Origin of the sequence: Seongchinamella sediminis, assembly GCF_003457605.1 — a bacterium.
Taxonomy (GTDB): domain Bacteria; phylum Pseudomonadota; class Gammaproteobacteria; order Pseudomonadales; family Halieaceae; genus Halioglobus; species Halioglobus sediminis.
Genome location: NZ_QRAN01000002.1, coordinates 57672 through 115342, shown reverse-complemented (window position 1 = coordinate 115342; position 57671 = coordinate 57672). Strand labels below are relative to the sequence as shown.

48 protein-coding genes and 1 tRNA gene (2 of these 49 cut by a window edge) are annotated in these 57671 nt (G+C 63.6%); 16 read left to right on the top strand and 33 right to left on the bottom strand.

Annotated features, from left to right (window positions below):
- Nucleotides 1–600 carry the 5' portion of a ferredoxin--NADP reductase gene (locus tag DWB85_RS02085; RefSeq protein WP_117952543.1) on the bottom strand. 174 nt of this gene lie to the left of the window's left edge, so only the first 600 of its 774 coding nucleotides appear in the window; it begins with the start codon at nt 598–600; its stop codon lies beyond the left edge, outside the window.
- A gap of 123 nt (nt 601–723) precedes the next feature.
- Here DWB85_RS02085 and DWB85_RS02080 point away from each other — a divergent pair, with 123 nt between their 5' ends.
- Both DWB85_RS02080 and DWB85_RS02075 read left to right on the top strand, forming a co-directional pair.
- Nucleotides 724–1629 (top strand): LysR substrate-binding domain-containing protein, encoded by a 906-nt coding sequence (locus DWB85_RS02080; RefSeq protein ID WP_117952542.1) that lies wholly within the window; start codon nt 724–726, stop codon nt 1627–1629.
- Nucleotides 1619–1957 carry a hypothetical protein gene (locus DWB85_RS02075; protein ID WP_117952541.1) on the top strand — a complete coding sequence of 113 codons (339 nt, stop codon included), beginning with the start codon at nt 1619–1621 and terminating at the stop codon, nt 1955–1957. The genes DWB85_RS02080 and DWB85_RS02075 overlap by 11 nt, the downstream gene beginning before the upstream one ends.
- 6 nt (nt 1958–1963) lie before the next feature.
- Here DWB85_RS02075 and DWB85_RS02070 read toward each other — a convergent pair whose 3' ends face one another.
- The gene (locus DWB85_RS02070) at nt 1964–5122 is read right to left on the bottom strand and encodes an efflux RND transporter permease subunit (RefSeq protein ID WP_117952540.1); all 3159 of its coding nucleotides are present in this window, start codon (nt 5120–5122) and stop codon (nt 1964–1966) included.
- Between the two features lie 8 nt (nt 5123–5130).
- Nucleotides 5131–6207: an efflux RND transporter periplasmic adaptor subunit gene (locus tag DWB85_RS02065; protein ID WP_133300546.1), complete on the bottom strand. Its 1077-nt coding sequence runs from the start codon at nt 6205–6207 to the stop codon at nt 5131–5133.
- A gap of 213 nt (nt 6208–6420) precedes the next feature.
- On the opposite strand from DWB85_RS02065, the gene bfr (DWB85_RS02060) reads away from it, so the two are divergent.
- Together bfr (DWB85_RS02060) and bfr (DWB85_RS02055) are read left to right on the top strand one after the other, a co-directional pair.
- The gene (gene bfr, locus DWB85_RS02060; protein WP_117952538.1) at nt 6421–6885 is read left to right on the top strand and encodes a bacterioferritin; all 465 of its coding nucleotides are present in this window, start codon (nt 6421–6423) and stop codon (nt 6883–6885) included.
- 25 nt (nt 6886–6910) lie between these two features.
- Nucleotides 6911–7387: a bacterioferritin gene (gene bfr / locus DWB85_RS02055; protein WP_117952537.1), complete on the top strand. Its 477-nt coding sequence runs from the start codon at nt 6911–6913 to the stop codon at nt 7385–7387.
- Here bfr (DWB85_RS02055) and DWB85_RS02050 read toward each other — a convergent pair.
- From DWB85_RS02050 to DWB85_RS02035, 4 genes are all read right to left on the bottom strand, one after another.
- On the bottom strand, nt 7367–8848 hold the full coding sequence (locus DWB85_RS02050) for a PepSY-associated TM helix domain-containing protein (protein WP_117952536.1): 1482 nt from the start codon (nt 8846–8848) through the stop codon (nt 7367–7369). The genes bfr (DWB85_RS02055) and DWB85_RS02050 overlap by 21 nt on opposite strands.
- 8 nt (nt 8849–8856) lie before the next feature.
- Nucleotides 8857–9393, bottom strand: a complete 537-nt coding sequence (locus tag DWB85_RS02045; RefSeq protein WP_117952535.1) for a hypothetical protein — start codon at nt 9391–9393, stop codon at nt 8857–8859.
- A 24-nt stretch (nt 9394–9417) separates the two neighbouring features.
- Nucleotides 9418–11556, bottom strand: coding sequence for a TonB-dependent siderophore receptor (locus DWB85_RS02040; RefSeq protein ID WP_162845975.1), 2139 nt, complete (start codon nt 11554–11556; stop codon nt 9418–9420).
- A gap of 242 nt (nt 11557–11798) precedes the next feature.
- Entirely contained in the window at nt 11799–13163 is a 1365-nt protein-coding gene (locus tag DWB85_RS02035) for an aminotransferase (protein WP_117952533.1), read from the bottom strand.
- A 162-nt stretch (nt 13164–13325) separates the two neighbouring features.
- Between DWB85_RS02035 and DWB85_RS02030 the strand changes: the two genes are divergently transcribed.
- Nucleotides 13326–14675: a glutamine synthetase family protein gene (locus DWB85_RS02030; protein ID WP_117952532.1), complete on the top strand. Its 1350-nt coding sequence runs from the start codon at nt 13326–13328 to the stop codon at nt 14673–14675.
- A gap of 32 nt (nt 14676–14707) precedes the next feature.
- Here the strand turns inward: DWB85_RS02030 and DWB85_RS02025 are convergent, their stop codons facing one another.
- Nucleotides 14708–15703, bottom strand: coding sequence for a hypothetical protein (locus DWB85_RS02025; RefSeq protein WP_133300545.1), 996 nt, complete (start codon nt 15701–15703; stop codon nt 14708–14710).
- A 128-nt stretch (nt 15704–15831) separates the two neighbouring features.
- On the opposite strand from DWB85_RS02025, the gene DWB85_RS02020 reads away from it, so the two are divergent.
- Both DWB85_RS02020 and DWB85_RS02015 read left to right on the top strand, forming a co-directional pair.
- Entirely contained in the window at nt 15832–17538 is a 1707-nt protein-coding gene (locus DWB85_RS02020) for an amidohydrolase (protein ID WP_162845974.1), read from the top strand.
- 87 nt (nt 17539–17625) lie between these two features.
- Nucleotides 17626–18984 (top strand): Na+/H+ antiporter NhaC family protein, encoded by a 1359-nt coding sequence (locus DWB85_RS02015; RefSeq protein WP_117952529.1) that lies wholly within the window; start codon nt 17626–17628, stop codon nt 18982–18984.
- A gap of 153 nt (nt 18985–19137) precedes the next feature.
- Here the strand turns inward: DWB85_RS02015 and DWB85_RS02010 are convergent, their stop codons facing one another.
- From DWB85_RS02010 to DWB85_RS02000, 3 genes are all read right to left on the bottom strand, one after another.
- Nucleotides 19138–21435 carry a TonB-dependent receptor gene (locus DWB85_RS02010; RefSeq protein ID WP_117952528.1) on the bottom strand — a complete coding sequence of 766 codons (2298 nt, stop codon included), beginning with the start codon at nt 21433–21435 and terminating at the stop codon, nt 19138–19140.
- Between the two features lie 223 nt (nt 21436–21658).
- Nucleotides 21659–23251, bottom strand: coding sequence for a tetratricopeptide repeat-containing sulfotransferase family protein (locus DWB85_RS02005; RefSeq protein ID WP_117952527.1), 1593 nt, complete (start codon nt 23249–23251; stop codon nt 21659–21661).
- Nucleotides 23252–23258: 7 nt separating this feature from the next.
- Nucleotides 23259–24095, bottom strand: coding sequence for a LuxR C-terminal-related transcriptional regulator (locus tag DWB85_RS02000; RefSeq protein WP_117952526.1), 837 nt, complete (start codon nt 24093–24095; stop codon nt 23259–23261).
- 143 nt (nt 24096–24238) lie between these two features.
- Here DWB85_RS02000 and DWB85_RS01995 point away from each other — a divergent pair, with 143 nt between their 5' ends.
- A complete protein-coding gene (locus DWB85_RS01995) occupies nt 24239–26113 on the top strand; it encodes a hypothetical protein (RefSeq protein WP_117952525.1) in 1875 nt (624 codons plus the stop codon).
- Here the strand turns inward: DWB85_RS01995 and DWB85_RS01990 are convergent.
- Entirely contained in the window at nt 26063–26962 is a 900-nt protein-coding gene (locus DWB85_RS01990) for a LysR family transcriptional regulator (RefSeq protein ID WP_117952524.1), read from the bottom strand. The two genes, DWB85_RS01995 and DWB85_RS01990, sit on opposite strands and share 51 nt — an antisense overlap.
- Before the next feature lie 310 nt (nt 26963–27272).
- Here DWB85_RS01990 and DWB85_RS01985 point away from each other — a divergent pair, with 310 nt between their 5' ends.
- Nucleotides 27273–28454 carry an acyl-CoA dehydrogenase gene (locus DWB85_RS01985; protein WP_117952523.1) on the top strand — a complete coding sequence of 394 codons (1182 nt, stop codon included), beginning with the start codon at nt 27273–27275 and terminating at the stop codon, nt 28452–28454.
- On the top strand, nt 28454–29605 hold the full coding sequence (locus DWB85_RS01980) for a CaiB/BaiF CoA transferase family protein (protein ID WP_117952522.1): 1152 nt from the start codon (nt 28454–28456) through the stop codon (nt 29603–29605). The genes DWB85_RS01985 and DWB85_RS01980 overlap by 1 nt, the downstream gene beginning before the upstream one ends.
- A gap of 40 nt (nt 29606–29645) precedes the next feature.
- On the opposite strand, the gene ald is transcribed toward DWB85_RS01980, so the two are convergent.
- From ald to DWB85_RS01955, 5 genes are all read right to left on the bottom strand, one after another.
- Nucleotides 29646–30764 carry an alanine dehydrogenase gene (gene ald / locus DWB85_RS01975; RefSeq protein ID WP_117952521.1) on the bottom strand — a complete coding sequence of 373 codons (1119 nt, stop codon included), beginning with the start codon at nt 30762–30764 and terminating at the stop codon, nt 29646–29648.
- Nucleotides 30765–30855: 91 nt separating this feature from the next.
- Entirely contained in the window at nt 30856–31668 is an 813-nt protein-coding gene (locus DWB85_RS01970) for a M48 family metallopeptidase (RefSeq protein WP_117952743.1), read from the bottom strand.
- Between the two features lie 162 nt (nt 31669–31830).
- Nucleotides 31831–32919, bottom strand: a complete 1089-nt coding sequence (locus DWB85_RS01965) for a Rieske 2Fe-2S domain-containing protein (RefSeq protein ID WP_117952520.1) — start codon at nt 32917–32919, stop codon at nt 31831–31833.
- A 152-nt stretch (nt 32920–33071) separates the two neighbouring features.
- The gene (locus DWB85_RS01960) at nt 33072–34391 is read right to left on the bottom strand and encodes an NTP/NDP exchange transporter (RefSeq protein WP_162845973.1); all 1320 of its coding nucleotides are present in this window, start codon (nt 34389–34391) and stop codon (nt 33072–33074) included.
- Nucleotides 34391–35311 carry an aldo/keto reductase gene (locus DWB85_RS01955; RefSeq protein WP_117952519.1) on the bottom strand — a complete coding sequence of 307 codons (921 nt, stop codon included), beginning with the start codon at nt 35309–35311 and terminating at the stop codon, nt 34391–34393. Before DWB85_RS01955 ends, DWB85_RS01960 begins: the two co-directional genes overlap by 1 nt.
- 72 nt (nt 35312–35383) lie before the next feature.
- Between DWB85_RS01955 and DWB85_RS01950 the strand changes: the two genes are divergently transcribed.
- Entirely contained in the window at nt 35384–35572 is a 189-nt protein-coding gene (locus DWB85_RS01950; RefSeq protein WP_117952518.1) for a hypothetical protein, read from the top strand.
- 89 nt (nt 35573–35661) lie between these two features.
- Complete coding sequence (locus DWB85_RS01945; protein ID WP_117952517.1) at nt 35662–36459, top strand: TonB-dependent receptor; 798 nt, start codon at nt 35662–35664, stop codon at nt 36457–36459.
- A 42-nt stretch (nt 36460–36501) separates the two neighbouring features.
- On the opposite strand, the gene DWB85_RS01940 is transcribed toward DWB85_RS01945, so the two are convergent.
- The 8 genes from DWB85_RS01940 to DWB85_RS01905 all read right to left on the bottom strand — a co-directional run bounded on the left by DWB85_RS01940 (nt 36502) and on the right by DWB85_RS01905 (nt 46181).
- The gene (locus tag DWB85_RS01940; protein WP_133300544.1) at nt 36502–37764 is read right to left on the bottom strand and encodes a TAXI family TRAP transporter solute-binding subunit; all 1263 of its coding nucleotides are present in this window, start codon (nt 37762–37764) and stop codon (nt 36502–36504) included.
- Nucleotides 37736–38440, bottom strand: a complete 705-nt coding sequence (locus tag DWB85_RS01935; RefSeq protein WP_117952515.1) for a hypothetical protein — start codon at nt 38438–38440, stop codon at nt 37736–37738. The genes DWB85_RS01940 and DWB85_RS01935 overlap by 29 nt, the downstream gene beginning before the upstream one ends.
- Nucleotides 38441–38464: 24 nt before the next feature.
- Nucleotides 38465–39304, bottom strand: a complete 840-nt coding sequence (gene pbpG / locus DWB85_RS01930) for a D-alanyl-D-alanine endopeptidase (RefSeq protein WP_239017196.1) — start codon at nt 39302–39304, stop codon at nt 38465–38467.
- Nucleotides 39305–39395: 91 nt separating this feature from the next.
- On the bottom strand, nt 39396–40400 hold the full coding sequence (locus tag DWB85_RS01925; protein ID WP_117952514.1) for an NAD(P)H-dependent glycerol-3-phosphate dehydrogenase: 1005 nt from the start codon (nt 40398–40400) through the stop codon (nt 39396–39398).
- A 10-nt stretch (nt 40401–40410) separates the two neighbouring features.
- Entirely contained in the window at nt 40411–42756 is a 2346-nt protein-coding gene (locus DWB85_RS01920) for a glycerol-3-phosphate 1-O-acyltransferase (protein WP_117952513.1), read from the bottom strand.
- Between the two features lie 21 nt (nt 42757–42777).
- On the bottom strand, nt 42778–44400 hold the full coding sequence (locus tag DWB85_RS01915; RefSeq protein ID WP_117952512.1) for an HAD-IB family hydrolase: 1623 nt from the start codon (nt 44398–44400) through the stop codon (nt 42778–42780).
- 394 nt (nt 44401–44794) lie between these two features.
- A complete protein-coding gene (locus tag DWB85_RS01910) occupies nt 44795–45661 on the bottom strand; it encodes a class I SAM-dependent methyltransferase (RefSeq protein ID WP_117952511.1) in 867 nt (288 codons plus the stop codon).
- A 28-nt stretch (nt 45662–45689) separates the two neighbouring features.
- Nucleotides 45690–46181: an adenylyltransferase/cytidyltransferase family protein gene (locus DWB85_RS01905; RefSeq protein WP_117952510.1), complete on the bottom strand. Its 492-nt coding sequence runs from the start codon at nt 46179–46181 to the stop codon at nt 45690–45692.
- 104 nt (nt 46182–46285) lie between these two features.
- Between DWB85_RS01905 and waaF the strand changes: the two genes are divergently transcribed.
- Nucleotides 46286–47359, top strand: a complete 1074-nt coding sequence (waaF, locus tag DWB85_RS01900; protein WP_117952509.1) for a lipopolysaccharide heptosyltransferase II — start codon at nt 46286–46288, stop codon at nt 47357–47359.
- A 212-nt stretch (nt 47360–47571) separates the two neighbouring features.
- Here the strand turns inward: waaF and DWB85_RS01895 are convergent, their stop codons facing one another.
- The 5 genes from DWB85_RS01895 to DWB85_RS01875 all read right to left on the bottom strand — a co-directional run bounded on the left by DWB85_RS01895 (nt 47572) and on the right by DWB85_RS01875 (nt 53294).
- Nucleotides 47572–48867, bottom strand: coding sequence for a radical SAM protein (locus tag DWB85_RS01895; protein ID WP_117952508.1), 1296 nt, complete (start codon nt 48865–48867; stop codon nt 47572–47574).
- Nucleotides 48868–48931: 64 nt separating this feature from the next.
- A complete protein-coding gene (locus DWB85_RS01890; protein ID WP_162845972.1) occupies nt 48932–49858 on the bottom strand; it encodes a Gfo/Idh/MocA family protein in 927 nt (308 codons plus the stop codon).
- 165 nt (nt 49859–50023) lie between these two features.
- Nucleotides 50024–51163: an acyl-CoA dehydrogenase family protein gene (locus DWB85_RS01885; protein ID WP_117952506.1), complete on the bottom strand. Its 1140-nt coding sequence runs from the start codon at nt 51161–51163 to the stop codon at nt 50024–50026.
- 12 nt (nt 51164–51175) lie between these two features.
- Nucleotides 51176–52357 (bottom strand): acyl-CoA dehydrogenase family protein, encoded by a 1182-nt coding sequence (locus DWB85_RS01880; RefSeq protein ID WP_117952505.1) that lies wholly within the window; start codon nt 52355–52357, stop codon nt 51176–51178.
- Nucleotides 52358–52412: 55 nt separating this feature from the next.
- Entirely contained in the window at nt 52413–53294 is an 882-nt protein-coding gene (locus DWB85_RS01875) for a fructosamine kinase family protein (protein WP_117952504.1), read from the bottom strand.
- A gap of 75 nt (nt 53295–53369) precedes the next feature.
- On the opposite strand from DWB85_RS01875, the gene DWB85_RS01870 reads away from it, so the two are divergent.
- Together DWB85_RS01870 and DWB85_RS01865 are read left to right on the top strand one after the other, a co-directional pair.
- Nucleotides 53370–53446 (top strand) — tRNA-Val (locus tag DWB85_RS01870).
- 505 nt (nt 53447–53951) lie between these two features.
- Nucleotides 53952–54521, top strand: coding sequence for a hypothetical protein (locus DWB85_RS01865; RefSeq protein WP_117952503.1), 570 nt, complete (start codon nt 53952–53954; stop codon nt 54519–54521).
- Nucleotides 54522–54983: 462 nt separating this feature from the next.
- On the opposite strand, the gene DWB85_RS01860 is transcribed toward DWB85_RS01865, so the two are convergent.
- Together DWB85_RS01860 and DWB85_RS01855 are read right to left on the bottom strand one after the other, a co-directional pair.
- Entirely contained in the window at nt 54984–55799 is an 816-nt protein-coding gene (locus DWB85_RS01860; protein ID WP_117952502.1) for a DODA-type extradiol aromatic ring-opening family dioxygenase, read from the bottom strand.
- 3 nt (nt 55800–55802) lie between these two features.
- A complete protein-coding gene (locus tag DWB85_RS01855) occupies nt 55803–56309 on the bottom strand; it encodes a DoxX family protein (RefSeq protein ID WP_239017195.1) in 507 nt (168 codons plus the stop codon).
- 129 nt (nt 56310–56438) lie between these two features.
- On the opposite strand from DWB85_RS01855, the gene DWB85_RS01850 reads away from it, so the two are divergent.
- Complete coding sequence (locus DWB85_RS01850; protein ID WP_117952500.1) at nt 56439–57338, top strand: LysR family transcriptional regulator; 900 nt, start codon at nt 56439–56441, stop codon at nt 57336–57338.
- Between the two features lie 18 nt (nt 57339–57356).
- Here the strand turns inward: DWB85_RS01850 and DWB85_RS01845 are convergent, their stop codons facing one another.
- On the bottom strand, nt 57357–57671 hold the final stretch of the coding sequence (locus DWB85_RS01845) for a porin family protein (RefSeq protein WP_162845971.1). Its footprint extends 342 nt past the window's final position; 315 of the gene's 657 nt are visible here — the last part of the coding sequence; the start codon falls outside the window, past its right edge; the stop codon is at nt 57357–57359.

The window sequence follows — 57671 nt, the reverse complement described above, 5'->3', positions numbered from 1 at the left end:
CAGTTTGCCAATGCGCAGCAGGTCGGTCAGGCGGCCGTTGTTCACGTATTTCTCCCGGGTCACCGTGGGGTAGTAAATCAGCTTGCGGCGCACATCCTCACCGAGGTACTCGTGATTGGGCAGGTGCTGGGTGATCAGCTCCTGGTAAGCCAGTTCCTCCACCGCGCGGCAGCCGTGGGTGAGGATGATCCTGTCGTAGGCCTCGTAGATTTCCGGGTCGCGGATAATACTGAGGAAGGGGGCCAGCCCGGTGCCGGTGGCGATCAGGTACAGGTTCCTGCCCGGCAGCAGGTTGTCGCTCACCAGGGTGCCGGTGGCCTTGCTGTTGACCAGCAGTTCATCGCCGGGCTGGATGTTCTGCAGCCGGGAGGTGAGCGGGCCGTCGGGCACCTTGATGCTGAAGAACTCCAGCTCATCTTCGTAGTTGGCGCTGGCCAGGCTGTAGGCGCGCAGCAGGGGTTTGCCGTCCAGTTCCAGGCCGATCATGGTGAAGTAGCCGTTCTTGAAGCGAAAGCCCTGGTTGCGCGTGGTCTTGAAGCTGAACAGGTGATCGGTCCAGTGATGAACCTCGGTAACCTGTTCGCGCAGTAGTGACGCCATGGTGTTCTCCTGTGGTGCTGGCTGTCTCGCGGCCCGGGGCCGCTGCAATCTGGCGCCAAGATAGCGCTTGTCCTGATATCCGTAAAACAGATATATTCAATAATATATATCGGAAAAGTAGATATGAGATTCAGTCTTCGCCAGCTCCAGGTCTTTCTCGCCACGGCGCGTTTTGAAAACGTCAGCCGGGCCGCGGCACAGCTGGCCATGTCGCAATCCGCCGCCAGCGGTGCCCTGAAGGAACTGGAGAGCCAGTTTGAGGTGCGCCTGTTCGACCGCCTGGGCAAGCGCCTGCAGCTCAGTGAGCTGGGCCGGCAGTTGCGGCCCCAGGCCGAACGGCTGCTGGCCGAGGCCGAGGCCTTCGAGGCCGCGCTGGACGGTGGCCCGGGTGTGGGCTCACTGCGCCTCGGGGCGACCCTGACCATTGGTAACTACCTGGCGGTGCCGATGATCGCCGCCTTCCGCCAGCGCTTCCCCGGGGCCGACGTGTCCCTGCAGGTTGCCAACACCGAAACCATCGCCCGCCAGGTCGCGGCGTTCGAACTGGATGTGGGCATGATCGAGGGCGAGCTCAATCACCCGCAGCTGGAAACCGTGTTCTGGCGCCCGGACGAGTTGCAGGTCTTCGCCGCCCCCGGGCACCCGCTGGCCCGGCGCCGGGCGGTCAGTGACGGGCAGCTGGTGCAGTTGCCCTGGATCGTACGCGAGCCCGGCTCAGGTACCCGCCAGACCTTCGACCGGGCCATGCATGGCCTACTGAGCCAGCTGGATGTGACCATGGAACTGCAGCACACCGAGGCGATCAAGCGCGCGGTCGAGGCGGGACTGGGGGTAGGCTGCCTGTCCCGCATCAGCCTGCGCGAGGCCTTTGCCCGCGGTTCACTGGTGCCGCTGAGGGTGCCGCAGCGCGATTTCAGCCGCCAGTTGCGCCTGATCATGCACCGGGAAAAATTTCACGCCGGCGCCCTCAGCCAGTGGTTGGCACTGTGCCGGGAATACAATATGGAGGAAAATCCCCATGTTCTTTGATACGCCTGAAGACTCCAGCGCCAGGGTGACCTTCGGCCCGGCACTGAAACACCTGGTGGTGTTCCAGTTGAAGCTCGGCGCTGACGCCCTGCGCGACCTGGTAATGAGTCCGCTGAGCATGGCGGTATTTGTGCTCGATGCGATCCGCAAGCCAGCGCTGGAGGACAGTCTCTACCTGCGCCTGATGGTGCTGGGCCGGCGTTCGGACGCCTACATCAACCTGTTTGACCAGCACAAGGACAAGGGCCACTACACCATGGACGAGGCGATTGAAACGGTCGCCCGCATGGCCGCGGATGCGCACCAGGAGCGCCAGCGCGAGGACTGAGCCCGGCTAGTCCGGCTGCGCCTCAGCCTGCCGGGACTGGTACTCCAGCACTATGACCGTGAGCGCCGGCAGCATGGTCAGGGTGACCAGCATGGCGCCCATGATGCCGAACATGACGATAGCCCCGACCCCGCGGTAGAGCTCGGTGCCGGCGCCGGGAATCAGCACCAGGGGCGCCAGGCCACACAGTGTGGTGATGGTCGACATGGCAATGGGCCGCAGCCGTGTCTTCACCGCCTCCCGGACCGCCTCCAGCGGCACCGCGCCGGCATTGAAATTTTCCACCGCCCGGTGCACCACCAGGATGGGATTGTTGACCACCGTGCCCATGAGAATCAGGAAGCCGAGCATCGAGATCATGTCAAAGGGCTGCGATATCGCCGCCAGGCCGACCGCCGGCAACAGGCCGCCAATGCCGTTGAGCAGGGCCAGGCCAACCAGGCCCCCGGCCACGCCCAGGGGGATGGAGGTGAGAATCAGCAGGGGATAGCCCCAGTGATTGAAGATGGCCACCATCAGCAGGTAGACGATAAACAGGGCCACCAGGTAATTGCCGACCAGGGCCTCGCGGGTCGCCTCCAGCTGGTCCGCCGCCCCGGAAATCACGATGTCCACTTGCGCCGGAATGTCGCCCCGGTCCCGCAGGTAGGAAACGACCTCCTGCTGTACCTGCTCCACGCCGCTCTCCAGCGCCACCGAGCGCGGCGGGATAATGTTCAGGGTCACCGTGCGTCGTCCGCCAACCCGGCGGATGGAGCTGGTATCGACCGTCTCCTCAAAGTCGGCAACCGCGGCCAGGGGAATGATCTCCCCCTGGGCGGTGTACAGCGGTATCTGGCCCAGGGCATCGATGTCCGCGTCCAGTCCGGCGTCGCTGTACAGGTACATGTCGATCTTGTCGTCGCCCATGAAAAACTCGTCGACGTAGGTGCCATCGGTGATGGCTGACACGGTATAGCCCAGGTTGTCGATATCCAGGCCCAGTTCCGCGGCGCGGTCCCAGCGGGGATGAATCTGCAGCAGTGGCTGGGCCAGGCTCAGTGCCCCCGGCTGGCTCTGGATGCGGGGGTTATCGAACACTGTCCGGGCACGGGCGTCCGCCAGCTGGGCCACCCGGTAGATGGTGTAGAGGTCGGGCCCGGATATTTCCAGGTTGATCGAGCGGGTGCCGCCATCGTTGCTGGTGATGATGGATCCGCGCGCAGCGAAGGCCCGCATGCCGGGGTACTCGCGGTACCTGGCGGTGATCACGTCCATGAGTACTTCGATGTCGCGGGTGTCCACCGGCTCGGAGATCACCCGCACCCGGGTGGCACTGGCGCCCATGTTCAGGTACTTCATGGCCGGTACCTCCGCCTCGCCGCGATGGTACAGGGCGGGGTCGGCTTCTACTGCCGGCAGCAGGTAGTTCTCGATCTCGGCGGCGATCGCTTCCATGGTGGCCAGGTTGTAGCCCGGTGGCGCGCTCATGCTGGCAAACACCTTGGGTTCCTCCCCCTCGGGCAGGTACTCCGCCGGTGGGGTCAGGACCAGGATGATGGCGGCGCTGACCGCGGCGGCCACCAGCACGGTGGCCCAGCGGCTGCGCGCGCTTTGCAGGCAGGCGTCGACCCAGCGCAGGGTGCGCGCCCGCAGTTTTTCGCCGCGGGTTTCGCCCTGTTCCCTGCGCTTGGCGTCGTTGACGAATTCCAGGCGCGCCGAAGCCGTCGGCAAGACGGTAACCGCCACCAGCATCGAGGCGAGGATGGCGGCAGAGATGGCAATGGCCACGTCCGAGTAAAGCTGGCCGGCTTCCTGCTCGATAAAAGCCACCGGCAGGAATACCAGCACCGTGGTCATGGTGGAGGCGAACACCGCTGGCCACACCTTGCGTACGCCATTCAGCGCGGCCTCAAAGCGCCCGGCACCCTGGCGGCGCTCCAGCTCGATGCTCTCCAGCACCACGATACTGTTGTCCAGGGTCATGCCCAGGGCGAAAGCGATGCCGGCGAGGGAGATAACGTTAATCGTGCGCCCGGCCAGCAGCAGGCCCAGGAAGGCGACAATGATACACAGCGGTATGCCGATCACCCCCACTGCCGTGGCCCGTCCGGAGCGCAGGAACAGGTACATGATCGCGGTGGCCAGCAGGGCGCCGAGAATCAGGTTTTGCCAGACGGTGCGAATGGAGTCGCGAACGTAGACCACGTCATCGGCCATCAGTCGCATCTGCAGGCCGGCGGGCGCCAGCACCTGCGTTTGCAGCGCGGCCACCTCCCCAAGCATCTGCTCCTTGATTTCGATAACGTTGGAGCCCGATTCCCGGCGCACCGCCATCATGATGCCGTCGGCACCGTTGAAGCGGGCGGTTGAACGCTTCTCGAAGTGGTCCATGCGCACGCTGGCAACGTCCCGCAGGCGGATGATGTTGTCGCCGCGCCGGGCAAGAATCAGGTCCTCCAGTTGTTCCAGGTCATCGAAGCGGCCGATGGTGCGCAGCAGGTACTGGCGCTTGCCCGCCCCCAGGTCGCCGCCGGAGCGATCGCGGTTGCGGGCGCGAATGGCGCTGCGCACGTCCGGCAGGCTCAGTTCCCGCAGGGCGAGGCGCGCCGGATCGACCAGGATCTGGATCTGCCGCTCGGTCCCGCCCCAGATGCTGATTTCCGATACCCCGGGCACGCCGGCCATGCGCGGGCGCACGTTGTCCTGCAGGAAGTCGAGGATCAGGTCCATGTCCAGCTGGCGGGGATTGCCCGGCAGCGGCGTCACGTTGAAGAACATGAAGGCGTTGCTGGAGAAGGAACTGGCGTAGACCTGCGGCTCGTCGACGTTCTCCGGGTAGGAGGGCACCTGGCTGAGGGAGTTGTTGACCCGGATCATCATGTCGGTCATGTCGGTGCCGAGGGGGAACTCCAGCTCGATCGATGCCGAACCGGTTTCCGCCGTGGCGGTCAGCCGGCTCAGGTTGGGCAGGTTGCGCAGGTAGTCCTCCTGCTCGATGAGGATTTCCTTCTCCACGTCCTGGGGCGTGGCTCCGGGCCACACCGTGCGCACGCTGATGGTGCGCACGTCCAGGTCGGGGATCATCTGCACCGGGATACGGTTGGCCGCCAGGATGCCGAGCACCGAGACGATCAGCACGCAGACCGTTACCAGGGTACCGTTGTGGATAATCTTGCTGAACATGGCAGGGCCTAGCGCCTGGTGACTGTGACAGCGAGGCCATTGCGCAGGGCCTCGTTACCGGCGATCACCACGGTATCGCCTTCATTGACACCGCTCCTGATCTCCACTTCGCCGTCGAACACCAGCCCGGTTTTCACCAGGCGCTCTGCGGCCACTGTGCGCCCGCCGTCGCGTTCCACCACCCAGACAATCTGCCGGCCATCGGCGTAACGCAACACGGCATCCCGGGGTACAGTGATGCCGCTGCGCCCGGTCGGCAGGCGCACCGCTGCCCGCACCGACATCCCGGGTAGCATCCCGGCTACCGGCTGCCGTGGCTCGGCGCGGACCAGGAAGGTTCGCGACTGGGCATCGCTGGCGGGCACCGTGGTGGACACGGTGGCGACGTGGCGTCCCGGGTGGCCGCCGCCGAGGCTGAATTCCAGGGCCTGGCCGGCCCGCAGTTTGCCCTGGTAGTCCTCCGGGGCCTGGAAATCCAGCCGCAGCTGCCTGATCGACACCAGGTTGAAGGCGGCGTCCCCGGGTACCACCCACTCACCGAGTTCGACCAGGCGGGCGGTGATGACCCCGGCAAAGGGCGCCTGCAGCCGGTGCCGGTCGAGCAGGCCCGCCCGGTAACCTGCTTCCGCGCGGGCCTGCTCCAGGGCGGCTTCATCCTCTGCTACCTCCGCCGCGATGTCCCTGACCACGGTTTCGGCGATGCTCTGCCTGGGCGCCAGCTCCTCGGCTTCCGCCAGCCGCCGGCGGGCATCGTCGAGGGCACGGCTGGCCCGGGTCTCCGCGGCCCGGGCGGCCCGGAGCTGCTGCCGCGCCAGTTCGGCGTCCAGTTCCAGCAGCACCTGTCCCTTGTCCACCTGGTCGCCCTCGTCCAGCTCCAGCAGCGTCACCAGGCCGGCGGTTGCCACCGACAGCTGGGCGTTCCTGCGGGCGCTGACGCTGCCGTTGAGCTGGATAAGCTCGACGATATCGCGGGCCTGGGCGCTGGTAACGGCCACCGGAGCCCCCTCGTCCTGGCTACTGGCCAGCGGGGAATGAATGAGCAGGGACAGGCACAGGGTGGCCAGCAGGCCGCGCCGTTCTAGCATGGTGGTGATCTTACACTGGTGAATGATGGCCAATGATGACGGTTTTTGCCCCTGGCTGCCAGTTATACAGGCCCTGAACAGCAATGAGAATTGGTAGCGTTATTAATATCAAGCTATTGATTTAAAAGGACATTTTGACTTTCTGCGCAATAGGCACTAGGCTTCAGCACAAATGCCCGCAGGGGCTGTTAACAACTGCTATGGAGTTCAATCATGCAAGGCGATGGCAAGGTAATAGGCTATCTCAACCGCGTTCTCACCCTGGAGTTAACCTCCATCAACCAGTATTTCCTGCACGCGAGAATGTTTCGCAACTGGGGTCTCGAGCAGCTCAACGACAAGAGCTACAGCAAATCCATCAAGGATATGAAGCAGGCGGATGCGGTAATCGAGCGCATCCTGTTCCTGGAGGGGCTGCCCAACCTGCAGCATCTGGAGAAGGTGCGAATCGGTGAGCACACCGCGGAGATGCTCGACTGTGACCTGGCCCTGCAACAACAGGAGCTCACCCTGCTGCGGGAAGCGATCGAGTGCTGCGAGCAGGCCCGGGATTTTGTCAGCCGGGAAGTGCTGGAGGATATCCTGGCCTACGAGGAAGATCACGTCGACTGGATTGAAGCCCAGCAGTACCTGATCGAGAACACCGGCCTGGAGAACTACCTCCAGGCGCAGATATGAACCGGTTCAAGCGGAGGACATCATCATGAAAGGTAGCGATAAAGTCATTGCCGAGTTGAACGGGCTCCTGGCCTGGGAATTGGGCGCCATGGACCAGTACTTCATCCACGCGGAGATGTACGCGGACTGGGGCCTGAACAAGTTATACGAGCGCATCTCCCATGAGTTTGAGGATGAAAAAGGCCACGCCAAGGCGCTGATCGAGCGCATGCTGTTCCTGGAGGGTACGCCGGACATGGTTACCCGCCCGCCGATACAGGTGGGCAAGGACGTGCCGGAAATGCTGCAGAACGACCTCAACGTGGAGCTGGCGGTAGACAAGGCCCTCAAGGACGCCATCAAGGTCTGTGAGGCGGAACAGGATTTTGTCAGCCGCGAGGTACTGGAAAAGCTGTTGGAAGACACCGAGGTTGATCACACCTGGTGGCTGGAAAAACAGCTGGGCCTGATCGAGAAAGTGGGCCTGCCCAACTACCTGCAGTCACAGATGGGAGCCGGGTGAGGCTCGCGCGGCGCCGGAAACTTCCGGCGCCGTGGCCGTTGACGGGGCCTGCGGGCGCTGTCGCCAGGCCATCCATCCTGACCACAGGCCGGCGGCGGCCAGGGCCAGGTTGATGGCGGTAATATCGAAACGCTGTGCTGCCGGTGAATACGCCAGGGTGTGGGCGCCGGCGAGCAGCAGCAGGCTGGCAGCCAGCAGCCACTGCAAGGCGCCGCGGTAGTGCCGGGTTTGCCGGCGCGACAGGCCGCCGCCGATGGCGGCAGCCAGTACCCCGGCGAATACCGGCAGTGGCGCCAGCGCGAAGACGATGGCGGCAGTGGCGGATAATGCCAGCGCCAGCGGAGCACCCCAGACCACCCCGGCCCAGGCCCGGTCCAGGGCATCGTCGCGGCCCCGCCGCGCCAGCCAGATGTTGATCCCGCTCACCGCGACCACGGTCAGCCCCAGGCCCAGCAGCAGCCAGGTGACGCGGGTGGCCAGGCCACCGAAGTAGCCGAAGTGAATCCGGTACAGGGAGTACAGGAACTGCCTGCCCGCCGGCCCCGTGGTCAGCTGCTGGCTGCCCAGGTAGCTGCCCGCCGCGTCGAAGCGGTAGATTTCCGAATAGGCCAGCCGCCCGGGCACGGTGGCCGCGATTTCCAGGAACTGGCCGGGGGTGTCCAGCTTGTGGCCGACGATATACAGCGCCTGGACCTCGGGGTGATGCCGTTCCAGCTCAGCCAGCGCCCGGTCTATGCCCAGCGGCTGCAGCGGGGCCTCCAGTACCGGGTCGGAACCGTAGATGCTGTCGAACAGGGCGTTGGTATCGCCGTCATACCACGCGGTGGCCGCCGACCAGGCCAGTAAGCCCACCAGGCCGTAAAACGCGCCGGTCACGCCGATCATGAGGTGAAAAGGCAGGCCCCAGACTGACAGCCGGTTGTGGATGTCGGCCTGCTCCAGTCGCCGTGTTCCCCCCAGGCGCAGCTTGAAGGCGTCCCGGAACAGGCGTGGATGGGCCAGCAGGCCGGACACGATCAGTGCCAGCAGCATGGCGCCGATGGCGCTGACGATGACCAGGCCGATATTGTGCGGCAGGTGCAGGCTGATATGCAGCTCCCGCAGCATGTGTGTCCAGCCTGCGGCGGGGGGCGCGAGCAGCTTGCCGGCGGCATCGGTAAAGCGTTCTTCCGCGCCGCTGCTGACGTGCATCCGCGGCAGTTCCGCGGTGGGGAATATCACCCACAGGGATTCCGGGTCGGCGTCCACGCTGGCGCGGAAGCCGGTCATGGCATTTTCCACCGCAGCGGCGGACACCTGGTTGAATTCCGGAATGCCCGGCTGCTCCCAGCGCTCAAACAGTTCCGCCATCGCCGCCAGGCTGCCGGTGAGGCAGATCAGGTACATCAGCACACCCACTACCAGGCCGATGGCCGAGTGGGCATCCAGGGAGCGGCGTACGAGTTCGGGGGCCAGCGCCATGTGTGTTCCTACAGGTAAAGGGCCAGGCTGGACATCAGGGCTGCAAGGAGCAGGCCAGTGCCCAGCCGGGCAGGTTTGTCGAGATAGCAGGTGTAGAAGGCCAGCAGCGCCCAGGCTACCGGAAACAGCACCGCCGCCGCAGCCATGCTGCCGATTTCACCACCTGGCAGCAGCAGGACCAGCAGCAGGGTGAGCTGGCAGCTGGCGATACCGGCCAGCGGGCCGGCCACCAGGAACAGAGACCACTTGTGGAGCGCGGAGCTGCTCCCCTCCATGCCACCCGCTGTGCGTTCAACCCCCGGTGGTCGCCGTTCGCTGTTCGCCAGCAGCACAACCACCGCGACCAGGGAGATCGCCGCCAGCAGGTAACTGCTGCCAAATTCCCAGCCCCAGGCGAGGGCGCCGCTGTACAGGGACAGCGCCAGCAGCAGCCAGCCGGCCCCCGCGGCCCAGCGCCAGCGTATTTGTGGCCGGCGCCAGGCGGCGCGCAGGGTTGTCACCCCGGCGCAGCAGAGCAGCAGGCCGCCTATCGCGGCTGTGGTCACGGCAGTGCCTCCAAATTCAAGCTATCAGAACCGGTAGCTGACGCGACCGACGACAGTGCGTTGGTCGCCGGGGAAACAGTCGCCCCGCGCCAGGCAGGTAGCATAATAATCCTTGTCACCGACATTGCGCACGTTGAGCGCGAAATCCCAGTGTTCCAGGGCGTAGCCCAGCATCAGGTCACCCAGGGTATAGGAAGGTGTCCTGATGGTGTCCGTACCGCCCCAGCTTGCACCGACATAGCGAATCCCGGCCCCGGCCCGGAAGCCGTCCAGGTAGCCCTGTGGCCGCCAGCTCAGCCAGGCCGAGGCCTGGTCTTCGGGGACGCTGGCGAAGCGCCAGCCGTTGGCGGATTCGGTATCGAGCCTGCTCCAGGCCAGCTGCAGGTTGAAATCACCGAGTTGCGCCAGGGCTTCCAGCTCGAGTCCCTCCACGGTGGCCACGCCGGACTGCTGCTCGAACTCTCCCGGCGTGCCCAGGGGGTCCGCCAGGTTGCTTTGCTCCAGGTCAAACCAGGCCAGCGTCACCAGCGCCGGAAAACTGTCGGGCTGGTACTTGAGGCCGATTTCCACCTGCTCACCCTGCTGGGGCTTGAGCGGCTGGCCCTTGCCGTCGTCGCCGATAACCGGCTCAAAGGACTCAGAATAGCTGGCGTAGGGAGCGAGTCCGCTGTCGAACTGGTACAGCAGGCCAATACTGGTGCTCACCTCGTCGTCTTGCTGCCCATTGCCCTCGGTGTCGCTCTCGGTTTCATCCCAGCGGGCGCCCAGGGTCAGGTGCCAGTTACCGAGGGTGAGGTGGTCGCTGAGGTAGAGACCGGTGTCCCTGACCACGGTTTCCGGGCCGTCGGCATACAGTGAGTTCAGCAGCTCAGCTGGCGGGATATCGCCGTATCGGGGATTGAAGACGTTGACCCAGTAGCGGTCGGCGCCCGGGGTGTGCAGGTCGCCGGGAACATACTGGTAACCCAGCGCGTAAGCGTAGTAGCCGGCATCGCCGGTGGTGACGTCCTGGTACTGGCCGCCCAGCAGCACCTGGTGGCTGATGGCACCGGTGTCAAAGTTGGCGCGCAAGCGCAGGTCTACCGCCGCCTGTTCGGAGTAGGCGTCGGAACGATACCAGGAGCGGGGCACGGTGCCGTCCTTGTACAGCGAGCCGTTGCTGTTGTAGACGTAGCGGTCGCCGCCGATAAATGCCGGCCAGGCCTGCTGGTAGTCCGCCTCGGCGTCGGTATAGCGGGAGGTGAACTCCATGCTCCAGATATCGTTGAATTCATGGCTGGCCAGCAGGGTCACCGCCAGGGTCCGGGCGTCGAAGCGGTTGAAGTCGGGGTCGCCGAGGTAGGTGCTGCTGTCGATTTCCCGGCCGTTGGGTGCCGGCTCCAGGGTGCCGGCGATGGGCAGGAACTGGGCGGCGGTGTCGCTGTCGGTGCTGGTGTAGTTGAGCAGCAGGGAGATGTCGGTTGCCTCGCTCGGGCGCCAGCTGACCGACGGTGCGAACACGGCGATTTTCTCATCCACCTCGTCGACCTGGGTTTCCGCGTCCCGGTAGACGCCGACCAGGCGGTACAGCCAGTCGCCCGAGTCGGTCACGCTGCCGGTGCTGTCCAGGGCCAGCTGCTGGTGGTCAAAGGCGCCGAATTCGGCGCTGAGTTCGTGGGCCGCCTCCTCCCGGGGACGCTTGCTGATGATGTTCACCAGACCACCGGGTGAGCCCTGGCCGTAGAGCACGGAGGCCGGGCCCTTGAGGATTTCGACCTGTTCCAGGGTATAGATGTGGGGGCGGGTGTTGTTGTAGTTGCCGAACAGGGACTGCAGGCTGTCCTGGTACTGGGGTACATCCAGCCCGCGCACCCTGACCCAGTCGCCGCGGGTGGCATAGCCATAGGTTTCGCCGGTGACCCCGGCGCTGTAGGTGTAGGTGTCGTCGAGGGAGAGGGCGCCGCGGTCGATAATCATCTGCTCGGAGACGATGGAGACCGAGCGCGCGGTTTCCATGATCGGGGTATCGGACTTGAGTGCCGAGAAGCGGGACAGGGTGCTGTAGACCATGACCTCCTCCAGGGCAGTGGCGTTTGCGGTCGCGGTGGCCGCGTCCTGGCTGTGGGCAAGTGCTGCGAGGGAGGCAAGGCCGCTTCCCAGCAGTGCGGTGAGTTTCCTGTTCATGGTTTCCCCTGTGTAGTGCCCGGGTGGTGGCAGTCGCGGCAGCGAGAAGTCTCTACCGGCCTGGTCGGCCCCGGGCTGTTGAGTCATTACAGGGGCACATACTAGGGAAACATAAGCGTAAGCACAATAGGAATGATTATCATTCAGGTATTTTGAGATATAAAAAAGCCCGGTTGCGGTGACGTGACCCCCAGCAGGTAGTCAGTTCAGCGGACCGGGCTTTGCGCCGGGTTACAGTTTGATCAGATGCCGTAGTGGGCCGCGGTGGTGTCCAGTGCCTGTACCAGCATGTCGACCAGCGAGTCCAGTTCAGCGGTGGAGCTGACCAGCGGCGGCGCCATGATCATGGCGTCACCGGTCTGGCGCACCATCAGGCCTAGCTCGTTGGCGGTATTGCGGCAGAACACGGCGCCGGCTGACTCCGGGGCCAGCTTTTCCCGGGAAGCCTTGTCGCGCACCAGTTCCACCGCGGCGAACATGCCGCGGCCGCGTACCTGGCCAACCAGCTTGTGATCCACCAGCTGCTGCAGGCGGCCCTGGAAGTGGGGGGCCAGTGTCTCGGCCGCATTGCTGATGATGTTTTCCTCGCGGAGAATTTTCAGGGTGGCCAGGCCCGCTGCAGCGGCGGCGGGGTGGCCGGAGTAGGTCAGCCCGTGGGCGAACTCGCCGTCTTTTGACAGCAGCATATCGGCCACCTTGTCGCTGACCATGACGCCGCCCAGCGGCTGGAAGCCATTGGTGACTGCCTTGGCGAAAGTCATCAGGTCGGGCCTGATGCCGTAGGTCTCGGAGCCGAACCACTTGCCGGTGCGACCAAAGCCACAAATCACCTCGTCGGCGATCAGCAGGATGTCGCGCTCATCGCAAATGCGCTGGATTTCCGGCCAGTAGGTATCCGGGGGAATGATCACGCCACCGGCGCCCTGCACCGGTTCGGCGATAAAGGCCGCGACCTTGTCCTGGCCCAGTTCGTCGATCTTCTGTTCCAGCTGGCGGGCAACGCGCAGCCCGAATGCATTGGGTTCCTCGTCCGGACCGACCTCGTAGCAGTGGGGCTGGTCGATGTGATGAACGTAATCGAGGCCGTTGGTCTGGTCGTGCATGCCCTTCATGCCACCCAGGGAGGCGGCGGCAATGGTCGAGCCATGGTAGGCGTTCCTGCGACTGATGATGTGCTTTTTCTCCGGCCGGCCCTGCAGCTGGTAGTAGCGGGTGACCAGGCGCAGGTTGGTGTCGTTGGCCTCGGAGCCGGAGTTGGTGAAGAAGACGTGCTTGAAGCGCTCCTCGGTCACGTCCACCAGGGCCTTGGCGAGCTCGATGGCGGGTTCATTGGCGCACTGGAAAAAGCTGTTGTAGTAGGGCAGCTTGTGCATTTGCTCGGTCACCGCCTCGACGATAGCCGGCTGGCTGTAACCGAGGTTGCAACACCAGAGGCCGGACATGCCGTCCAGCATCTTGTGACCGTTGCTGTCGTAGATGTAAATATGCTCGGCGCGGGAGAACACCCGGCCGCCCCGGCTTGCGTAGTCCTTGAAGTCGGTAAAGGGGTGCAGGTAGTGGGACTGGTCAAGCTGTTTCAGGTTGCCGGTGCTGGCTTGCATATTCATCGTGTTGCTCTCCCATCTGGAACGCGTTGTGGGCGCGCACTGACTATACCCCGAAGAGGTATGGTCGGGGTCTGCGCATCGTTGTTTAATAGTGTCGCACAGTGAATTGCCCAGGAAATTACCCCAAAGGTGGTGTTTTAGCCGCGGGGACGGAAACCTTATATGACCGATAATAAAGACAAACTGCAGTCCTTTCTGGACCAGCATCCGCAGTTGGAAATTTTTGAAGTGATGCTGATGGACCTCTGCGGCGGGCTGCGCGGCAAGTGGGTGACCCGCGATAAAATCCGCAAGGTGATGGCCGGCCGGCTGAAGATGCCGATCAGCACGCTGGCCTTTGACGTCTGGGGGCGCGACGCCGAGGAGTGGGTGTTTGATGGCGGTGACGGCGACGGCTGGTGCGCACCGGACATTCGCACCCTGGTGCCAACGCCCTGGCTGGAGCGGCCCACCGGGCAGGTGCTGATGTCGATGAACAACGTCGACGGCAGTCCCTGCAGTTACGACCCGCGCTACCTGCTGCAGGGGCTGGCGGAGCGTTTTGCCCGCCTTGGGCTGACTCCGGTAATGGCCAGTGAAATGGAATTCCACCTGCTGCACCCGGAGGAGGACGGGGTGGGCCGGCCAGTGCATACCCAGCAGGACCGTATCGGTGGCGTCCTCGGTGCCGGCCAGACCTACGGCATCGACCTGATGGAAGGCGAGGCTGAGCTGATGCACGATATCCGCGATGCCTGCGCTGTCCAGGGCCTGCCGGTGGACACCCTGACCAAGGAGTCGGCGCCGTCCCAGTACGAGATCAATCTCTACCACGTGAACGACGCCCTGCTCGCCGCCGACCAGGCAATGATGTTGCAGCGGGTCATCCGCGGGGTGGCGCGCAAGCACGGCCTGGTGGCCACCTTCATGGCCAAACCCTTTGGCGATATCGCCGGCAATGGCATGCATGTGCACTGCAGCCTGGTCGACAGCGAGGGTAACAATGTCTTCGATGACGGCACCGACAAGGGCACGGAAATGCTGCGCCAGGCGATCGCCGGTTGCCTGGACACCATGGCCGAGAGCATGTTGCTGTTCGCCCCCAACCTCAATTCCTATCGCCGGTTCCGCCGCGGCACCCACGCGCCGCTGGCACCGACCTGGGGCTATGAGAACCGGACCGTGGCGGTGCGGGTGCCGACGGACAGGCCCGCCGCCACCCGTATCGAACACCGGGTGGCGGGGGCGGATGCCAACCCCTACCTGGTCATGGCGGCCATGCTGGCGGGGATGCTCCATGGCATCGAGAACAAGTTGCAGGCGCCGGAAGCGCTGGAGGGGAATGCCTACGAACAGGTGCCGCCCAGCCTGCCGCGCTACTGGCCCAACGCGCTGGACTGCTTTGCCGGCTCAAGGCATATCCCGGCCTACCTGGGCAGTGACTTCCAGAAAGTATTCACCATTCTCAAGCAGCAGGAGCTGGATACCTTCGACAGCCAGGTCACCGCGCTGGAATACGACGCCTGCCTGTAGCCTGGGGCCAACTCAGTTAGTGTGAACAGGCGCTAACGCAGCTCCCAGGCGAACAGCACTGAATAACCGTCCACATCGCGGCCCGCGTTGACCTGGTAGCCCAGGCTCAGCGCCCTGACCCGGTAGCCGTAGTGCGAGATGTCGATGCCGACCGAGTAACCCAGCTCGTAAAAGTGACTGAAGCCCAGTTCATCGCGGTTTGCGCCGGTGAATGCGGTGCCGCCGGCATGCAATTTGCCGAACAGCGGCATGCCCCCCAGGGCCAGGCCGAAGGGGTGCTTCAGGTCTGCCTTGAGGGAGACGGTCCCCGCATCCTCGCTGAATGAAGGCAGGTCCCGGGACTCGGAATAACTGGCAATGTGGCTGAAGGTGTAGCGGCTGCGGGCGCTGAAATCATACTTGTCGGCCAGCCTGCTGGCATAGCCGACAGCGCCGGTCAGGCTGCTTACCCGGGCGTTGGTGTCCCAGTTGAAAATGATCCCGTCGGCAACAGCGGGGAGCAGTGCCTGGCCCAGTTCGCCCCGGTAGCGGGCCGTGTTTTCCAGCCGGCTGATGCCGAATTCCGCCGCCACCAGCGCCGTCCAGTGGGGCGCAAGCGGCATAATCAGCCCGGCGCCGACCTGCCCGCTGTCCGCTTCCCACTTCGTGGCGACGGATTCAAAGGGAGCGCCGAGCTCCAGCTCGGTACTCGCCCGGGCGTGACTCAGGGTGGCGCGCAGGGCCAGGCGCCAGTCGCTGTCGGCCAGTTCCCGCTCAAACTGCAGTGGCAGCTTGAATACATCGTAATCGGTGCCGGCGCTCTCCAGCACCGATGCGCTGATATCGGGTTCGACAAAAAAGTTGAGCATCTGTGCGTAGCCGGCGCCGATGGCGCTGTTGCTGACATTCCTGCTGAGCTGGTCGCGAACGTCGTTGATCACCTCGTCCTGGGCCGCGGCCGGCGAGGTTGGCAGCAGAAGCGGCAGGACAATCATGGCGGCCAGGGCCCGAACGGGGCAGGGTTTTGTTGCGAGGTACGGTTCCGGCATGCTGGCAGTGTAGTCCAGAGCGCGGCAGGTCGCGACCGGCGGCCCCGGCCCGGGACAGAAAGTTTTGCCGGGCATTATGTCAGCGCCAGCACTGGGGTATGATTTTGCTTTTGCGGAGCCGAACCGAGATGAAACTGTTATCCCCTGGCCTGCTGGGTACAGCGGCTGCCCTGGCCCTCGCCGCAGCGCCACCGTTATCCTTCGCGGTAGACCAGGTCTTTCTCAATGCCCGGGCCTACACGGTGAACGGAGCGCAACCCTGGGCGGAAGCGGTCGCCGTCGAGGGCGACAGGATCGTCTACGTGGGCGACAACGCTGGGGCGAGGGCGCTGGTGGAGGAAGCCACAGTCATCCATGATCTCGACGGGCAAATGTTGCTGCCCGGCTTTATCGACGCACACATGCACCCTCTGTCCGGCGGCGGTTATGCCCGGGCCCTGTCGCTGGATACCTGGGGCACGGTCGATGACTGGCTCGCGGCCGTGCGCGGCTATGTCGCGGCCAACCCCGGCGATGGCCTGCTGTTTGGCTACGGCTTTCTCGCCACCACCTTTGGCCCCGATGGCCCCAGCCGGCAGCAACTGGACGCCATTGCCGCCGACCGGCCGATCCTGATAATGGACGAGGGCTTTCACGGCGCCTGGGCCAACAGCGCCGCCCTGGCGCAGCTGGGCATCACCCGCGATACGCCTGACCCGGTGCCGGGATTCAGCTATTACAGGCGTGAGGCCAACGGCGAGCCCAGCGGCTACCTGCTGGAGGGCACCGCCACCGATGCCATGGACGCCCTGGGGGCGATCACCCGGCCGGTCATCACCGACGGCACGGCCTACGTGATCGATGTGCTCAACGCCTACGGGGTGACCTCGGTATTTGATGCGGGGGCCCTGGAGGCGGCGAACTGGACCGGCGCGATTCTTGCCGAGCTGGAGGCGTCGGGGCAGATGACGGTGCGGATTGTCGGCAGTCATTACGTGGGCGATGAAGCAGGCGTCGCGACCGCGGTCGAGGACACCCAGGCCCAGGCGCAGGAGCTGAGGGGCGAGCGCTACCACTACAACACCCTGAAAATCATGCTCGATGGCACGGTCGAGGGGCGAACCGCCGCCATGTTCGAGGATTACCAGGGCGAGCCGGGAAACCGCGGCGAGCTGGTATTCAGCCAGGCGCAGGTGAACGCCATGGTCACCGGGGCGGCTGCTGCCGGGCTTGATGTGCACCTGCACGGACTCGGCGAGCGCGCGGTGCGCCAGGGGCTGGACGCCATTGAGGCGGCGCGGCGCCTGCACCCCGACAGTGGCAGCCGCTTCACCATCACCCATGTGCAGGTCATTGCCGACGCGGATCTGCCGCGCTTCGCCGAGCTCGATGTCATAGCCCAGTCAACGCCCCTGTGGGCCTCTTACGACCATCACGGCAAGCAGTTTGTCAGCGCGGACCAGTTCAACCGCTTCTGGCGCTTCCGCAGTCTGCAGCAGAGCGGCGCCCGCCTGACCTGGGGCAGTGACTACCCGGCCAGCGGCGCGGGCATGCTGGGGATGTCGCCGCTGGTGCAGATGCAGATCGGCATGACCCGGCAGGAACTGGACGACCCCGATGGGCCCATCCAGCCCGACGCCGGCGAGCGCCTGTCCTTGCCCGTGCTGATCCGGGGCTATACCCTGGACGCCGCCTACCAGCTGCACAGGGAAGCAGATATCGGCTCCATTGAGGTGGGCAAGAAGGCCGACCTGGTCCAGCTCGACAGGAACCTGTTCGACGTACCGGCCCGGGAGCTGCACGCGGTGCGGGTAATGGCGACCTGGATCGATGGCGAGCAGGTTTACCGACAGTAAATAAGTCAGCGGGTTTCGATAGGAGCGGACACGAAAACCGGTGTAGATTAAACGCGCGCGAGCTGCGCCTTTTGCAAGGGGAACAGGGTGGAAGAATACGGGGCGATCAGTCTGATACCGGTCATTGTGGTGCTCACGGTGGCCGTTGTGACTCACCGCACAATTGCCGCGGTAACCGCCGGCGCGATTGTCGCTTTTCTTATCGCCGACGGCATCGGCTTTATAGGCTCCCTCTCAGAAGCCGTGCTGACGGTAATGGCGGATGAGAACACCGGCTGGGTGTTGATGGTCTGCGGCCTGTACGGCAGCTTTATCGCTCTGCTGGTGCGCGCCGGTGGCGCCCGCGCCTTTGGTGATCTGGTGGCCCGCCGGGTCACCGGCAAGAAGGGCAGCCTGCTGTGGACCTGGGCCCTGGGTATGGTGATTTTCCTGGATGACTACCTCAATGCCCTGACCGTATCGTCGTCAATGAAGAAGGTCACCGACAAGTACCGGACCTCCCGGGAAATGCTCTCCTATGTGGTCGACTCCACCGCCGCGCCCACCTGCCTGATCATCCCGATTTCCACCTGGGCCGTTTACTTCGCCGGCCTGCTGGAGAAAAACGGGGTGGCACCAAGCGGTGAGGGAATTGATCTTTTCATCCAGTCCATCCCCTACATGTTCTACCCCTTTGTGGCGCTGGCCATTGTGCCGCTGGTGATCATGGGGGTCATTCCCCTGGTGGGCACCATGAAAACCGCCGAGGCCCGGGCCGAGAGCACCGGCGAGCTGGCGCCCCCCGGTACGGCCGCCGATATCGAGATGGATGACCCCTACCAGGGCGGCGACGTCGGCAGCACTGGCGCCTCCCGGTTCTTTGTGCCGATTTTCGCGCTGATATTTTTTACCGTGATCTCCGATATCGACCTGTTGATCGGGGTGATGGCCGGCATCCTGGTGACCATGGCGCAGTACCTCCTTACCCGCAGCCTGACCCTCTACGAGATGTTCGACACGGTGATGGACGGCCTGCGCACCATGCTGCCGGTACTGTCCATCCTGGTGGCGGTGTTCACCTTTATCGAGGCCAACAAGGCCCTCGGCTTTACCGACTATGTCATCACCTCGGTGTCGCCCTATATGACCGCGAAGCTGCTGCCGGTGCTGGCGTTTGTCACCATGGCCTTCGTCTCCTTCTCCACCGGCTCCAACTGGGGGGTATTCGCCATCGCCATCCCGGTGGTGTTTCCCCTGGCGCAGGAACTGGACGTGAGCATTCCGCTGATGGCTGGCGCCCTGTTCTCCGCCAGCGGTTTCGGCAGCATGGCCTGTTTTTACAGCGACTCCACCGTACTGGCGGCCCAGGGCAGCGGCTGTCCGTCCTATGAGCATGCGCTGTCGCAGTTGCCATATGCCTTGCTGGGGGCGGCTATAAGCGCTGTAGGATTTCTGCTGGTCAGTTAGGACCGCAAATAAGCACGCATAAAAAAGCCCGCGGCGCATTAACCGCAGGCTTTACCAATATGTCACTCCGGCGTGCCCCGGGGCACCCTCTCTTGCGCCTGCGGCGTAATTTACCGCGTCCGCCAGAATGACATTAATCGGGCCTTGCCTGACTCACTCCCAGGTCATTCCCAGCCGCATGCCAAAGGTGCGCGGCCGCTTGGGGCCAAAGAAGTGCGAGGGCAGCACGCCGCCGTTGGCATTCTGGCCATCCCAGGTGAACTCGTCGGTGAGGTTCTCCACGTAGGCCTCGATGTGCCAGCCCGCATCCGACTCGTAGCCGATGCGCGCCGCTACTTCGGTGAAGGCGTCGATGTAGTTTTCCCGAATGCCGGTCCAGTCGCCGCCTTTCTCGCCCTCGTAGAAGGCTTCCAGGCTACCTATGATGGCACCGCCGCCCAGGGGGAAGTGAGCGTCCAGCATGAATGCCGCCGACCACTCGGGGGCCCAGAACAGGGGGCTGCCCTCGCACTCGTCGGAACCGCAGACAACCTGTAATTCATTGGCTTCCGAGTCTAGGTAGCCAGCCGCCATGTACAGGGTGAAGTTGTCGTTCAGCGCTGCGGTAATCGAGCCCTCCACGCCCCAGGCCTCTACCTCGCCAACGTTGTCCACCAGCGAGGCGCCGCTGTCGTAGTAGAGAATCTGCAGGTCCTCGTACTCATAGTAGAAGGCGGTCAGGTCGATATTGGTGGAGCCGTCGAACAGCGTATCCTTGTAGCCGATCTCGTAGGAATCGGCGGTTTCGGGCTCAAAGGTGTCAGGCAGGTAACCGTCTTCCCGGGAAATATCGGTGGTGCCGAAATCCGGTGCCACGCCGTCGGCGTCAACGATGGAGAAACTGCCGAAACCGCCGGACTTGTAACCCTGGGTATAGCTGGCGAACAGCATGGCGTCATCGGTGACCGCCCACTTGAGCAGCCCGCGCCAGGTGGTATCGTCCCAGGTTTCCTTTTTCCGCAGCGGTTCAGTGGTGGAGAAACCGTAGAACCAGTAGGCCCCCAGGTCGCTTTCGGGGGTGGGGACGTTGGTGGAGAAATCCTTCTCGTCCTCGGTGTAGCGAACGCCGATTTCCAGATCCAGGGTTTCGGTGAAGTAGTAGTCCACATTCACATAGGTGGCCCAGCCCTCGTATTCACCTTTGACCCGGCCGGTCTCGCGCAGCAGCCCCTGGGGGTGGGGGGTGAAATCGTACTCGTAGTAGTCGTATAGCTCCTGGCAGCCGCTGAAGTCGTTGCCGGGATAGTAATAGTTGCCGTAGTACTGGCAGAAGTAGTCCTCAGCGCCAACCGAGTTGAAGACAACGTCGATCTCCTCCTTGTAGTAGGAGGCGCCGGCGTACCAGCTCAGGGGGCCGTCGGTAGTGGAGGTCAGGCGCAGTTCCTGCTGGAAGTAATCCCCCTCCTGGTCCTGGCCATAGTTGTTGAGGTTCAGCGGTGTGCCGTCGTAATCCTCCCGGTAGAAATAGTCGTGATCCTTGTAGCCGGTATTGGAGGTCAGGGTGGCGAAGTCGAAGTCGTAGTCGATGTGCAGGCCCAGGGTCAGGATATCGGCATCATCGTTATCGCCGTCGAACTGGTCAGAGTCGATGTCCTCATCGCTTCCGCCCAGCTCGACGCCGCCCAGGTTCTCGTTGAATGCGTCCCAGATGTCGCCCTTGTCGATGGCGCGGTAGACCGAGCCGGACTGTTCGCGCTCCTCGTATTCAACGGTGGTGTATACCCCGAGGCGGTCGCGTTCGTAGGTGCTGGACCAGCGCAGTGCCCACTTGTCGTGCTCGATCAGGTCACCTGACCCCGGATAGACGTTCCTGGCAAAGCCGTCCTCCTGCGAGTAATACCCGGCCAGGCGGGTGGCCATATGGTCAGTCAGCGGCAGATTGACTGCGCCTTCAAACACCAGGTGGTCACGTTCAGCCACATCCAGGTCGACATAGCCGGAAGTGCTGCCGACCTGGGCGCGCTTGGTATGCACACTGAAAGCCCCACCAATCGAGCTGCGCCCGAACAGGAAGCCCTGGGGCCCCCGGAGGATTTCAGCGCGGTCGATGTCATAGAGGCTGGTCACGGCGGAGCCGTTGCGGCCTTCGTAGAGGTCATTCTTGAAGAAAGCGGCAGAGGGGTCGCCGCCCACCCCGAAATCCTGGGTGCGGATGCCGCGGACGCTGATCGCATCGATAAAGCTGTCCTGGGAATTACCCGTCACCCCGGGGGTAAAGGACACCAGGTCCTTGACGTCATCCAGGTTGACCTTGTTGACGAAGTCGCCGGATAACGCAGTAATCGCCAGCGGCACATCCTGTACCGATTCGCTGCGTTTGGTCGCGGTGACGATGACCTCCTCCAGACTCTGGGAGAGGGCGGGGGCGGCGATGGCGGATGACAGCACGGCGGCGGAGACGGCCCTGGCCATGCTGCTCTTTCGGGTTGTGATGCCACGGCGGTGGCGGTGCTTGCTGCGAGTCATAGTATCCCCACTTGGACGGTGAACGTTAAAACGGTGCTTACGAGCCGCGTGTCTTGTTATAGGCAGAACGCCAGGCTGGCACTGCCGTTTGTATAGTCAGGTCCTGTTAAACTAGCCAAACTGGACAGGCAATAATATACCCCGATAGGGTAGATACAGTTAAGTGGAATTATTCGCTGGCGATGCCCGCCTTCGCCAGTTCCTGCTGCATTTCGGCGAGTCCGGAGCGGTACTGCTTCCAGCGGCCGATGGAGCGGGTGTGGGCCGGTTCCCGCACCTGCACCGCGCTGGCGGTGGATACGGCCGCGTCCTGCTTGTGGAATTCGAGGCAGGCCTCCTCCCAGGGTAAGTCCAGGTAGTCGAGCAGGGCGCGGGCGTTGGGCTCCAGGTCGGCAGCGGTTGCCTCATAGCTGATATCGAAAAAACGGCCCGGGAAGCGCTCCCGCCAGGTATCCATCAGCCGGCGATAGCGGGCGTGGTGGCGGGCCATTTCCCCCTGCTGGTAGGAATGCAGGTAGGCGTCGGCAAACAGTTGCTTGAAGCTGGCGAAACAGGCGTCCATGGGGTTGCGCACCAGGTGCACGATTCTCGCATTCGGCAGCGCCTTGAGGATGAGTGGGATCATCAGGTAGTTCTGCGGCAGCTTGTCCACGAAGCGCGCTGCGCTTCCCGCCATGCGGCTGCTGGTCTGCAGGTACATGTTGCCCACTTTCGCCGGCTCGGTGGCCCTGGCCAGCTCAAACAGTTCCCGGGTAAAGCGCCGCGGATCGCGATAGTTGGACAGCCGCCGCAGCGCCAGGCCGAACTGCTGCAGCTCGCCGGCGGAATGGACCTGGGAGTGGGCGACGATAATCCGCTCCACCAGGGTGGTGCCGGTCCGTGGCTGGCCCAGTACGAAAATCGGCGCCGGGTTAGGGTTGCCCTCGGGCAGGCTGTCGAACCACTCCCGGGTGTAGCTCTCCTGGAGGTAGTCGAACATGGCCTGCTCCGCGGCCTCGTCGTATTCCACCGTTGCCCGCCGCGCCGCGGCGCCGGCACTGAAGGCCTCGAAGGCCTCGTCCCAGCGCTTGAGGTCCTCGCACTCCTTGCCGATGGCATACAGGTAGAAGGCCCGGGCCCGGGGATTATTGTCGTGCTTTGCCGCCAGTGCCCGCATCTGGTCAATGTGCTCGCCATCGCTGGCTTTCGCCGAGCCGGCCAGGGCCCAGTGGGCCTGGGGTGAGTCGGGGAGGATACGAATGACATCGCGAAAGATGATGTCCGCGGTGTCGGTGTCGCCGTGATAAACCAGGTTGTTGGCCAGGTTCAGCATATAGGGCGGATGGTTGGGGCGTGAGGTGTTGGCCCGGGCAAAAAACGCCTTGGCCACGCTGTATTCGCCCATCTGCGACAGGGTCATGCCGATCAGGTCCAGCACAATCGGGTCGGTGGGGCGGATACGCCGGGTCTCGCGCAGCGCGGCATCGGCCTTGTTGACCTGCCCCTCCGACATGTACATGCGGGCCAGCTGCGCCCAGGCCGCGGCGTGATCCCGGTCCAGCTTGACCACCGACTGGAAGGCGCGGAAGGCGCTTGCCCGGTCCTTGCTTTCCAGGCCTACCAGGCCCACCAGGAAGTGCGCCTGGACCAGCTCCGGCTGCAGCTGCAGTGCCTGCTGGCAGCACTCGCCCGCTTCCTCGACGCGGCCACTGGCAAGGGCTGCGAAACCGCGCCTCATCAGGTCCTGCAACTGTGCGGCTTGCTCCGCGGGTATCCTGCTCATTAGCTGCTCAGTGCCTCGGCGGTGGTTGCAGGTAGGCCACCAGGGTATCGCCGCCGGCGTAGTCCCGGGCGCTCATCAAAGAATCCAGGAACAGGTAAAACAGTTCCGCCTGGGACGATACTTCCAGCTTGGCATAGGCGTGTTTGCGGTGCAGCTTGACCGTCTCCATGGAAATCGACAGCTTGTCGGCCACGGTCTTGGTGCTGTGACCGTGCAGCACCAGGTTAATGACCTGGGTCTCCCGCTCGGTCAGCAGGCTGGAACCGAAGGAGGCCAGGGCGCTATGTAACTGGGCCCGCAGGTTGACGCCACTGGTGTCGCCGCTGCGCTCGGCCCAGTGCTGCTGGCACAGTGCCTGGACCGTGGGATAGACGTCCGCCAGGATGCGCAGCTCAGGTTTGGTGAAGCTGGCCCGGGCGGCGGTTTTTCCCAGGGCGATGTTGATGAAGCCGTCCCGGGAGACGGGAATGACAAAGCCGCATTCGTCCTGGTAGCCACAGTTGCGGTACCAGGTCTTGTAGTACTCGCTGTCCTTGAAGCCGGTGGGGGAGAGGTCCCGCAGGCGAAACACGCCAAAACGCCCATCCGCTGTCGCCGCCAGGTAATAGGGGTCAAGCAGGAAGGCGCCTTTGACGAAGATGTCCAGGGTCGAGCCCCCGGTATCGGCGTTGACCTCGAAGTATTCCACTACCGGCAGTTCGCGCTCCGGGTAAAAGATAACGCTGGCATCGTCTACCGGTACCAGCTCGCGCAGCATGGCCACCAGCATGGCGGGAAAGTCGGCACTGCCGCTCGCCGGAATCAGGCGGGCGAGATGTTTGCTGAAGATGTCGAGTGAGGGCATTTATTGTGTACAACTTGCAGGCCGGCGCTAAAAACCGGCGAGTTTATAGTCTCTGGTTAACCCCTGTTCCTTGATTCTGGTCATGTTGGGCCCGGCTGGCAAGTGCTAGGGTCAATGGCCTGAGGACGAGGAGGGAACGGATATTGTATAAGAATATCTTCACCGTCTCCCTGTTGCTGTTTGCCCTGGCATCCCGTGCCGACGTGCTGGTGGGCTACACCTACTACCATATGCAGGCCTGGGATGTGCATGCCGAGCCATTGAGCGTGTCCGGGCTGCAGCGCAGTATTGACCGGATCCTGGCCCGTCACAGCAGTATTGTGGCAATAAATGGCCTCAAGGACTTTGGCGATGTGTCTGCGGGCCTGCAGGGGGTTCCCTGGCGCCCCTTTCTCCGGGACTGCGACGGGCGACCCTGCAGCTATGCGCAAATGCGTGCCCGCATGAACCACGGCAGTCACTGTGCCGGGCGCCTTGAGGATGTGGATACGCCGGTGGAGTGGCTCTGTTACCTGGACCGGATCAGGGGCAACGTGGAACTGATACGGGGCACCAAGCCGCTCTTCCTCCACGCCCAGCTGGCGGACTGTTACCCCGAGCCTGTATGCAAGGGCAGGATTCGCCCCCTGCGCGATCTCAGCGGCGATTATCCCGCGCAGTTTCAGGCTGCCGGCGAGGTGAATTTTGCATCGCCAGCGGTGGCCGCCGCCTATGGCCGCCTCAGCCGGTTTCTGGTGCAGCACTACCGGGCCGACTTCTTTACCCCCTGGAGAGAGCTCAACTACCGTCTGGCGGCGACTGTACCGGATGAGAGATTCATGCCGACCTACCGCGAAATCGTTCGCGCCCTGTATGAGGCGGAACCCGAGGTGGCGGTGTTTCCCAGCTGGCGCCTGGAGTACGCCTTCGACTGTACGCAGGAGCCGGAGTTTGACTGCCAGGTAGACCAGGCAACAGCGGGACATATTGCCAGCTTCTGGAGGGTGCATCGTGAGTACCAGCCCCAGGCGCCGACCCTGATAGGTATTTCAACCTACCCGGCGCGAAGGCCGGCCGGCGGGTCGGGCGCTCCGGGTGCGCTGTCCAGGTATGGCCTGCAACAGCTGCTCACCGCAGCGAGGAACCAGCTGGATTCGGCCAGGCTGGACTTTGCGCTGACGCCCATTGCGATCACGGAGTCAGGCTGGGGCACGTGGAAGCCCTTCCTGTTCGATACCTACCAGTGTAACTCGCCCCGCGGGCGCGCCGTGCAGGAAGCGGAACAGGCCCGTTACGTCAAAGACCTGCTGCAGTTTGAGTTCCTGCCCGGGCAGCCCCGGGTGCATCCGCTGGTGTTCATCATCAACTGGTGGGCTGCCGACGTCGAGTTTCCGCTCACCGAGGACAACAAAATTGCCCGGAACGTCGCGGACTTTGATCGCTGGGCGATCAGCATTAATGGCGTGCTGGGGCCGGCATCCCAGTCCTATCGGACCAAGCTGGCGTTCCTGGTGTTTGCCGATACTCTCGCTACTGACCTGGACCGGGATGGCGTGCCCAATACCGGCATGGGTGAGGCGGGGGCGCCGCTGCAGGTCGATAACTGTCCGCTGCATTACAACCCGGACCAGGCAGACTCCGACCTCGATGGCGGCAGGCCCCGGGCCGACGGCGTGGGTGACGCCTGCGACAACTGCCAGCGGCTGTGGAATCCCCTGCAATGGGACTGGGACCAGGACGGCATCGGCAACCGCTGCGATATTGATATGAATAACGACCAGCGGGTAGACATCGAGGACTGGGTAAATTTCTCCGGCTGTATCGCGCTGGCCTCGCCAGTGGCGCAGCTGTCCTGCCTGGGCCGGCCCGGCGCAGCCATTCATCCTTATGCCATGGACCTGAACGAGGATGGCTTGCTGGACAGGGCCGATACCGATCGCTTTGTCGAGCTCTTCCTCAACTCCCTGTTTGCGCCTTACCTGCTGGTGTCAGGACTGGAGTGCGCCGGCTGCAGGGGGTGCAGCTTCCTGAGCGATTAGCCAGTCCAGAAAGGCCTGGTTGGCGCGCGACAGGGTTTTGCCGCTGCGTCTTGCCAGCGCCATGGGTACCTCGGCCCTGGGCGCCAGGGGAATACCGACGATGCCCGGCTCCTGTTCCGCCATGGTCCGCAGGCCCACGGTCGCTCCGAGGCCCTGTTTCACCATGCGCAGCAGCAGCGGCAGGAAATTACTCTGGACCCGCAGGTCCGGCTCCACCCCAGCCGCCTGGCACAGCTGGTCCAGTTGCTGGCGGATGAAATAGCCGCTCTCGTAGACCACCATGGGCGCCTGGTGCAGGTCCTGTATCCGCAGGCTGCGGTGGCGGGACCAGGGGTGGGTAGTAGCCACGCAAACCACTATTTGCTCGGTAACCAGCGGCCAGCGCTCCAGCTCCGCGGCGCCCCCGTCGGTGGTGACGCCGAGCTCGATCTCATCGCCCAACAGCATATCCTCGACCTGGGCGGTGCCGGCCTGGGTGACGGCGGCGGTCAGGCCCGGGTGTTCAGCCAGGAAACCGCTGAGCAGGTCGGGCAGGTAGTAGGTGGCGAGCATGGAGGGGCAGGCGATACTGAGTTCGCCGCGCAGCAGATTTTTCAAATCGCCGGCGGAAGCCTTGAGTTCCTCCACCTGCTGGAGGATGGAGTGGGCCCGCCGCAGCAGCGCTTCACCCTCTGCGGTGAGCGCAATCCGGCGGCCGCTGCGGTCGAACAGGCTGATGCCCAGGGAATCCTCCAGCTTGCGTACAGCGATGCTCACCGCCGGTTGCGCCATGTGCAAGTGCTCGGCGGCAGCGCTGAAACTGCCGGCATCGGCGACTGTGGTGAATATCTGTAGTTTGCGCAGGTCCATGCGGTCTTCCTGTGTCTGCCAGCGTGATTACGGCCAGGCGGCATACGGCCATTCCAGCCCGAGCCGGAATCCACCAGCTGATTCCTGTCATCCCGGCGGACAAGGTGAATTGCGCTGCAGGCGCAAGAGAGGGTGCCCTGGGGTAAGCCGGAATCCATGGCTCAGCGCCCTGGCAAGTCCATCAGTGCGCACCTGGGGATACACGATAGCTTATAAAATAGGTATATGTAAAACATATAAAACATATATTTTATAAATGAATGAGGGTCTGCTATGTTCCCCGCTTTACCCCAGTGCGGAGCAGCAGCCCATGGCCGGCAAAAAATGGCAGAAACTCAACTGGCAGGACCCCTTCCTGCTGGACCAGCAACTCACCGATGAGCAGCGCATGGTGCAGCAGAGCGCCCGCCAGTATGCCCAGGACAAGCTGCTGCCGAGAGTGCGGGAAGCGTTCCGCGCCGAGCAGACCGACCAGAATATCTTCCGCGAAATGGGTGAAATGGGCCTGCTGGGCTCCACCATAGACGGCTACGGCTGTTCCGGTGTCGACTATATCTCCTACGGCCTCGCCGCTCGCGAGGTGGAGCGGGTCGACTCCGGCTACCGTTCGATGATGAGCGTGCAGTCCTCGCTGGTGATGTACCCGATTTACGCCTATGGCACCGAGAGCCAGCGCGAGAAGTACCTGCCCAGACTGGCCACCGGCGAGTGGATTGGCTGTTTTGGGCTGACCGAACCGGACCACGGCTCCGATCCGGGCAGCATGGTGACCCGCGCCCGCGCGGTGGACGGCGGCTATCGCCTGAGCGGCGCCAAGATGTGGATTACCAACAGCCCCTTCGCCGACGTGTTCGTGGTGTGGGCCAAGACCGACGACGGCAAGATCCGCGGCTTTATCCTGGAGAAGGGCATGGCCGGGCTGTCCGCTCCCAAAATTGAGGGCAAGCTGGCGTTGCGAGCGTCAGTCACCGGCGAGATCGTGATGGATGAGGTATTCGTGCCCGAGGACAACCTGCTGACCAATGTGGAGGGCCTGAAGGGGCCCTTCGGCTGCCTCAACAATGCCCGCTACGGCATTGCCTGGGGCGCCATGGGGGCGGCGGAAACCTGCTGGCATGCGGCTCGCGATTACACCCTGGAGCGCAAACAGTTCGGCGTGCCGCTGGCCGCCAAGCAGCTGGTGCAGCTCAAGCTCGCCGATATGCAAACAGAAATCGCCCTGGCCCTGCAGGGCTGCCTGCGCGCCGGTCAGCTGATGGATGCCGGGCAGATTGCGCCGGAACTGATTTCCCTGATCAAGCGCAACTCCTGCGGCAAGGCCCTGGACATCGCCCGCAGCGCCCGCGATATGCTGGGCGGCAACGGTATCTCGGACGAGTATCCGATCATGCGCCACATGGTGAACCTGGAGGTGGTCAACACCTACGAGGGTACCCACGACGTGCACGCCCTGATCCTGGGCCGCACCCAGACTGACATTCCCGCGTTCTGATGGGCGCCCTGTCGCACATCAGGGTGCTGGACCTGTCGCGGATTCTCGCCGGGCCCTGGGCCAGCCAGATACTGGGCGACCTGGGGGCCGAGGTGATCAAGATCGAGAACCCCGAGGGCGGGGACGATACCCGTCACTGGGGCCCTCCCTACATGACCGACGCCCGGGGCCGGGACACGGATGAATCGGCCTACTTCATGTGCGCCAACCGCAACAAGCGCTCCGTCTGCGTGGATATGAAAACGGCCCGGGGCCAGGCCCGGCTGCGGGAGCTGGCCGCCGACTGTGATGTGCTGATCGAGAACTTCAAGGTGGGCGGCGCCGCCAGGTACGGCCTGGATTACGCCAGCCTGGCGGCGATCAACCCGCGCCTGGTCTACTGCTCTATTACCGGCTTCGGCCAGAACGGGCCGCTGGCCAGCCGCCCGGGTTACGACTTCCTGGTGCAGGCCATGGGCGGCCTGATGAGCGTTACCGGCGCGCCGGACGGTGAGCCGGGGGCCGGCCCGCAGAAAGTGGGCGTGGCCCTGACCGACATCATGACCGGCCTGTACGCGGTCATCGGCATCCAGGCCGCGCTGGCCGAGCGCGAGCGATCCGGCCTCGGCCAGCAGGTGGACCTGGCCCTGCTGGATGTGACCGCGGCTACCCTGGCCAACCAGGCCACCAACTTCCTGGTGGGCGGACTCAATCCCACCCGTCTGGGCAACGCCCACCCGAATATTGTGCCTTACCAGAGTTTTGTCGCCCGCGATGGCCACCTGATTGTGGCGGTGGGTAACGATGGCCAGTTCCGCCGCTACTGCGAGGTGATAGGGGCACCGGAGCTGGCCGCTGATACCCGCTTTGTCAGCAATCGTGAACGGGTAAAAAACCGCGATGCCCTGGTGCCGCTACTGCAGGCGAAAATGCTGGAACGGGACAAGGACGAGTGGATCGCCCTACTGGAGGCGGCCGGCGTGCCTGCCGGGCCGATCAATAGCGTCGCCGAGGTGTTCGCCGAGCCGCAGATCCAGGCCCGGAAGATGCAGGTCACCGTGCCTCACCCGCTCAATCCCGGGCTGCAACTGGTGGGCAACCCGATCAAGCTGTCGCGCACGCCGGTGGAATATCGCAGCGCTCCGCCCTTGCTGGGGGAGCACAGCGAGTAGCCTCTCGGCGGCCTGGCTGGCTGCCGGGCCCGGGACGGAATTAAATCCCCAGCACCTGCTCCGCGGGCACGTAGTCATAGCCGAGCACGTCAGCTACCGCCTTGTAGGTAATATCGCCATGGTGCACGTTGAGGCCATGGCGCAGGTGCTCATCGTCGGCCAGCGCCTGCCGGTAGCCCTTGTCCGCCAGCGCCAGGGTGAAGGGCAGGGTGGCATTGTTGAGGGCGAAGGTGGAGGTGCGGGCGACGCCGCCGGGCATGTTGGCCACGCAGTAGTGCACCACGCCTTCCTCCAGGTAAGTCGGGTCCTGGTGGGTGGTGGGGCGGCTGGTTTCGAAGCAGCCACCCTGGTCGATGGCAACATCCACCACCACCGAGCCGGGACGCATCTGGCGCAGCATTTCCCGGCTGACCAGCTTGGGCGCCGCGGCACCGGGTACCAGCACCGCGCCGATCACCAGGTCGGCACCGGTCACGTGTTTCCACAGGGACTCCCGGGTGGAATAGATAGTGTTGAGCATGCAGCCGAACTGGAAGTCCAGTTCCTTGAGCCGGTCCAGTGACTGGTCCAGCACGGTGACGTGGGCCTCCATGCCCATGGCCATGCGGATGGCGTTGGTGCCGACCACCCCGCCGCCGATCACGACCACCCGGGCCGCCTCCACGCCGGGTACGCCGCCGAGCAACATGCCCGAGCCGCCCTTGTGTTTTTCCAGGGCGTGGGCGCCGGCCTGGATGGACATGCGGCCGGCGACCTCGCTCATCGGTGACAGCAGCGGCAGGTGCCCCCTGCGGTCGGTAACGGTTTCGTAGGCGATGGCAACGCAGCCAGACTCTTTCAGCAGTCGGGTCTGCTCGGGATCGGGAGCGAGGTGCAGGTAGGTGAACAGGACCTGGCCCTCGCGCAGCATGCGGCACTCGTCGGGCTGGGGCTCCTTGACCTTCACCACCATGTCGGCGCGGTCGAATATTTCCGCGGCGCTGGCGACGATTTCAGCGCCCGCGGCCTGGTACATATCGTCGCTCAGACCAACGCCTTCGCCGGCGTTGGTCTCGACGATGACCTGGTGGCCGTGATGCACCAGCTCCTCGACTGACCCGGTGGTCAGGCCGACGCGGAATTCCAGGGTTTTTATTTCTTTGGGTACACCGACGAGCATTGTTAGCCTCCAGAATGGGTGGATGTCAATCGGGCGCAGTTTGTCCCAATCCCGGGGCCAATGCGACTACTCTAAAGGGTTAGTCGCGGCCTCAACGAACGATGTCCACCGCCGAGACCGGCGCCAGGCGCCCATCCGGGTTGAGCCCGCGCATCTCCGGGATCATTTCCGCCAGCCGTGCCTCCCGGTTTCCCGGTGCCGGGTGGGTGCTCAGGAACTCGGGCGGTGCGGCGCCTCCGGACTTTGCCATCTTCTGCCACAGGGTGACCGCGGCATCCGGTTCATAACCCGCCTGAGTGGCCAGGCGCATGCCCAGGTTGTCGGCCTCCAGTTCGGCGGTGCGGCTGTTGGGCAGTTCCAGGGCGAACTTGGCGGCGGCCGCCGCTCCCATCATGGCGACGCCGGAATTATCCGCGGCGACCCCCACCGCTACCACGCCCAGTGAGGTGGCCATGGCCCGGGACATGCGCTCGGCGGTGTGGTTGGCCAGGGCGTGGGAAATCTCGTGGCCCATGATCTGGGCGAATTCGTCATCGGTGAGCTTGAGTTTGTCGAACAGGCCGGTGTAAACCGCCATGCGGCCCCCGGCCATGCACCAGGCGTTGACCGTTTCCGGGTCGTCGATAATGGCCACGCTCCACTCCCAGTTGGCCGATTGGGGGTACTTTTGCCTGGCCACCGTCACCAGCCGGCCGGTAATGGTCGCCACCTTGTCCACCAGCAGCGGGTCGTCCACCAGCTTGTTTTCCCTGTCCAGTTCGCTGACCGTGCTGAGGTAGGCCTTTTTCGACTCCACGATCGCGGATTCCGGGGAAACCAGCATCAGCTGCGAACGCCCGGTGGGGCTGGTGGCGCAGGCGGTCAGCAGGGTCAGGGTGAGCAGGGGTAACAGCAGTTTTTTCATGGTTTTGAGGGTCAATTGGCCGGAACAGGTAGTGTAGCCCCCGGGGCCGGCCCCGGGGAGATTTTTTGGCAACAGCAATGCGCCGGCCCGGAATTCCGGGCCGGCGGCAGCCAGAGTAATAGACAGTTTTCGCGGGCCTGAGTTCAGGCCCGTTAGGGGAGCCTAGAAGGGCAGCCCGTCATCAATGCTGTGCTTGGCCTCGGCGGGGCTGATCATGCCCAGGGTGGGGTGGGTGCCGTTGACCTCGTCGCGGATCTTCGCCGCGTCTTCCGGGGTGGCGAAAAACTGCGAGTACCACTTGCGCCCGGTCCGGAAGGGGCCGTCGGTCTTCATCTGCATGATCTTCAGCGCCGGGCGCTTGTGGGCCCAGACGTTGAAGTCGGCGCCAAAGGCTTCCAGCGCGCCGGCCTGGATCTGCTCCGCCGCTTCGGTATCTTCGGCGCTGGCGGGATTGGCGGCGCCGCGGTACAGGCAGCCGTGCCAGCACTGGGTCCTGCCATCGTCCACCGGGGTATTGGCGATCAGCTCAAAGACCACGGTGTCGGCCCACACCTGCTTGGACAGCAGAATACCGGGACCGGTGTACCAGGTGGTGGTATAGAGGTATGTGTCATACAGCTGCATGGGGCCGCCCTGGCGCTGCACGTAAATCTCGTTGTTGATCTCGTTCTCGAAGTACTCGCTGGGAGCGCCGTGGGTGGGGCCCAGGTGGCGGCAGTCCGCCATGTTGTCGAGTATTTCCTGGGAGTGGATGTCCAGTACGCCCAGGTGGTCCAGCTTCCAGTTCACCCACTGCGGGTCGTCCCACTGCTTGAGGAAGGGGGCGTCGTAATCGGGTTCGCGACCATCGGGGTCGAACCAGGCCATGACGCAGCCCATGTTGTCCACTACCGGGTAGGAGCGGATAGAGGCCGACTTGGGGCAGGGGCCGTCGTGATAGGGAATGTCGTCGACGTCGCCGTGTTCGTTGTAACGCCAGCCGTGATAGGGGCAGCGGATCGAGTCGCCCTCGATCTGGTCGCCGTTCTTGACGATCATCGCGCTGGTGCTGGCGGTCAGGTGGGTACCCATGTGGGCGCAGTAGGCGTCCAGCAGCACCGGCTTGCCGGATTCACCCCGGTACAGGGCCAGGTCGCGCCCCCAGAAGCGCACCGCCATTGGCCCGGCGTCCAGCTCTGAACTTTCCGCGACGACAAACCAGCCGCGGGGAAATTGATTGGGGCCGAGGCCGTATTCTTCTGAAGTTGCCATGATCTCACCTTACTACGAGCGTGTGGATGTGCAGTATAGCCCCGCCGCGGGCGCTGGGAATGCTTTGCCGGGCGCGGGGCCGGTTTCTGCGCCTGCTGGCTCAATAATTCGGACTTGTAGCGCGCGACTGCGGCCGGGCGTCCCCCGCCTGTTCAGCCAGGCGCCGTTGGCGGTGCCTGGCCAGCGGCCCCCTTGCGGCGAAAAGCGCGCCCCAGGGCGATACCGGTGCCCGCCCACAGGAAGGCGATGCCGGCGCCGACCCCGGCGGTGGCCGCGATGCCCAGGCCCAGTCCCTGGGTGAGGGCGGTGAAGCCCCAGGCATTGAGCATGTCGCCGCCACGGTAAACCACGATATCGATGACCGGCTTGGCTTTGAAGCGGGTCTCGCGGTCAACGGCGGTGAACAGCATTTCCCGGGCCGGCCGGGAAATCGCGTAGTTGCCCGCCCGGCGCACGACTTGCAGCACCACCACGGTGGCCACTGCCGGCGCCGCCACCAGCAGCAGCATGCCCAGGCCAATCACCACCGGTACCGAGGCCAGGGTAAAAGACAATCCCAGGCGGCTGGCCATCCGCCCGGTGGCAAACATGGCGATCACCAGGGTCAGGGTGTTCACCACCAGGTCGACGCTGGCCCAGATCTGCGCCCGTTCGGCGCGGCTGTAATCCACCATCAGGTTTTTCAGCTCAAAGTAGACGAAGGAGCCGATGGAGGTGTACAGAAAAATGAACAGCCCGATGCCCAGCAGGTAGGGATTGCTGACAAATTCGACAAAGCCGGCAAAGGGATTGCCGCCAATAAACTCGAAGTCGTCCCTGTCGGCCGTCACAGCGGTATTGCCCAGGTCGCTGATTTTCAGTCGCTGCACCCAGGTCACCAGTGGCAGGGTGGCGATGATGGTGGTCGCGGCAAGCAACAGCAGGGCATCGGTATTGCCCTGGCCGGCGAGCAGGGTCGCCAGGGCGGGGCCGGCGATGGCGCCCACGCTGGCGCCGGCGCCAATAAAGGCGAACAGGCGGGTGGACTGGGACTGGCTGAAGGTATCGGCCATAAAGCTCCAGAACACCGAGATGTGAAACAGGCTGAACACGCTGACCCAGACGTAAAAGCTCTTGTCCACCAGGGTGCGGTCCTGCAGTATCTGGGTGCCAGCGTAGAACAGGGCAAAACTCAGGGCAAAGAAGCCGTAGACCCCGGGTACCAGCCGGCGCACATTGATCCGGGCGACGGCGGCGCCGTACAGCGAGACCGCGATGGCGCTGAAGAAAAAGGTGAAGGTCCACAGCCAGCTGACTTCCGCGTCGGTCCAGTCGCTGGCCATGGCGTCGCGCACCGGGCGCAGGATGTAATAGGAGCCCATCAGCACCAGCACCAGCGAGAAGGAGGCCAGGGTGGCCTTCACTTCCTCGGGCTCGATATTGCAGGCGCGGCGCAGCAGGCGCTCCAGCAGGCTGGGGTGCTCGCGATTCATCAGCCGGGCAGCGCGTCGAACGCCCGCAGCATCTCGGCCCGCTGGGCAGCGTCCGGTACCGGGCCGGTATTGGCGCCCATATTGTCTGCCATGTGGTGGGTCTTCGAGGTGGCGGGAATCAGGCAGGTCACCGCCGGGTGGCCGAGGATGAACTTGAGGTAAAACTGGCCCCAGCTGCTGCAGCCCAGCTCGCGGCCCACGTCGGGCAGCGGCGCGCCTCCCGAGCGCTGGAACAGCGAACCGCGCTGGAAGGGGCGGTTGATCATGGTGGCGATGCCGCGGTCCGCGGCCAGCGGCAACAGGGCCTGTTCGGCGGTCCGGTTGCCGATGTTGTAGCTGAACTGGACGAAATCCAGGGGCTCCCGGCGCATGATGTCCAGCAACTCCTCGTGGTAGCGGCCGTGGGACGTGGTGATGCCTATGTAGCGAACCTTGCCCTCGCTTTTCCAGGCCTTGAGGGTGGCCAGCTGGGTTTTCCAGTCCACCAGGTTGTGTACTGCAATCAGGTCGAAGCGGTCCACGTTCATGCGCCGGGCGGATTGCGCCATCTGGGCAATACCTGCCTCCCGGCCTTCGGTCCACACCTTGGTGGCGGCGAACAGCGGCGGGCGAGTGTCCATGTTGCGCAGCACATCCCCGACCCGGGATTCCGCCTCGCCGTACATGGGCGACGAATCAATCACCGCGCCACCGCCGGCAAAGAACAGCTGCATGACGTCCGCCAGCCTGGCGATGGTGGCGGCGTCCGCGCCGGCATCAAAGGTGCGCGAGGTGCCCATGCCGATAGCCGGCAGCAATTCGCCGCTGCCGGGGATGGGGCGGGTGATAATCTGGCCAGCGGCGGGCAGGGCGCGGGCCAGCAGCGGCGCCAAGGCAAGCGCTGAGGTCGCGGCGGCCAGCAGGTCTCTGCGGCTAATCATCAACGCACTCCATTGTGGTTGGCAGCTTCGAAGATGCCAGTGTTTCAGCCCACACTGCCCCGGTCAATAGCGGTGAAGACCCTGTTGCCCGATCGCTGGGGCGTGATTGCCAGCCTGGATGACCGGCAGGTCGCCCGGGAGCTGCCGCAGGGCGCGGCAGGCACCATGGCGGTCTACACCGGCAAAGGCAAATCGCTGCACGTTATCAGCAAGGTCGCCATTCGCATGAATGCGTGGCTGGCTTACCTGACCTCGCCCTGACGCTGGTTACACGATTCACTCCACGCGCCCCCTGGTCATTTCTCGATGTATGGGTCTAGAATTGGCTTACCGGCATGCGGGAGTAGCCTATGAAAAGCGTACGGACTGTTGGCAGGCTGTCATTTGCCGGCACAGCGCTGCTGTTGGCGGGCTTGCCCGCGCAGGCCCTGGCCCAAGAGGAGGGCTGGGAGTTTTCCCTCTCGCCGCTGTACCTGTGGGCGAAGAATATCGAGGGCTCGGCCGCCGTCGGCGGGCGGGAGGCGCCACTGGACCTGGATTTCAGGGACGACATACTCGACAACCTGGATTCCGCCTTCGCGTTTCACTTTGAAGCGCGCAAAAACAGGCTGACACTTTACGCCGAGTACAATTACGCCAAACTGGACCCGACGACCGGAGTGAGTATAGGTCCTGTCGAGATCCGCTCAGAGGTGGAATTTGAAGACCTCATGTGGGAGGCGGGCGCACTGTGGGCCTTTGCCGAGCACGGTGACTGCAGCTGGGAGCTGCTGGGTGCGGTGCGCTATGCCGAGCAGGACCTGGAGGTGAAGATTGCACGCAGTGGCGGCCCGGGCATCCTGCCGATTCCCGACAGGATCAGCGGCGGTGACAATTGGTGGCAGGGGGTCGCCGGCCTGCGCTACACCTTCCACGCCACTGATAGCTGGAGCTGGCGCTTGCGCGGTGATTACGGCTATGGCGACAGCGACAATGCATCCGTGAGCGGGGCAGTGTTCCTCAGTTACCGCTTCAACGACTGGGGGTCGGTCTTCGGCGGCTATCGGTATCTCGATACCGACTATGACAATGGCCGCAGTTCCACCGGGGGTTACGTGTTCGACGGCGACCAGCAGGGGCCGGTGCTGGGCTTGAACCTGCACTTCTAGAAGCGCTGTATCAGCTCGTCGCGACTGTGGCCACCGGGCGGGTCAGGGCTGGCGCTCGCGAATTTCCTCGCGGGTCCGGGCCAGCAGGTCGGTGAATATCCTGAAACTCTCGTTGGCCGAGAGTTTCTCACTGATCAGGGATTCGAAGGCCTCGCGCTCGATAGCATCGAGTTGCTGCAATTTCTGTTCGGCACTGGTCTCGCCCCCGGCGTCCCTGACCTCGAATACCCGCCGGTAGAAAACATCGACCCGGTCCTTCTTGCGATGCTCGCGCCAGCGGGCCAGGGCGAGGAAAGCGGAAACCACCAGCACCGACACGTAGACCAGCATGTTGATGGTTTCGGCGTAGCGCTCGACAAAACCGGGGTCGTCCCGGTTGAGGTAGCTGCGGGCGCCACGATGCAGTGGGAAACTGAGGTCCAGCGGGTCAAAGGAGGCATTGATGCCGGCGAACAGGTGCGGTGCGATAGCGGTCAGTCGCGGTTTCTGCTCCAGAAAGGTTCTGGTCAGCTGGTAAATACTGGCCTCGGAGGCCTGCACCCGGGTGACCAGCAGGGTGTCCACTGCCACCGTCAGCAGTGCTTCTTCATTGCCGGGCAGGTCATAGGTGAGAGCGGGGATGGTCCGGGGCTTCATCCCCGGCGCATTGTAGCCAATGCCTTGCTCATAAAACTTGCGCCTGGGATTGAGCCGGTTGTCCAGCGACACCAGCGAGAAGCCCTCACGCAACCAGCTGGTATTGTCCGGATTGATCGGGCCGAAGTAGAGAATAAAGTCGGTTTCACCCGCTTCAAACTGGGAGCTTATCCGGTACTGGTCGGGCCCGAAGCCCGCGCGCTGCATTACCAGGTCGACAAAGGTGCGTCCCGCCGCTGAGCGATTGGCCACGTAAAAGCGGGCACCCTCCATCGTGCGGCGCGGGTTGCTGGCGTAAAAGGCATCGCGCACCGCCAGGTGCAGCACGCTCTCGAACACGGGCAGTATGGCCCGCACACCGGGACGGAAGGGCACGTTGTTTTCCACCAGCGCCAGGTCGGCCCGGTCAGCCACCAGGGCCTCCAGCGCAGTCATGTCGCCGGGCGCCTCTGCCAGTTCAAAGCGCAGCGAGGACTGCTTCTCGAACACGGCCTGCAGGGCATCCGGGTCGACCTGGTGGTGATCGGTGACCAGCAGCCGCAGGGTCGAGCCGGTAACGCTGCAGGCGGTGATGAGCAGGGCGCTGGCCAGTACCAGCAGGGCAGTAGCGCCAGCCCTGCGCCCTGATGACTCGCTGGTCTCAGAGCGCCTGGCTGTAAGTGAGTACAAACTGCGGTCCACTGATATCCAGTTCGCCAATGGTGTCGGCAAAATCCAGCTCCGCGCTCATGTAGCGAACGCTCAGGCCCACATGCTGGTCGCGGCTGTACTGGTAGTCGATGCCGGTGCGACCGTAAATGCCCAGGACAAATCCGGAGTCCTTGTTGTCGCCGTAGTCGAATTCCCCGCTGTCAGCGGCGGCGCCGAAGTCGTCGCCTTCCACCCGGTGCTGCCCGTACATGAGCATCGGGCCGGCGGCGGCATACAGCGACACGTTGGGCCCCATGTAGCCGCGCACATAGCCGCCCAGGTGCAGCTCGCCCAGGAACAGGGAGTTATCAAACTCGAAGCGGATGTTTGCCCCGGTGTCGCCGCCAATCGTTCCCGACACCCGGGTATCACTGTTTTTCCAGCCGATGCTGCCGCCCGAATTCAGGCCCCACTTGAAGTAGTCGGTGACAAAGTAGGTGTATTCCGCCTCAACCCCGCCGCCGGGCAGTGCCGAGGGGAAACTGACGTCCACCGGGGTGCCCTCCAGGTCCCGCCACTCACCGCTCTGGTCATCCAGCATCAGGCTGCCGAAAAAGGCCTGCACCAGGGGCGGGAATTCCTGTTGCTGCTCAGCCTGTACCAGGGGGCCCAGGCAGAGTGCGAGCAGGCCGGTGATGAATCGTGAGCAGGGCATGGGCGGTCCGCGAAAAGTCCGTGATCAGCTGTTGGCCAGCATCCATTTGCGCAGGCGATTGGAATCGCCAAACGGGGTCAGTTTGCCAAAGGAGTTGAGCAATACGATGGACACCTCCTCGCCGTCGATATTCGCCTGCATGACCAGGCAGCGGCCGGCCTCGTTGATATAGCCGGTCTTGCTCAGCTCGATATTCCAGGAGGCGTTTTTCAGCAGGCGGTTGGTATTGCCGTAGGTGAGGTGGCCGCGACCGCGATAGGGATAGACATCCATGCGGGTTTTGGTGCTGGCCTCGGTAATCAGCGGGTACTGCTCGGCGGCACTCACCATCCGTGCCAGGTCGGCGGCCGTGGATACGTTCTCGGATTTGAGGCCCGCCGGGTCGGCAAAACGGGTATTGCTCATGCCCAGGGCTTTCGCCTTGCGGTTCATGTGGGCGACAAAGTTGTCCATGCCGCCCGGGTAGGTGCGCCCCAAGGCCGTGGCCGCGCGGTTTTCCGATGACATCAGCGCCAGCAGGACCATCTCCCGACGGCTGAGGGTGGCCCCGTACTCCAGCCTTGAACCGGTGAGGCGGATGAGGTCGCGGTCCGCCTTGGTGATGGTGATCTTTTCGTCCAGGGAAATGCCCGCGTCCAGTATCACCATGGCGGTCATCAGCTTGGTGATTGAGGCAATGGGCCGGACGGTGTCCACGTCCTTGCCGTAAATGATATTGCCGTCGTCATCCAGCACCAGCGCGGAGGCCGAGCGCAGCTCCGGGTTGCCGGGGAGGCCGGTGAATTTGGAGGTGCCGGCAACAGCACTGCTGATCGCAGCGGCATAGAGTGCCATCGTGACAATAATCGTCTTTTTGCTGGGCATGGTCCCGGGTCCCCTGTTGTTGCCGACTTCGTGCCGTAGCGGCTGTTTTATAGGGGCTAATTCTGCCCTAGAAGCCGCTCGACCGCCAGCGTCAACCGGGCTCCGACTCGGCGCCCGCCTCAACCCGCAGCAGGCCGCGGAAAGCCCGGCTGGCGGTGGCATCCCCTGCCAGCACCCGGGACACGTCCGATGCGATCGGCATTTCCACCCCGTGCGCCTGCGCCAGCGCCATCACCGCCGGGGCGCTCTTGGCGCCTTCCGCCACCATGGTCATCTCTTCGATGATCTCCTCCATGCTGCGGCCCTTGCCCAGTTCTATGCCGACGTGGCGATTCCGGCTCTGGGGGCTGGTGCAGGTAGCGATCATGTCACCCATACCCGCAAGACCGGCGAAGGTCTCTGGTTTGCCGCCCATGGCGACACCGAGCCGGGTAATTTCCGCCAGGCCCCGGGTGATGAGTGCGGCCCGGGTATTGTCGCCGGCGCCCTGGCCGTCGCCCATGCCCACGGCGATAGCGATGATGTTCTTCAGCACACCACCCAGTTCACAGCCGATAACATCGGTATTGGTGTAGACCCGGAACAGCCCGCTTTTGAACACAGTCTGCAATTCCTGGACAATGATCTCGTCCTCCATGGCGATTACGCCGGCGGCCGCCTGGCCGGCCATTATCTCCCGGGCGAGGTTGGGTCCGGTCAGTACGCCCACCGGATGTCCCGGCAGCACCTGCTGGATGATCTCGGTCATGCGCATCCGGGTCGCCAACTCCAGGCCCTTGGTCAGGCTGATGACCGGCACCCAGGCGCGAATGTGTTGCCGGACCTCCTCCAGCACCGCGCGGAAGTTCTGCGACGGTATCCCCATTACCACCACATCGGCCTCGCCAACGGCCTCGCCGATATCGTTGGTTGCCCACAGCCGTTCCGATAGCGTGGCGCCGGGCAGGTAGCGTTCATTGCTGTGCCGGCTGTTGATCTCCGCCACCGTCTCCGGGTTGCGTGCCCACAGCGTTACCCCCGTATTTCTCGCTACCAGTGAGGCCACAGTCGTGCCCCAGGAGCCGCCGCCCAGCACCGCGATTTTAAGCTCTTTCATTGTTCTCCCCTCAGGCGTTGGCATTGCGATTGGCTACGCCAAGGGCCCGTATGACGTCGATTCTGCGCAGCAGGTCCCGCAGCTCGCGGACCAGTTCCAGCCGCTCCTGTTTCCGCGTGTCGGGCCCGCCCTCGGTCAGGTTGCGGCTCTGCAGCATTTTATAGCCATTCTTGAACAGCAGCTTGCCAATAGAGGACTCGCTGGAAATCCGGCGTTGTAAGTAGGCCTGGCGGCCGAAGGTCAGCGCGTCTTTTACGCAGTCGTCTTCTTCCAGGGAATCAGTGGCCTGCTTTCGTGCCAGCATCGACGCCACCACCGAGTATGCCTCGGCGTAGGTGAGCAGGGTGACATGGGCCACCAGTGGCGTCATGTTGTCGAGCATGGCGCCAAAGCCGGCGGCTCCCTGGCCCAGGGTTTCCTCCCACTGCGGGCTGTAGCGTTCTATTTCATCCCGTATCTGCTGGTGAAACTGTTCGCTGGGGGCATAGAAAAACTCGAACTTGAACAGGTCCCGCAGGTGGTCGACCTCGGTCCAGAATGCCTGCAGCGCATCCTCGCCGGCATGTTCGCTGGCCTTGAGCAGCGCCAGTTCGATGATGGCCTTGTTGAGGAAAAAGTGGATTACGGTATTGCGGTAGTAGCTGGCCACCGGGTGTTGCTCCATGCTAATGCCGTACACGGTCTCCGGGCCCTCGTCGTAGCGGGTCACGATATTCTCGTCGATCATGATCCCCAGTAGCCCCTCCATCTGGTCGGCGAAGCGGCGGTTGAAGTCGTCCGAGATGCGCAGCTGGCGACTCTCGGCCCAGCCCAGCAGGGCCCTGAGGTCCTCGATAACCTCAGCTTCGGTCAGCGCCTTGGGCGCAGCGCCCAGCAGGCTCATGGTGACCAGCGAGGGGAAGGTGATCGGAGTGACGTTGTTGGCCTCTACCGCCACCTCGAAGGCAATTTTGGACAGGGCCAGGTGATCACCCGGGTCGGGTGCGCGCGGCAGTACCACCGGCTCGCCGATGTCCATGTAAACCTTGCCCATGGGCCGGGCCAGGCTGCGCACATAGCCGATAAACCACTTCAGTGACTCGGCGCCCTTGCCGCGGCCGGTTTGCTCCGTGGCGTACTCCTCCACATCGCGAATAATGTCGTAGTTGATCGAGATGGGGATGATGTGAATGTCCCGGGCATCGGTCTGATGGCAGGCTTCGAGCACGTACTTGAGCAGGCCGTAGCGCGGCGGCATCAGCTTGCCCATGCGCGAGCGGGTGCCCTCGAATGCCCAGTTCATTGGAAAGCGCTTCTCCATCAGGTAACCGATGTAGTAGCGCAGGGTGAGCTTGTACAGCTCATTGTCCTGGAAGCTGCGCTTGATGAAAATCCCGCCGGCCCGGTGCAGCAGGTGGCCCAGCCCAGGAAAATTGAGATTGGCCCCGCCGAAGATGTGCGGCATGGGAAAATCGTTGTCGTACAGGACCTTGGGCACGACCATGCCGTCCAGGTAGGTCTTGTGGGTCCACAGCAGCATGGACGGGTGGTTGCGAACCAGCTGGCGCAGCTTTTCCACCGAGGCCTGGTCGTAGACAATTTCTTCCTCGTAGCCCAGGCCCAGGCAGAAGGTATTGAAGCGGGCGTAGACATCCAGCCAGAATGAGGAGGGCCTGGACACCATCTCCTTCATATAGCCGGCGGCCTCTTGCATCAGCTCGTCCTTGCTGCGGCCCTGATCATCCGCCAGCCGCTGCACCTCGCTGTTGTAGTCCGCGTTGGCCATGAGCGTGGCCGCCACGTGCCGGGGTACCTTGTAGCGGCCGCCCCGGACCTGGCGCTCGCTGATATCCAGGACCACGGACGCCTGGCGGGCCACAAAGTTGGCGAATTCTTCCTGCGCCGCCTCGTCGTCTACCCGGTGGTTGGCTTCAAAGCGCTGGCGCAGGTTGGCCACGGTGTCCGGTTTGCCGGCGATAAGGTGCACCCGCTCCGGGTAATCGCCGGCGATCGCCCGGGCCCGTCGCGCGGAGGGTTTGCGGGGGTCGCCTGTTACCAGGTAGCGCAAGCGGCCCAGGGTAATCCCACCCTCATCGGCGGGGGTCCAGACAATGCGCAGCGGCGCAATAATGGTGTCGTCGGGCAGGGCCAGCGCCATCACCAGCTGGCCGCTATCAAAGCCGGTGCGCTCATCCTTCAGGTCGATACAGACCTTGGGCGCGTCAAAGGCATGATTGTCACGGTTGCCATGGTGGCTGATCCAGCCGCGAAGAATTTCTTCCTCGGTACTGTTGCGCACGTCGAGGATGAACAGTACCTGCTGTTCATCCCGATCTGGCCACGGATTCTTATTGTGGTAGTTTTGCTCCAGGTTCAAATCGGCTCCTTGCTGGGGGAATTAGCTCGCAGACTTGGGTCTGGGTTTCGCTTTTGCTTTGGCTGCGGTTTTTGTCCTGGCTTTCGCTTTCGCCGGCGATTTTCGCGCGGTGGCTTTGCCTTTTGTTGCGGCTTTTTTGGTCGTGGCCAGTTTTTTCCGGGCCGGCGCCTTGCGCCGCTTTTTCGCCGCGGTTTTGGTGGCAGGAACCTCCAGCTCTGGCTGGCCAAGGGTGCGGGCAAACATATTGCGCACTTCCATCACGTGGCTGTCGATGGTTTCCGCTGACCAGTCGCTGGTATCCACCGGCGGCAGGACTTCCACGTCCACCGTTGCCGGACGGAACACGAAGTCGCCCTTGGGCGCCACGTCGCCGGCGTTACGGATAACGATGGGCACGATGGGAACCCCGGCCTGCATGGCGATGTGGAAACCGCCCTTCTTGAATGGCGCCAGGGTGGGCGAAACGGTGCGCGTGCCCTCCGGCGCCAGCACCACTGAACGGCCCTCCTTGCGCATGGCGTCCACCAGCGGCGAGATGGACTCGATAGCGCTTTTGGCGTTGCCGCGGTCGATAAACACCACGCCGCCAAACTCCAGTACCTTGCCGATCAGCGGCTGCTCGCGCTTGATTTCCTTCTTGCCGATACCGGCGATGTCCCGGCGCAGCAGCTTGGCAATGATGACCACGTCCGCCTTGCTCTGGTGATTGAACAGGAACACGCAGGGGCGATGGGACCACAGGTGCTGTTCGCCCGTGATGTTGAGATCGAGGCCGATCAGGGCGCTGGCAGTGTCGGCGAACAGGGAGAAGGAAAAATTGACCGAGTCGCGGCGCGAACCGGTGAGGGCATAAATCGGCAGGCCGGCGGCAAAACTGGTTACCAGGCTGCTGGTGGCGGCAACAGAGCGCACGAACTGGCTTACGCTGGGACGGCCGCGACTGCCGAAACGGGCGGCGGGCCAGTTGTTCTTGTGCGCCAGCCGCTGCAGCTTTTCGCTGGGATTGAGGGCGCGGGGGTGGCCGACCCGTTCCAGCAGCAGCTGGTCGTCGGTGCTGTCGGAGTAGAAAAAGCCGTCATCCAGGTCGGCGCCGAACTGGGCCGCCAGCTGTTCCGCCGCGTCCACCTTGCCCTGACCGAAGCAGGTGGGCCTGACCACTTCGCCGGTGAATTTGCCGTCGACGACTTCCAGGTGGGTGCAGAGCACGTGCTCGATGCCCAGGTCCCTGGCCGCCGGCGCCACCTGGTAGGGGGTGGCGGAGGAGATGATTGCCACCGTGTGGCCCCTGGCCAGGTGGGCGTTGATCAGGGCGCGGGACTCCGGGTAAATGCGGCGCGCAATCTGGCTGGTATACAGGTCTTCCCCGACCTCGAAGTAGGTGTCCTCGTCGATACCGCGCATAAACTGGGAGCTAATTGCCATCATGCCCGAAAAACCCAGCTTGCCGAGGCCGAAATTGGTCATGGCGCCGACGATTTCGAGGAATTCGCTAGGTGACAGGTCTCCGCGCCGTATCTGTTCGCGAATTAATGCCGTTGCGGAGTAGCCGGAAATAATGGTGCCGTCGAAGTCGAAAATTGCAGTGACCTTGGGCCCTTGCGGGGCCGCTTCGATGTCTTGCAGAAGTTGCTGGATACTGGCCATGGGGGTTCCTTGAATGATGCAGCAAGCATAGCGCAATCTTTCCGGGAAGGCGGCCCTTATTCTCTTGTGGGTGGCAAAAAAACGCCACCGGGCTGGTGAGCGCGGTGGCGTGGTCGGGGTAAAGCGATTTAAATACTGCGGAGGTTGTAGTTGGTCCGGCCCGCTACCGGATTACCTTCCTCTGGCTGTGGCCATCTCTGACTAATGTCCACCCGCGTCCCCAATCGCAGGCAACCTTCCGTGATCGCGACTCACCCCATGCGTGTAGTCCAATCCGTTGCCGGCACTTTCAGTATAGGCAGGCGCGGGCCACAGGCAAGAAATTACCCCATGATATTTTATTATTTCTCCCAATAACCTTTGGTTATTTTGCTTCGGTCTCAACGGCCGTCAGTCAGGGCTTGCCGGCCTTGCGGAACAACAGGGTCATGCGGTCCGATTCACCGATGGCGAGCATGGCGGCCCGCTGTTCCGGCTGGTCCTCGCTGCCGGCCAGTGAGGGGGGCAGGCGCCAGACGATGTCATTCGGGCCGGGCTGGTCCTTGGGGTTGGCATTGATCTCGCTCCGGGCCAGCAGTTCAAACCCGGCTTTCTCCATGGCCGCGATCACCGTGGACTCCTTGAGGTAGCCGCGATTGCCATCCGCGCCCGCCTCCGGCGCAGATTCGGGCAGGCGGTGCTGGACTATGCCCACCAGCCCGTCCTCCTTGAGCATGCCGCGCACCGCGGCCAGCGCCTGGGACAGCAGGCCCGACTGGGCATCAAAACGGTTGAGATTGTGCAGGGCGCGAATCAACAGCACCCGGTCGACGGTACCGGCGACTTGCGGCGGCACCGTGTTGAAGGTAAAGCCATCGGTGGAAATGCCGTTGTCGGTAAAGCCCGCCACCATGGCGCTGAACTTGCCGGTGGCAGCGGCGCGTGCCTGGCGCCACTCATCGCTGCGGTTGGCAAACAGCGCCCAGATTCTCGCCGGATAGTTGACCCCATAGAGGGTGCCCTCACTGCCAAGATAGTTCGCCAGGATATGGCTGTACCAGCCGCCTCCCGGCAGCCCCTCGGCAACGGTCATGCCCGGCTCGACCTGGAAGAAACTCAGGGTCTCGACCGGGTGGCGCGCGGCGTCGCGGGCACGATCCTGCTCGCCGCGGGCTTCCACAGCCGCCACCAGGGCGGGATTGTGGGCGGCAGAGTCGGCCAGGCTGAGGGCGCTGGCCAGCGCCAGGCCGGCGGCGGCGAGTGTCTTGGTAAGTGCATGCATTGGCTGGTTCTCCGGGAATGAATTCGCTTCAGATTTCGCCGCGCTGGCGCAGTGCCTCGCGCAGGGCGGTGGAACTGTGGGTCTTGTCGTCGCCGACAAACTCAATGCGCCCGCCGCCGGCCTCCACGGCGAAACGCTCGGGCATCTGTTCCAGTGAATAGTCAGTGCCCTTGGCCTGGATGTCGGGGCGGAAAAGTTCGATTAGCGGGATGGGCACGGCGGCGTTCAGCGGAATGACATAGTCGACAGCGGCCAGTGCCGCGATCACCTCCATGCGCTCCTCGCAAGGGTTGATCGATGGCTCGCGATTGCTGTTGGTGGCGATGGACGCCTCGGTATTGACCGCAATCACCAGCACATGGCCCAGGGATTTTGCCGCTTCCAGGTAGCGAATGTGTCCGACGTGGATCAGGTCGAAACAGCCGTTGCCAAACACGATAGTTTCCCCGCGTTCCCGGTGTTGCTGCAGCACCGGGACGAGGTCGTGTGGATTACTAAAAATCTTCTCGAAGCTGTCCATGGCGGGCGTGGCATATCCGGAGTGTCAGTCCTGCGCAGTGTAGCGGGGAACAGGGCCGGAATATATACTCCGGGCCAGGCCAGCAGAAGGTTTTCGCGATTAACATGCAAAGCATCCAGTTCTCCCGGGAGCCTGCCCGTGTGTTGTTGATACTGCCCACCTGGGTCGGCGATGTGGTGATGGCCACACCGTTTATCGATGCGCTTTTCCAGCGCTTTCCCCAGGCGGAAATTACCCTGCTCATGAATCGCCACCTGTTTTCCCTGCTGGAGGGCAGCCCCTGGGTGGAGCACTGTGAGTTCTGGGCGCCGCGCAACAAGCGTCCCGAGGCCAGGCAACAGCAGCGCGAACTACTGGCGCGGCTGAAAGCAAAGCGCTTCGACCTGGCGGTAATGCTGCCCAATTCGCTGCGCTCGGCCTGGCTGGCCTTTCGGGTTGGCGCCCGCCGCCGGCTGGGCTTTAACCGTGACGGCCGGGGGCTGCTGCTTAGCGACCGCATACCCGTCCCCAACCGCATCCGGGGCGGCTACGAGCCCATGCCCCTGTGTGATTACTACGCCGTGCTGGCGGGAGCGCTGGGGATGGAGCACCCGGGAGACGGCCTGCAGCTGTTCCTCACCGAGAGCGACGATCAGGCGGTGGCGCAGCGGCTGCGGGCCGAGGGCGCGAGGCCGGAACAGCCACTGGTGGTACTTTGCCCCGGAGCCAATTTCGGCGCCTCCAAGTGCTGGCAGCCGGAACGCTTCGCCGCGGTCGCCGACCGCCTGGTGGACGACTATGACGCCGCGGTGGTCATCAGCCCCGGCCCCGGCGAGGAGCCGTTGGCGCAAGCCATCTGCGATCATATGAGCCGACCCTCCCTGCTGCTGACGGAGCCCTGCCTGACTCTGGGTGAACTCAAGTCCCTGATCGCCGACGCCGACCTCCTGCTCGGCAACGACACCGGGCCCCGGCACTTTGGCCGCGCCTTCGATACGCCGCGGGTGACGGTGTTCGGGCCCACGGAGCGGAAGTGGACCGAAACCTCCCATGGCAGCGAAACGATTGTCAGGGTGGAGGTGCCCTGTGGGCCCTGCCACAAGAAGGTGTGTCCGCTGGAAGAGCAGGTTTGTATGACGCGGGTTACGGTCGATATGGTGTTTGAGGCATGTCGGGCTGAACTTGCGGCAGTGCTTTAGGTTTCGTCTCTGCGGCGCCGTACCCGGCAAGCTAGATTACGTTTCGGGGTACGCCAAAAAGCGTACGTCCATGTACAGGCTCGGCTGCAGCCGTCCCTGGCTGCAGACGCCCCCGAAACGTAATCTAGCTCACCGTGCACTCGATCGGCATACAGAGCTGTTGGAACTTTAATGCGCGGTTAGGAGGAAAACAGTCCTCTAGACCCACAGAATCAAAGAAAGTAATCCGCCTCAGCCGACTCATCCCAGGACAGCTTGCCCAGCTCATCCGGGTTGGCGATCAAACGCTCGATCCACCAGTTCACGTCGTTATAGAGGCAGGTCACCTTCTCGCAGGTGACCGTGGCGTTGAAGTTCTTCACCAGGTCCGCGGTGACCTCCCGGGTCGCGTCATAGGCCTGCACGCCCGCGTTGGCATTCTTGTCGCCCAGGCGGCCGTGGTCCTGGTTGCGGTATACCGGGCAGTTGTAGAGGCCCAGTGGCGACAGCACCTGGCGGAAAAACTGCATATGACACTGCTGCGGCTGTTTGGCCAGGCTCTGGGTCTGGCGCTGCAGCATGGCCTTGAGGCCGGTGGACTGGTGGACCCGGAAGCTGTCGTCGGCGAGTTTGAGCGCCTCGTCCACCTGCGCCTGGATGCGATCGATTATGTCGTCCAGGTGGGCGTTGGCCCGGATATCGATGACCTCGGCATTGTTGACTTCGTCGCGGGTCAGGAAGGGCTTGAAGCTGATGTAATCGAAGCGGTTGTCCTTCGCCAGTTTCGCTGCCTGGGCGATTTCGTGCAGGTTTTCCACGATCTCGGCGTCGTTGATCTCGGCCCCACGCCAGGTAACGATGTAGGAGAAGCCCACGGTCACGTCCGGGTTGGCATCCTTGATCAGTGGCACCTTGGCGCAAATGCCTTCGAGGGTGAAGCTCTTGCGCGGCTTGTGCATGGGCTGGAAGGTGGCGTCAGTGCCGGAATCCAGCGACAGGCGTACCCAGTCGGACTTGTCCATGCAGTCGGCGACCCGGGCGATTTTCTCGTTGCCGGTGCCGTTGGAAACGATGGCGATCTGCAGCCCCAGTTCCTTCATGAAGCGGATGACCTCCTCGAACTTGGGGTACAGGGTGGGCTCGCCGCCGCCGATCACGATGACCGACTTCATGCCCCGCTCGGCCATCACCTTGAGCGACTCCAGCAGTTTGTCGTGATCAAAGCGGATGCCGGTATTGAGGATGTCCAGGTCGACGCAGTGATCACAGGCATAGTTGCAGGCGGTGGTGAGGTCCAGGTTGATGGAAATCGGGGCGAAGTCGGGTACTTTTGTCGGGTCCAGGTCGCTAGCCTCGGTGTTCTCGGCGCTGCGCATTGCCACCTGCCAGCGCACATAGTGTTCCAGGGCCTCTTTGGCCCCCGGCTGTACCAGTTTGGTTGCGAAATCGTGAATACTCGCCAGTTCCAGCTGTTCCTCGTTCTCCGCGACGGGAGCGTCGACATCGGTCAGGGGGATTTTGTCGTTCACGGGGCACCTCGGGTACTAGCAAAAATCAGTGGCAGCAACCGCTGATTGTACGGGGACTGGGGCGCTAGCGCCAGACGGCGGCCAGTTGCAGCAGGTTGCGATGGGCGCTGCGCAAGCTCACACCGTCGGTGGTCCGGCCCCGGGCCAGGCCGGCGAGGAAATCGGCGGTGACCTGGTGCATGGGGTCGGCGAAGGCCACGCGGCTGCCGGCGCCGGCCAGTGACTGCCGGTACTCAGGCAGGGTCACCTCGCGGTCTGCCCGGGCGCCGTTAATGGCGTACCAGGCGGGGCGTGGCCGCTGTTCGCAGGTCTCCAGCAGCAGCCGGGCGCTGATGCTGCCCCGCCCGTGCCGGTACTGGCAGTCCAGTTCCAGCTGCTGCCCCCCGGGCGCCACTGTTAACGCGCAGCGCTCGCAGTCCCCGGGGCCTGCCAGCGCCTGCAGCATACTGATGAAGTGGGGCGCGGAATCGGTGACCATGTCGCGGCCGATGGATATCGGGCTGAGGCGCATGGCAAAGCGCTCGATGTCCCCGGGCAGCCCGCCGTGCAGCTTCGCGAACGCGGCCAGCGTGGCCGGCCACTGGCCCACCATCTGCAACAGCAGGCCCTGGTTTTCATAGGCGGCAACCAGCGCATCGGCCTGTTCCCGGGTTGCCGGCCATACCATGGGCTTTTCCACCAGGCAGTGACAGCCGGCCGCCGCGACCTGCGCCAGCTGATCCGCGTGGCAGCGCCAGGGCGAGCAGAGGGCCACCGCATCCGGTTTGAGCTGCTCCAGCGCCTGCCCCAGGTCGGTGAAGCCCCGGGTGCTGATCTGCCAGTTATCCGCCAGGCCGGCCAGGGCGTCGCTGACGCTGGCCTCGCTGGTGCCGACAATACCGCAGATATCCGCTCCCGCCGCCGCCAGGCCGGCGGCGATGAAGGGTCCGGTGCCCTGGCGGACGGAGCGGGCGCCGACGACCAGGACTCTGCGGGGGCTGGGCATGTTCATGCGGTTTCCGAGTGTTGCGTGGCCCGCCATTGTAGCCCAGATGCCCGGACCTCAAAGCGCGCAAACCCGGTGCCCGCGGCGGAGTCGGGAAATGGCACATAATTACTTTATTTCTGCCGGGTGGGTGTCCCTTGCGACCGCCTCGAATTATCCCTCCCGCCTGCTTTAGGACTGGCTGGCCGTCGCCAGGTACTCCGCAGCTATCCTGCTGCCCAGTTGCGCACTGAGGCGGGCGCTGTTGCCCAGGCTCATTTCGATCTGCCGGGCCTGCAGGCAATAGCGGTGCAGGGGATAGTCCCGGTCGACGCCGGTGCCACCATGACAGTGTTGTGACGCCTGGCTGACCCGGTGGGCGGTATCGCCGCACCAGATCTTGGCAATCAGCGTGGCCTCCCCGGCCGGGCGTCCCTGGTCCAGCAGCGAGGCGGCCTGCTCGGTGACCAGGCGCAGGCACTCCACGTCGATGTAGCAGTCCGCGACCCGGTGGCTCACCGCCTGGAAGGTGGCGATCGGGCGACCGAATTGTTCCCGCTCGGTGGTATAGGAGCCGGTCATGCGCATCATTTTGTCAGTGAGACCAACGGTCATGGCGCAGAGGGCGGTGCGGGTGGCCTGTTGTGCCCAGTGCATGGCGCGGAGCGCCTTGTTGCCGACCGCCACGATGTCCTCGTCCGGAACCTGGACGGCATTCATCGCCAGCTGATGCAGCGTCTCGCCGCTGGTGACGGTCTGCGGCGTGAGTGTGATGCCCGCGGCCTCCGGGTCCACCAGCGCCACCACCAGTTCCTCGCCGCAGCGGGCGGAGAGCAGGATGCGCCGGGCGGTCGTGGCCCGGCTGACGCAGATCTTGGTGCCGCTGATGGCGTAGCCACTGTCGGTTTGCGCGGCGCTGGCTGCCGGCCGGGCGGGGTCATCATTGGCGTATTCTTCCAGGGCGGCACTGAGCTGCAGCTCGCCCGTCGCGATGCCCGTCAGCCAGGCTTCTTTCTGCCTGGCGCGGCCATAGCGCCTGAGCGTTGCCGCGGCGCTCACCAGTACCGGCACCACCGGCGCCGGGGCAACGGTCCGGCCCGCCTCCTCGCACAGGGCGCTAAGAGCGAAGAAGCCGAGGTCGGTGCCGCCGTGAGCCTGCTCGATGTCCAGGCCGAGCAGGCCGGCCTCCGCCATGGCCTGCCACAGTCCGGGGTCGAAACGCTGCTCTTGCTGCTCGATGGCCCTGAGCTTATCGTCTGCGGTGAAATCCGTGAAGATTTGCCGGGCCAGGTCTTTGACGCTGGTGAGCTCCTCTGAAACAGTAAAATCCATCTTGCTTTCCTCCTAGCGCGACCTGGGCATCCACAGCCCCGCCATGGCGATAATGTCACGCTGTACTTCATTGGTGCCGCCGCCGAAGGTGAGGATGGAGCCCACCCGCCAGCGGAATTCCAGTTTGCCCTGCAGTATTGCCCCGGGCGAGCCGGCGGCGACGGTGCCCGCGGTGCCCATGACCTCCAGCAGCAGCCGGTAGAGTTCGACAAAGAACTCGCTGCCGTACACTTTCGCCGTCGAGGCATTGGCCATGTCCAGCGGGCCCTGGTCCATGGCCCAGGCCTGTTTCCAGCACATCAGTTTCAGCGCTTCCAGCCCGGTTCTGACCTTTGCCAGGTTGTGCTGCACCCAGGCCTGCTCGATCAGCTTGCCGCCGTCGGGGGCGTCGGTCTGTGCCGACCACGCGGCAACCCCCTGGTACAGCGAATCCACCTGGCCGTGGGTAAACAGGGACAGGCGTTCGACGTTGAGCTGGCTGGTGATCAGTTTCCAGCCGCCATTGATCTCGCCCACCCGGTACTTGTCCGGAATACGCACGTTGTCGTAGTAGGTGGCGTTGGTGCGCGCGCCCAGGGTGCGCACCGGAGTGCAGGAGAAGCCCTCGCTGTCGGTGGGCACCAGGAACATGGTCAGCCCCTTGTGTTTTTTCGCCGGGTCCGGGTCGGTGCGCGCGGCCAGCCACACGTAGTCGGCGTAGTTGGCCAGGCTGGTCCACATTTTCTGGCCGTTGATAATCCAGTCGTCGCCGTCCCGTTCCGCCCGGGTGCGCAGGCTGGCCAGGTCGGTGCCGGCGCCGGGCTCGGAGTAGCCGATGGCGATGACCACCTCACCGCGCTGGACCCCGCGAACCACTTCCTCCCGCACGTCCTCGTTGGCATGGGCGGCGATTACCGGGGTGCAGGCCTCTGTGGTGAGAAAGGGGTAGGCAAACCCGGAGCGTATCACCTCGTCAGTGAATATATACTGCTCGATATGTGACAGTTCCTTGCCCCCCAGGTCCTTCGACCAGCTGAGGCCAATCCAGCCGTCGGCCCCCATCCTTGCGTACTGGCGGCGAAACTCCGGGCCGCCGCCCTCCTTGAGATCCTCGTCCTTCATTTCCTCGAGCAATGCCGGCGTCATGATGCCTTTCATGTACTCGCGCACCTCCTGCTGGAGGGCTCTTTGTTCGGCCGTGAGTTCGATATTCATCAACAGTGTCTCCTGGTGTGGTTGCCGGACCTGGTCCAGTGCAGCGTCGCGCGGCTTAGCCGGCTTCTGCGTTAAGCCTGGCAATCATGTCCCGGGCCTGGCTGGCATAGCCGCCGCCAAACAGGTTGAAGTGGTTGAGCACGTGATACAGCTGGTACAGCACTTTACGGCTTGTATAGCCCGGATCAATGTCCCAGCAGTCACGGTAGGACTGGTAAAAACGATCATCGAAACCGCCGAACAGCTCGGTCATTGCCAGGTCGGTCTCGCGATCGCCGAAGTACACCGCCGGGTCATATATCACTGGTTCGCCCTGCGGGTCGCTGGCCCAGTTCCCGCCCCACAGGTCGCCATGGAGTAGTGATGGGGCTGGACTGTAAGCCCGGAAAAATACCGGCAGCCGCGCCACCAGGCGCTCGCCGCCGGCGAGCAGGCGCCCATCCGCCCCATTGCGGGCTGCGAGCTCCAGCTGCGCCCCCAGCCGCTGGCGGGCGAAAAAATCGACCCAGCTTTCCGTCCACGGATTGGCCTGTTCGGTGGCCCCGATGTAATTGTCCCGCTGCCAGCCAAAGGCCGTCGCTGTGCAGCGGTGCATGGCGGCGAGCTGTTCACCGAGCCGGGCCGCGGTAGCCGGGGAGGGCGGGCCGAATTCGACCGGTTCCAGGGCCAGCCAGCTGCCCCGGGCATCGGTGCCGGTGGCGATGGGCCGGGGCGCCCGCAGGGTTGCGCTGCGACGGATTTCCTCCAGCCCCGCCGCCTCGGCCTCGAACATGGGCTGCAACTCGCGCCGGTTGCGCTTCAGGAACAGGCTCACCGAACTGCCCTGCAGCAGGAAAGCAGTGTTGATGCAGCCACCCCCCACCGGCCGCGCTGCCACTACCCTGAACGGCTCGCCCAGCGCCCCGGACAGATCCTTCTCCACCTCTTGCCAGTCCACATATACCCCACATAAGACACCTGAAACCAGGTGTTGAGCTCTGGCCGTACTGGCCTTATAATGCCGGCCCTCTTCAGGACTATAGCTCAGTTGGTTAGAGCGCTACCTTGACATGGTAGAGGTCCCCAGTTCGAATCTGGGTAGTCCTACCAAACAAAAAAGCCCCGCCGTTTTTCCGGCGGGGCTTTTTTGTTTGGCTGTGGCTACGCTACGTGAGAACTGGCGTTCGACAAACTCTCCCCCCGGGAGAGTTTGGACGCCGCAGCGCAGCGAAGGCGCCCGCAGGGTCACAACACCCCAAAGGGTGTTGTGATCAATCTGGGTCCCGCCGCTCTCACCCAACCCCGGCGGGGGCTTTTTTGTTTGGCTGTGGCTACGCTACGTGAGAACTGGCGTTCGGCAAACTCTGCCGATTCAGGCAGCAAGTGCATTCAACCTGGCGGGCATTAGGTGAGGTCCGAAAAGGCCATGAATCTCCGCGGCAGATTTTTACTTCGACAGTAAAGCAGGGTCTATTCGGCTTTTTTCTTATCTCTCCATGATCTAACAGTACGCACCCCGACTGCTACTCTGAAGACTTACTGGTTCAGTCTGACCGCGAATACAGCGAAGTGCAGATTGACCTGCTGACTCTCGCAAATAGGATGAGGGGCAGAAATGAATAAATCTCTGTTTACTGCAACTCTGGCCGGGATTGCGTTGGCCGCGGTGCACTCCGTTTACGCTGAACAGCCCATGGGCATTCAGGGCAACGTAACGGTCATTAACGAAACAAGTGATCCGGTACCCGTCACCGTCACCAACCAGGAACCCAAAGCTGATTTTCAGCGAGTGCGCATACTCCTGGGTGAAACCAGGAACTGTGAGAATGTCCCCTGCAATGCCACTTTCGGCACCTCTGTCTATCGAGTCCCCGAAGGCAAGACACTGCTTATTGATGAAGTTTCGGTCAAGGAATCCTTCACGGGCTTGGGTGGTGTCGCTCTGCTTTCGGTAACAGGGCTTGGAGAGCAAATTCAGGTCCCAGTGATCGGCGAAATGGTCGTGGCTGGGGGCGATAGCTTTACTGCGCGCAGCATGAATATGCACTCTACAGGCCTGGTTGAGGCAAATGTCTCCTTCGATCAGACACCAACCGGGATAGTGTTCATTCAGGTTGTTATTTTCGGCCGGTTGATTGACGGAATCGATACCTTTATCGATTGCGACCCCGACAGCTGCCTTTGATCGAACTAAGCTGCCCGGCCCGGATTACATGCCTAAAGCATCCAGCCAGTCATGCATTGCCGGCTGTTACCCAGGTCGTCAGCTTGCCCGTGTAACGGCCATGAGCAAGCAGATTACTGTTCTCACTCCGGGGAAACCAGGACTGAACTGTGCTGACTACCCAGTGCTGCGTAAGGATGTAGCAAGACCTTGAAGATCGGTTGTTATTTTGATCCTGTGACAGTCTGCCGATACTGGCGAAAATCCCGGAAACCTTACGCCAGAGAGAGGCGGTAGTGGTGTAGAAGCAGCCTGTTTAACCTGACTTGCCTGATACCTGAATAACTGTTCCTTGTATCGACAGTACGGTCGCCATAGCAGTTTCAACCCAATCCAGGTGGGCGTCGCCCTCGAGGTGAAAGCCGACAACTCGTGTTGTCCACCCTCCCGTAAGTTGGCCGCGGCGACTCTATCTATTCCCCCTCAACCAAACCTGAAACCCGAAACCCGTGTCGTCAGCAGGTCTTCGGAATAAACCCTGCGCCCGCTGTCCTCGCCCGCGGCGCCAGCCACCACCATCAGCGGCAGCAGGTGCTCCTCCTCGCCCGGCGGGTGGCAGGCGTAGGCGGCTGGCGCCTCGTGCCAGCGCGCCAGTGCCTGGAGCCGCTGCGGTGGCGATGCCTGCAGGGTGTCGGTCAGCCACTGGTCGAATGCCAGCGAGGGCGCGGTAAATTCACTGTCGTTATAGGCACTCATGTTGTGGAAACTCATGCCGCTGCCAATGATCAGCACATTGTCGTCGCGCAGGGCGGCCAGCGCCTGCCCGGCGGCGATATGGGCGGCGGGGTCGAGGTCCCTGCGCAGCGACAGCTGCACCACCGGGATGTCCGCGTACGGGAACATCAGTTTCAGCGGGATAAACGTGCCGTGATCGAAGCCGCGAGCAGCGTCGAGCCGGCTCTCGGCGCCAGCCCCGGCCAGCAGTTTACTGACCCGCGCCGCCAGTGCCGGATCTCCCGGGGCGGGGTAGCGCAGCTGGTAGGTGTGGGCGGGAAAGCCGTGGTAATCGTAAATCAGTTCGGGCCGGGCACCGGCGCTGACCTCAAAGCACCCCGACTGCCAGTGCGCCGATACCATGAGGATGGCCCGTGGCCGCGCTGGCAGGGTGTCGGCGATCCCGGCGAGAAAGGCGGCCATGCCGTCCCAGATGCCAGGCGGGTCCCAGGTCATAAAGAAGCAGGGTCCGCCGCCATGGGGGATGAACAGGGTCGGTTGGCGGCCTGTTTCGTGTGTCGGCATTGCTCAGGCTCCTTTGCCGCTGAGCAAGCGGTCAAACGATGCCCTGCCCGCGCCACTGACGGCCAGTGAGACTGATATCGCCAGCAGGGCGAGACCGAACTCGTAGCCGTTGTTGCTCATGAACAGGCCGTTGCCGATGTGCACGGTGAAAATCGCCACCAGCATGGTGAAGGCCAGGACCACCGCGGCGGGGCGCACCAGCAGGCCGACGAGCAGCGCCAGGCCGCCAAGGAATTCCGCGCCGCCGGCGAGCAGCGCCATCAGGTAGCCCGGTGCCAGGCCGATGGATTCCAGCCACTGGCCAGTGCCCGCCAGCCCGTGGCCGCCGAACCAGCCGAACAGCTTTTGCGCCCCGTGGGCGGCGAAAATAATGCCGGCGGGTATACGCAGTGCCAGGGCATCCCAGCCGGCACTGGTGCGCAGCAGCCGCGCTGCCAGGCCGGATCTGGTGGCAGTGCTTGCCTGCGCCGGGGCAAAAGTGCCGGTGGTGCTTTGAGTCATTGTTGTCATGAGTCTCTCCTCGATATCGTGTCGTGGGCATTGTCTGTGTCACCGCAGTGACGTGATGCTTACTGTATATGTGGCATAAAGCGGCATAAATAGCTGTTGAAGAGACATATTGTTACGTAAAATAAAACAATGGATCGATTACTGGAAATGCAAAGCTTCGCCAGCGTCATCGACGCCGGTAGTTTTGTCGGCGCCGCCGACGCCCTGGGCCTGTCCAAGGCCGCCGTCTCCCGGCATGTTAACGCCCTGGAGTCGCGCCTCGGGGTACGTCTGCTGCACCGTACCACGCGCCGCCTGTCGCTGACCGCCGAGGGCGAACTGTTCCTGTCCCGCTGTCGCGAGCTGCTGGCCGGGCTTGAGGAGGCGGAGGCGGAAGTGACGGCCAGCAGTGCTGTTGCCAGCGGGCTGCTGCGCATCAACGTGCCGGTATCCTTCGGCCTGCGCCGGCTGGCGCCCCTGTGGGGAGAATTCCGGCGCCTGCATCCCCAGATACGGCTGGATATCACCCTGGCCGACCGGGTCGTCGACCTGGTCGAGGAGGGCTTCGACCTGGCGGTGCGCATCGGGGTACTGGAAAACTCCAGCCTGGTGGCGCGCCGGCTGGCGGAGTCTCGCCTGCTGGTGTGCGCGGCGCCCGCCTATCTCGCCGAGCACGGTGCGCCGGCGCACCCGGCGGAGCTTCGCGACCACAGCGTCATCGCTTACAGCTACCACTCCGGGGGTGACGAGTGGCGCCTGCAGGGGCCACAGGGGGGCGTCAGCGTGCGCGTTAATCCGGCGATCCAGAGCAATAACGGCGACACCTGCGTGGCCGCCGCCCTCGCCGGCCAGGGCCTGGTCATGCAGCCGGATTTCCTGGTGGACGATGCAATAGCCCGCGGTGAGCTGGTGACGGTCATGCCGGACTATGTTGCCGGCACGCTGGGGGTTTACGCCGTGTATCCGTCGCGGCGTCACGTCGCCCTCAAAACCAGGGTGTTGATTGATTTTCTGCGGAGTCGGCTGGGCCAGTCCGCCGCGGCGCAGTGAACCCCCGGCCGGTAGGCTCTAGAACATCCAGCCCAGCTCAATCTTGAAAATGTCCAGGCTGGGATCAAAGCCCTCGTCACCGTCGATCTCGGTGTGGTTGAAGGTGGCCTTCAGCAGCATGTCGTTGTTCAATTCGTAGCGCACCCCAGCGGCCACACTGTAGGAGAAACTGGTGTCGTCGTAGGAGTCGTAGTAGGTGTCACAGACATACCCCCAGAAGGGGTCCCACCAGCAGCCGGTAACCGGCGGCCCGTCGGCCACATTTGAGTCGACGTAGGTCCAGCCCAGGCCAGCGCTGACAAAGGGGGTGAAGGCCTTGTCGAGGAAATTCCA

Bases quoted from the DNA above. Each gene is read 5' to 3' on its own strand.
- DWB85_RS01960 (WP_162845973.1), bottom strand. From the start codon at position 34,391: ATGAATCGCGAGCACCCCAGCCTGCTGGAGCGCCTGCTGCGCCGCGCC.
- DWB85_RS01990 (WP_117952524.1), bottom strand. From the start codon at position 26,962: ATGGACCTGCGCAAACTACAGATATTCACCACAGTCGCCGATGCCGGC.
- DWB85_RS02000 (WP_117952526.1), bottom strand. From the start codon at position 24,095: ATGCCCTCACTCGACATCTTCAGCAAACATCTCGCCCGCCTGATTCCG.
- DWB85_RS01855 (WP_239017195.1), bottom strand. From the start codon at position 56,309: ATGACAACAATGACTCAAAGCACCACCGGCACTTTTGCCCCGGCGCAG.
- DWB85_RS01965 (WP_117952520.1), bottom strand. From the start codon at position 32,919: ATGGCAACTTCAGAAGAATACGGCCTCGGCCCCAATCAATTTCCCCGC.
- DWB85_RS01955 (WP_117952519.1), bottom strand. From the start codon at position 35,311: ATGATTAGCCGCAGAGACCTGCTGGCCGCCGCGACCTCAGCGCTTGCC.
- DWB85_RS02025 (WP_133300545.1), bottom strand. From the start codon at position 15,703: ATGCCGGAACCGTACCTCGCAACAAAACCCTGCCCCGTTCGGGCCCTG.
- DWB85_RS01985 (WP_117952523.1), top strand. From the start codon at position 27,273: ATGGCCGGCAAAAAATGGCAGAAACTCAACTGGCAGGACCCCTTCCTG.
- DWB85_RS01945 (WP_117952517.1), top strand. From the start codon at position 35,662: ATGAAAAGCGTACGGACTGTTGGCAGGCTGTCATTTGCCGGCACAGCG.
- DWB85_RS02010 (WP_117952528.1), bottom strand. From the start codon at position 21,435: ATGGCCAGGGCCGTCTCCGCCGCCGTGCTGTCATCCGCCATCGCCGCC.
- DWB85_RS02020 (WP_162845974.1), top strand. From the start codon at position 15,832: ATGAAACTGTTATCCCCTGGCCTGCTGGGTACAGCGGCTGCCCTGGCC.
- DWB85_RS01935 (WP_117952515.1), bottom strand. From the start codon at position 38,440: ATGCCCTGCTCACGATTCATCACCGGCCTGCTCGCACTCTGCCTGGGC.
- DWB85_RS01885 (WP_117952506.1), bottom strand. From the start codon at position 51,163: ATGGATTTTACTGTTTCAGAGGAGCTCACCAGCGTCAAAGACCTGGCC.
- DWB85_RS01880 (WP_117952505.1), bottom strand. From the start codon at position 52,357: ATGAATATCGAACTCACGGCCGAACAAAGAGCCCTCCAGCAGGAGGTG.
- DWB85_RS01915 (WP_117952512.1), bottom strand. From the start codon at position 44,400: ATGGCCAGTATCCAGCAACTTCTGCAAGACATCGAAGCGGCCCCGCAA.
- pbpG (WP_239017196.1), bottom strand. From the start codon at position 39,304: ATGCCCAGCAAAAAGACGATTATTGTCACGATGGCACTCTATGCCGCT.
- DWB85_RS01910 (WP_117952511.1), bottom strand. From the start codon at position 45,661: ATGCATGCACTTACCAAGACACTCGCCGCCGCCGGCCTGGCGCTGGCC.
- DWB85_RS01925 (WP_117952514.1), bottom strand. From the start codon at position 40,400: ATGAAAGAGCTTAAAATCGCGGTGCTGGGCGGCGGCTCCTGGGGCACG.
- bfr (WP_117952538.1), top strand. From the start codon at position 6,421: ATGCAAGGCGATGGCAAGGTAATAGGCTATCTCAACCGCGTTCTCACC.
- DWB85_RS02070 (WP_117952540.1), bottom strand. From the start codon at position 5,122: ATGTTCAGCAAGATTATCCACAACGGTACCCTGGTAACGGTCTGCGTG.
- DWB85_RS02050 (WP_117952536.1), bottom strand. From the start codon at position 8,848: ATGGCGCTGGCCCCCGAACTCGTACGCCGCTCCCTGGATGCCCACTCG.
- DWB85_RS02040 (WP_162845975.1), bottom strand. From the start codon at position 11,556: ATGAACAGGAAACTCACCGCACTGCTGGGAAGCGGCCTTGCCTCCCTC.
- DWB85_RS02005 (WP_117952527.1), bottom strand. From the start codon at position 23,251: ATGAGCAGGATACCCGCGGAGCAAGCCGCACAGTTGCAGGACCTGATG.
- DWB85_RS02075 (WP_117952541.1), top strand. From the start codon at position 1,619: ATGTTCTTTGATACGCCTGAAGACTCCAGCGCCAGGGTGACCTTCGGC.
- DWB85_RS02035 (WP_117952533.1), bottom strand. From the start codon at position 13,163: ATGAATATGCAAGCCAGCACCGGCAACCTGAAACAGCTTGACCAGTCC.
- DWB85_RS01970 (WP_117952743.1), bottom strand. From the start codon at position 31,668: ATGAAAAAACTGCTGTTACCCCTGCTCACCCTGACCCTGCTGACCGCC.
- DWB85_RS02030 (WP_117952532.1), top strand. From the start codon at position 13,326: ATGACCGATAATAAAGACAAACTGCAGTCCTTTCTGGACCAGCATCCG.
- DWB85_RS01980 (WP_117952522.1), top strand. From the start codon at position 28,454: ATGGGCGCCCTGTCGCACATCAGGGTGCTGGACCTGTCGCGGATTCTC.
- waaF (WP_117952509.1), top strand. From the start codon at position 46,286: ATGCAAAGCATCCAGTTCTCCCGGGAGCCTGCCCGTGTGTTGTTGATA.
- ald (WP_117952521.1), bottom strand. From the start codon at position 30,764: ATGCTCGTCGGTGTACCCAAAGAAATAAAAACCCTGGAATTCCGCGTC.
- DWB85_RS01860 (WP_117952502.1), bottom strand. From the start codon at position 55,799: ATGCCGACACACGAAACAGGCCGCCAACCGACCCTGTTCATCCCCCAT.
- DWB85_RS01905 (WP_117952510.1), bottom strand. From the start codon at position 46,181: ATGGACAGCTTCGAGAAGATTTTTAGTAATCCACACGACCTCGTCCCG.
- DWB85_RS01850 (WP_117952500.1), top strand. From the start codon at position 56,439: ATGGATCGATTACTGGAAATGCAAAGCTTCGCCAGCGTCATCGACGCC.
- DWB85_RS02065 (WP_133300546.1), bottom strand. From the start codon at position 6,207: ATGCTAGAACGGCGCGGCCTGCTGGCCACCCTGTGCCTGTCCCTGCTC.
- DWB85_RS01865 (WP_117952503.1), top strand. From the start codon at position 53,952: ATGAATAAATCTCTGTTTACTGCAACTCTGGCCGGGATTGCGTTGGCC.
- DWB85_RS02080 (WP_117952542.1), top strand. From the start codon at position 724: ATGAGATTCAGTCTTCGCCAGCTCCAGGTCTTTCTCGCCACGGCGCGT.
- DWB85_RS01890 (WP_162845972.1), bottom strand. From the start codon at position 49,858: ATGAACATGCCCAGCCCCCGCAGAGTCCTGGTCGTCGGCGCCCGCTCC.
- bfr (WP_117952537.1), top strand. From the start codon at position 6,911: ATGAAAGGTAGCGATAAAGTCATTGCCGAGTTGAACGGGCTCCTGGCC.